The 57630-nt window shown below is 67.3% G+C and carries 44 protein-coding genes and 1 pseudogene; 15 read left to right on the top strand and 30 right to left on the bottom strand.

The window, feature by feature from the left end; genetic code table 11:
• Positions 1–1970, top strand: a 1970-nt coding sequence (locus VKA86_07800; GenBank protein HKK71106.1) for a FlgD immunoglobulin-like domain containing protein, incomplete at its 5' end; no start/stop codon positions are given.
• A gap of 92 nt (positions 1971–2062) precedes the next feature.
• Positions 2063–2608: a cohesin domain-containing protein gene (locus tag VKA86_07795; GenBank protein ID HKK71105.1), complete on the top strand. Its 546-nt coding sequence runs from the start codon at positions 2063–2065 to the stop codon at positions 2606–2608.
• A gap of 16 nt (positions 2609–2624) precedes the next feature.
• Here the strand turns inward: VKA86_07795 and VKA86_07790 are convergent, their stop codons facing one another.
• From VKA86_07790 to rfbF, 5 genes are read right to left on the bottom strand one after another with little or no spacing between them, the layout of a single operon-like run.
• Complete coding sequence (locus VKA86_07790; protein HKK71104.1) at positions 2625–3830, bottom strand: class I SAM-dependent methyltransferase; 1206 nt, start codon at positions 3828–3830, stop codon at positions 2625–2627.
• 2 nt (positions 3831–3832) lie between these two features.
• Positions 3833–5017 (bottom strand): class I SAM-dependent methyltransferase, encoded by a 1185-nt coding sequence (locus tag VKA86_07785; protein ID HKK71103.1) that lies wholly within the window; start codon positions 5015–5017, stop codon positions 3833–3835.
• A gap of 29 nt (positions 5018–5046) precedes the next feature.
• A complete protein-coding gene (locus tag VKA86_07780; GenBank protein HKK71102.1) occupies positions 5047–6276 on the bottom strand; it encodes a class I SAM-dependent methyltransferase in 1230 nt (409 codons plus the stop codon).
• Positions 6277–6300: 24 nt separating this feature from the next.
• The gene (locus tag VKA86_07775; protein ID HKK71101.1) at positions 6301–7341 is read right to left on the bottom strand and encodes an SDR family oxidoreductase; all 1041 of its coding nucleotides are present in this window, start codon (positions 7339–7341) and stop codon (positions 6301–6303) included.
• 3 nt (positions 7342–7344) lie between these two features.
• The gene (gene rfbF, locus VKA86_07770; GenBank protein ID HKK71100.1) at positions 7345–8115 is read right to left on the bottom strand and encodes a glucose-1-phosphate cytidylyltransferase; all 771 of its coding nucleotides are present in this window, start codon (positions 8113–8115) and stop codon (positions 7345–7347) included.
• 456 nt (positions 8116–8571) lie between these two features.
• Between rfbF and VKA86_07765 the strand changes: the two genes are divergently transcribed.
• On the top strand, positions 8572–14241 hold the full coding sequence (locus VKA86_07765) for an Ig-like domain-containing protein (protein ID HKK71099.1): 5670 nt from the start codon (positions 8572–8574) through the stop codon (positions 14239–14241).
• Between the two features lie 81 nt (positions 14242–14322).
• Here VKA86_07765 and VKA86_07760 read toward each other — a convergent pair whose 3' ends face one another.
• The 5 genes from VKA86_07760 to VKA86_07740 form a co-directional block, all read right to left on the bottom strand.
• Complete coding sequence (locus tag VKA86_07760) at positions 14323–15411, bottom strand: hemolysin family protein (protein HKK71098.1); 1089 nt, start codon at positions 15409–15411, stop codon at positions 14323–14325.
• A 76-nt stretch (positions 15412–15487) separates the two neighbouring features.
• A complete protein-coding gene (locus VKA86_07755; protein HKK71097.1) occupies positions 15488–16684 on the bottom strand; it encodes an ABC transporter permease in 1197 nt (398 codons plus the stop codon).
• On the bottom strand, positions 16681–17883 hold the full coding sequence (locus VKA86_07750; protein HKK71096.1) for an ABC transporter permease: 1203 nt from the start codon (positions 17881–17883) through the stop codon (positions 16681–16683). The genes VKA86_07755 and VKA86_07750 overlap by 4 nt, the downstream gene beginning before the upstream one ends.
• Positions 17880–18563 carry an ABC transporter ATP-binding protein gene (locus VKA86_07745; protein HKK71095.1) on the bottom strand — a complete coding sequence of 228 codons (684 nt, stop codon included), beginning with the start codon at positions 18561–18563 and terminating at the stop codon, positions 17880–17882. Before VKA86_07745 ends, VKA86_07750 begins: the two co-directional genes overlap by 4 nt.
• Positions 18560–19732 carry an efflux RND transporter periplasmic adaptor subunit gene (locus VKA86_07740; GenBank protein HKK71094.1) on the bottom strand — a complete coding sequence of 391 codons (1173 nt, stop codon included), beginning with the start codon at positions 19730–19732 and terminating at the stop codon, positions 18560–18562. Before VKA86_07740 ends, VKA86_07745 begins: the two co-directional genes overlap by 4 nt.
• Positions 19733–19965: 233 nt before the next feature.
• On the opposite strand from VKA86_07740, the gene recQ reads away from it, so the two are divergent.
• From recQ to VKA86_07725, 3 genes are all read left to right on the top strand, one after another.
• Entirely contained in the window at positions 19966–21819 is a 1854-nt protein-coding gene (gene recQ / locus VKA86_07735; protein HKK71093.1) for a DNA helicase RecQ, read from the top strand.
• Positions 21820–21971: 152 nt separating this feature from the next.
• The gene (locus VKA86_07730; protein HKK71092.1) at positions 21972–22241 is read left to right on the top strand and encodes a translation elongation factor-like protein; all 270 of its coding nucleotides are present in this window, start codon (positions 21972–21974) and stop codon (positions 22239–22241) included.
• A 181-nt stretch (positions 22242–22422) separates the two neighbouring features.
• The gene (locus VKA86_07725; protein HKK71091.1) at positions 22423–23538 is read left to right on the top strand and encodes a BamA/TamA family outer membrane protein; all 1116 of its coding nucleotides are present in this window, start codon (positions 22423–22425) and stop codon (positions 23536–23538) included.
• Here VKA86_07725 and cfa read toward each other — a convergent pair.
• From cfa to VKA86_07705, 4 genes are all read right to left on the bottom strand, one after another.
• On the bottom strand, positions 23461–24660 hold the full coding sequence (gene cfa, locus VKA86_07720) for a cyclopropane fatty acyl phospholipid synthase (protein HKK71090.1): 1200 nt from the start codon (positions 24658–24660) through the stop codon (positions 23461–23463). The two genes, VKA86_07725 and cfa, sit on opposite strands and share 78 nt — an antisense overlap.
• Positions 24661–24930: 270 nt before the next feature.
• A complete protein-coding gene (locus tag VKA86_07715; protein ID HKK71089.1) occupies positions 24931–25782 on the bottom strand; it encodes a hypothetical protein in 852 nt (283 codons plus the stop codon).
• A gap of 80 nt (positions 25783–25862) precedes the next feature.
• Positions 25863–26687 carry a helical backbone metal receptor gene (locus VKA86_07710; protein ID HKK71088.1) on the bottom strand — a complete coding sequence of 275 codons (825 nt, stop codon included), beginning with the start codon at positions 26685–26687 and terminating at the stop codon, positions 25863–25865.
• Positions 26684–26842, bottom strand: a complete 159-nt coding sequence (locus VKA86_07705) for a hypothetical protein (protein ID HKK71087.1) — start codon at positions 26840–26842, stop codon at positions 26684–26686. Before VKA86_07705 ends, VKA86_07710 begins: the two co-directional genes overlap by 4 nt.
• A gap of 181 nt (positions 26843–27023) precedes the next feature.
• On the opposite strand from VKA86_07705, the gene VKA86_07700 reads away from it, so the two are divergent.
• Both VKA86_07700 and VKA86_07695 read left to right on the top strand, forming a co-directional pair.
• A complete protein-coding gene (locus tag VKA86_07700) occupies positions 27024–27341 on the top strand; it encodes a cupin domain-containing protein (protein HKK71086.1) in 318 nt (105 codons plus the stop codon).
• 32 nt (positions 27342–27373) lie between these two features.
• Positions 27374–28315, top strand: coding sequence for a radical SAM protein (locus VKA86_07695; GenBank protein HKK71085.1), 942 nt, complete (start codon positions 27374–27376; stop codon positions 28313–28315).
• Between the two features lie 7 nt (positions 28316–28322).
• On the opposite strand, the gene VKA86_07690 is transcribed toward VKA86_07695, so the two are convergent.
• Positions 28323–29591 carry an MgtC/SapB family protein gene (locus tag VKA86_07690; GenBank protein HKK71084.1) on the bottom strand — a complete coding sequence of 423 codons (1269 nt, stop codon included), beginning with the start codon at positions 29589–29591 and terminating at the stop codon, positions 28323–28325.
• A gap of 202 nt (positions 29592–29793) precedes the next feature.
• On the opposite strand from VKA86_07690, the gene VKA86_07685 reads away from it, so the two are divergent.
• The 3 genes from VKA86_07685 to VKA86_07675 all read left to right on the top strand — a co-directional run bounded on the left by VKA86_07685 (position 29794) and on the right by VKA86_07675 (position 34543).
• Positions 29794–30840 (top strand): alpha/beta fold hydrolase, encoded by a 1047-nt coding sequence (locus VKA86_07685; GenBank protein ID HKK71083.1) that lies wholly within the window; start codon positions 29794–29796, stop codon positions 30838–30840.
• A 19-nt stretch (positions 30841–30859) separates the two neighbouring features.
• Positions 30860–32401 (top strand): sodium/solute symporter, encoded by a 1542-nt coding sequence (locus tag VKA86_07680; protein HKK71082.1) that lies wholly within the window; start codon positions 30860–30862, stop codon positions 32399–32401.
• Between the two features lie 129 nt (positions 32402–32530).
• Positions 32531–34543 (top strand): protein-L-isoaspartate(D-aspartate) O-methyltransferase, encoded by a 2013-nt coding sequence (locus tag VKA86_07675; GenBank protein ID HKK71081.1) that lies wholly within the window; start codon positions 32531–32533, stop codon positions 34541–34543.
• Positions 34544–34568: 25 nt separating this feature from the next.
• Here the strand turns inward: VKA86_07675 and VKA86_07670 are convergent, their stop codons facing one another.
• Genes VKA86_07670 through VKA86_07660 form a run of 3 tightly spaced genes read right to left on the bottom strand, consistent with a single transcriptional unit; the run spans position 34569 to position 37019 of the window.
• A complete protein-coding gene (locus tag VKA86_07670) occupies positions 34569–34733 on the bottom strand; it encodes a DUF5989 family protein (protein HKK71080.1) in 165 nt (54 codons plus the stop codon).
• 21 nt (positions 34734–34754) lie between these two features.
• Entirely contained in the window at positions 34755–36587 is a 1833-nt protein-coding gene (locus tag VKA86_07665; GenBank protein ID HKK71079.1) for a carbamoyltransferase, read from the bottom strand.
• A gap of 3 nt (positions 36588–36590) precedes the next feature.
• Positions 36591–37019, bottom strand: coding sequence for a hypothetical protein (locus VKA86_07660; protein ID HKK71078.1), 429 nt, complete (start codon positions 37017–37019; stop codon positions 36591–36593).
• A 267-nt stretch (positions 37020–37286) separates the two neighbouring features.
• On the opposite strand from VKA86_07660, the gene VKA86_07655 reads away from it, so the two are divergent.
• Entirely contained in the window at positions 37287–39398 is a 2112-nt protein-coding gene (locus VKA86_07655) for a tetratricopeptide repeat protein (protein HKK71077.1), read from the top strand.
• Between the two features lie 122 nt (positions 39399–39520).
• On the opposite strand, the pseudogene VKA86_07650 reads toward VKA86_07655, so the two are convergent.
• From VKA86_07650 to VKA86_07600, 11 genes and pseudogenes are all read right to left on the bottom strand, one after another.
• Positions 39521–39631 (bottom strand): annotated as a pseudogene (locus VKA86_07650) (maturase).
• A gap of 182 nt (positions 39632–39813) precedes the next feature.
• The gene (locus tag VKA86_07645; GenBank protein ID HKK71076.1) at positions 39814–40611 is read right to left on the bottom strand and encodes a family 1 encapsulin nanocompartment shell protein; all 798 of its coding nucleotides are present in this window, start codon (positions 40609–40611) and stop codon (positions 39814–39816) included.
• Between the two features lies 1 nt (position 40612).
• Complete coding sequence (locus tag VKA86_07640; GenBank protein ID HKK71075.1) at positions 40613–40984, bottom strand: ferritin-like domain-containing protein; 372 nt, start codon at positions 40982–40984, stop codon at positions 40613–40615.
• 46 nt (positions 40985–41030) lie between these two features.
• Positions 41031–42422, bottom strand: coding sequence for a tetrathionate reductase family octaheme c-type cytochrome (locus VKA86_07635; protein ID HKK71074.1), 1392 nt, complete (start codon positions 42420–42422; stop codon positions 41031–41033).
• A gap of 191 nt (positions 42423–42613) precedes the next feature.
• The gene (locus VKA86_07630) at positions 42614–44491 is read right to left on the bottom strand and encodes a GAF domain-containing protein (protein HKK71073.1); all 1878 of its coding nucleotides are present in this window, start codon (positions 44489–44491) and stop codon (positions 42614–42616) included.
• Positions 44492–44774: 283 nt separating this feature from the next.
• On the bottom strand, positions 44775–45662 hold the full coding sequence (locus VKA86_07625; protein HKK71072.1) for a glycine betaine ABC transporter substrate-binding protein: 888 nt from the start codon (positions 45660–45662) through the stop codon (positions 44775–44777).
• 26 nt (positions 45663–45688) lie between these two features.
• Positions 45689–46558 (bottom strand): ABC transporter permease subunit, encoded by an 870-nt coding sequence (locus tag VKA86_07620; GenBank protein ID HKK71071.1) that lies wholly within the window; start codon positions 46556–46558, stop codon positions 45689–45691.
• Positions 46555–47829 carry a glycine betaine/L-proline ABC transporter ATP-binding protein gene (locus VKA86_07615; GenBank protein ID HKK71070.1) on the bottom strand — a complete coding sequence of 425 codons (1275 nt, stop codon included), beginning with the start codon at positions 47827–47829 and terminating at the stop codon, positions 46555–46557. The genes VKA86_07620 and VKA86_07615 overlap by 4 nt, the downstream gene beginning before the upstream one ends.
• A gap of 35 nt (positions 47830–47864) precedes the next feature.
• Positions 47865–49067 carry a hypothetical protein gene (locus VKA86_07610; GenBank protein HKK71069.1) on the bottom strand — a complete coding sequence of 401 codons (1203 nt, stop codon included), beginning with the start codon at positions 49065–49067 and terminating at the stop codon, positions 47865–47867.
• A gap of 469 nt (positions 49068–49536) precedes the next feature.
• Positions 49537–51342: a BCCT family transporter gene (locus VKA86_07605; GenBank protein HKK71068.1), complete on the bottom strand. Its 1806-nt coding sequence runs from the start codon at positions 51340–51342 to the stop codon at positions 49537–49539.
• A gap of 266 nt (positions 51343–51608) precedes the next feature.
• Positions 51609–53054 carry a DegQ family serine endoprotease gene (locus tag VKA86_07600; GenBank protein HKK71067.1) on the bottom strand — a complete coding sequence of 482 codons (1446 nt, stop codon included), beginning with the start codon at positions 53052–53054 and terminating at the stop codon, positions 51609–51611.
• 207 nt (positions 53055–53261) lie between these two features.
• Here VKA86_07600 and VKA86_07595 point away from each other — a divergent pair, with 207 nt between their 5' ends.
• The gene (locus VKA86_07595; protein ID HKK71066.1) at positions 53262–53642 is read left to right on the top strand and encodes a hypothetical protein; all 381 of its coding nucleotides are present in this window, start codon (positions 53262–53264) and stop codon (positions 53640–53642) included.
• Between the two features lie 3 nt (positions 53643–53645).
• Here VKA86_07595 and VKA86_07590 read toward each other — a convergent pair whose 3' ends face one another.
• On the bottom strand, positions 53646–55613 hold the full coding sequence (locus tag VKA86_07590; GenBank protein HKK71065.1) for an alpha-amylase family glycosyl hydrolase: 1968 nt from the start codon (positions 55611–55613) through the stop codon (positions 53646–53648).
• Positions 55614–55761: 148 nt separating this feature from the next.
• Between VKA86_07590 and add the strand changes: the two genes are divergently transcribed.
• Together add and VKA86_07580 are read left to right on the top strand one after the other, a co-directional pair.
• Positions 55762–56832, top strand: coding sequence for an adenosine deaminase (add, locus tag VKA86_07585; protein HKK71064.1), 1071 nt, complete (start codon positions 55762–55764; stop codon positions 56830–56832).
• A gap of 124 nt (positions 56833–56956) precedes the next feature.
• Positions 56957–57630: hypothetical protein (locus VKA86_07580; protein HKK71063.1), on the top strand; the 674-nt coding region annotated here is incomplete at its 3' end.

Raw genomic sequence — 57630 nt, 5'->3', positions numbered from 1 at the left:
ACCAGAACGATCTATCCAGCAACGACATCGGTATCGAGACGAACGTGGACTACCTCACCGTCGACGCCAGTTGCAACTGGTACGGCGACATCAACGGTCCGTTCGAGGCCACGCTCAATCCGGCCGGAACCGGATCCGCCGTCGAGGGCGACGTCGACTTCGGTCCCTGGCTGGTGAGTGCGGGCGGTGCTTGCACCGGCCTCACCAACTTCGCCTCGGCCGGTCCGGCCCCGGGTGAGCTGAACGACTGCGACAACTGCCTGGACATCCCGGTCAGCCTCACGCGGCTCGACACCAGCGCCGCCCGCGGCGTCAGCGTGACCTTCGAGCTGAGCTCGAATCTCGAGCTGTGCGGCACGCCGGCCGTGTCCTCGGGCGCCGGCACCTTCTACGACGGCTTCGGCAACGTGCAGGCGCTCCCGCTGATCACCGTCAACGACAGCACCTACACCTTCGACACCGCCATCCTCGGTGAGCCCTGCGGGTCCACCGTCGGCGGCGAGGTCTTCACCATCCCGGTGACCTTCGTGTCGGGTCTGACCAGCGACCAGCAGGGCACGATCGACATCGTCGGCGTTACCCTGCGTGACTGCGACAACGCGCCGCTGCCGCTGCTGCCGGGTCCGGGCGCGACGATCGACATCGACGTCACCGCTCCGGGCGCGATCACCGATCTGGCGGCCGTGCAGCAGAAGACGGGGAACACCCCGCCGAACACCACGGCCATCGACCTCAGCTGGACCCTGCCGGGCGACCCCGACCTGACGGCCGTGCGCGTCTTCCGCAAGGGCTTCGGCAACTATCCCGAGTACGACGACCTGGGTGGTGCCGCGCCGACGGCTCCGACCAGCATCAGCGATGCGCTGACCAACGGCTGGACCGAGGTCAGTGGCTCGCCGCTGGCTCCGACGGCCACGTCGTACAGCGACGAGCCGGGTGCCCGGGACTTCTGGTACTACGTGGCCTTCGCCGAGGACGAGTGCTACGAGAGCGCCGTCAGCGGCCGGACCGACGGCACGCTGAGCTACCACCTCGGCGACGTCGCCCCGGGTACGGGCAACAACATCGTGTTCACCGGCGACATCTCCGATCTCGGTGATGCCTACGGGACCTTCGACGGGGATGCGAACTACGACGCCGAGGCCGACGTCGGTCCCACGACCGACTTCTCGGTGGACGCGCGTCCGACCACGGACAACCAGATCCAGTTCGAGGATCTGATCCTGTTCGCCATCAACTTCAACCAGGTGAGCAAGCTCGCTCCGGCCCAGCTGGCCGCCGCGAACACGCTGGAACTCGTGGAGCCGACGGAGCTGACCGCCGGTGACGAGATCCGCGTGCCGCTGCGTCTGTCGGGTGACGGCAGCGTGCAGGGTCTGACCGTGGAGCTCGGCTGGAACTCCGACGTGCTCGAGTACGTCGGCTGGGCACCGGGCGACATCGCCTCGGCCCAGAACCGCGCCATGCCGGTCTTCTCGCCCACGGCGGGCGTGATCGACGCGGCCATGATGGGCGTGGCCGACACGGGCATCGCCGGCGAGGGCACGCTGGCCCACCTGCGCTTCCGCGTGAAGGCCGAGGGCCCCACGGATCTGCGCTTCGATTCGGTGGACGCGCGCAGCGCCACCAACGAAGAGGTCAGCCTGAGCGGCACGCTGGTCCAGGAGGCCTCGGGCACTCCGGCCATGCTGTCGCGCAGCGTCCTGCGGTCGAACGTGCCGAACCCGTTCAACCCCAGCACGAAGGTCCGCTTCGCGCTGGCCGACCGGGGTCACGTGAGCGTGCAGATCTTCGACCTCAAGGGTCGCCTGGTGCGCACCCTGGTCGACGCTCCGTTGACCGCGGGTGAGCACGAGATCCAGTGGAACGGCACCGACGACGGTGGCCGGACCGTGGCCTCGGGCACCTACCTGCTGCGGATGAGCGCTCCCGACGTGACCGAGTCGCGTCGACTGATGCTCGTGAAGTAGACTTCGTCGACGACGGAGATCCACGGCCCGTGTCCCCGATCCGCTCGGGGGCACGGGCCCCATCCTCGCACCCCTTGCTCGCGGAGACCGCCTTGGCCTGGAAGACCACCCTGCACCGGACCGCGTTCGCCCTCGTGATCGTGCTCACTCTGCTGCCGGTTTCGGCCCGGGCCGCGACGGTCCTGTCCTTCGTCCCCGACAGCGGCGAAATCCAGTGCGACGAGCAGCTCGACGTGGAGATTTACGTCGACGCCGGCGCCGCCGACCTGCGGGGGCTCACACTGAAGTTCACCTACGATCCCACGCTGCTCGACCTGGTCGACGTGTTCCCCGGCCAGCTGTTCGTCGACGCCCCGTGCGACCCCTTCCTCTACACCGACCCGACGCCGCCGGGAGTCCTCCAGATCGACATCGCCGGTCTGGGATGTTCCGTGGACGGCCCCGGCGCGGTGGCCCGGATTCGCTTCGAGGGCAAGTCCACCGACGGGATCAGCCCACTGCTGGGCGTTGCCGCCACGCTGCGCGACAGCGAGAACCAGGGGATCGGTGCCTCGTGGGACGACGGGCAGATCCTGGTGAGCTGCCCGGTGTCGAACGAAACCCAGAGCTGGAGTGCACTGAAGGCGCAGATGCGCTGAGCGTCGTGACGGCCGGTTAGACGCCGACGACCTCGCAGTCGACGCCGAGCTCGCGCAACTGTCCACCGATCTCCTCGGTGTACAGCGGGTTCATGATCACGACCATCGCCGGATCCGAACCGCGCAGCGCGTCGGGGTGCTCGATCGTCGTGCCCACCCCGGCCACGTGCATGCCGCGCTTGCGGGGGTTGATGTCGACCACCCGCACGAGATCGCTCTCGGCCCCGATCAGGTTCAGGAAGGTCACGCCCTTCGAGCCGGCACCCCAGACCACGGCCGTGCGGCCGCTCGCCCGCAGCTGATCGAGACGCTCGCGCCAGGTGTGCGTGCGCTCGCGGACCTCGTCGCCGAGGGCCCGGGCCGATGCCACGATCTCGGCCACGGCATCACGATCGGGGGCGGAGGACTCGTCGCCGTCGCCCGGCCAGGTGGCGGCCACCGACAGGAACTGATCGCCGAAGCGCGGGCGGGTCTCGCCGACGTCGAACCCGGCGCGCCGGAAGCACGCCGCCAGCGACGGGGCACAGAAGTACGACACGTGCTCGTAGATGAAGTCCCAGATCCCGCCCTGCTGCAGGCTGTACAGCGAGTTCGGGACCTCGAAGAACACCGGCTGCCGGCGGTCGTCGGGCAGAACGCTGCCGAGCTGCTCGAGGAAGGCCGCGGGCCGTTCGAAGTGCTCCAGTGCCTGCCGGCACAGGATCAACGCGGGCTCGACGCCTTCGGCATGGAGCTGCGCCAGGCGGGTCTCGTCGAAGGGCTCGGCGACCACGCGGATCGCGCCGTTCTCGCCAGCATGCGGATCGGAGGCCGCATCGTAGCTCGGATCGAAGCCGGTCCCGCGGGCGCCGGCCCGTTCGCAGACCATGCGCAGGAAGTCGCCCTGGCCGCTGGCGATCTCGACCACGTGCTCGCCCTGCAGGGCGTAGTCCGCGGCCAGCTCGTCGGCCAGCCCGTCGGCGTACTCCTGGAATCGCGGCGAGAAGTGCAGGGAGTTCTCGTACTCGCCGCCGTAGACCACCTTCTCGGGATCGAAGGTGGCGTTGAACACGTGGCCGCAGTCGCGGCAGATGGCCAGGACCATGCCGCCGCGGGCGGCCTCGCGGGCCGAGGCGGCCGTCTCGTGCAGCACGTTGCAGAACACGGGCACGGCGTCGAGCTCGAGGAAGACCTCGCAGGCGCCGCTCCCGCAGGCCAAGCAGCGGAGATCGTCGTGGGTCATGCTCAGGCGTCTTCCAGGGTGAGGATCTCGGCGGACACGCCGTGCTTCTCCATGTCCGCGGCGATCTCGTCGCGGTAGATGGCGTTCATGACGATCACGCAGTCCGGATCGATCCCGGGCAGGTCCGCCGGCCCGTAGATCCGGTGCCCGGTCGTCGGCATGTAGTAGCCGTGGCGGTGCGGGTTGATGTCGATGGCGCCGTAGACGTCGTCGGTGCCCAGGCCGAGCGTGGTCAGGAACGACACGCCCTTCGAGCCCGAGCCCCAGATGACCGCGCGCTTGCCATCGGCCCGCAGGGCGGCCAGGCGGTCGCGCCAGAAGCCCACCTTGCGTTCGAAGGCGCTCTCGAAGCCCTCGACCAGTCCCGGCAGCGCCGAGGCGTCCGGCGCCGGAGCCGGCTCGGCGCCGTTGCTCCGGGTGGTCGCCGAGATCGTCAGGTACTGCCCGTCGTACTCGTTGCCGAGCTCGAGCACCGTGAAGCCCTGCTCACGGAACAGGTGGTGCAGCGAGGGCGGGGTGAAGTACGAGACGTGCTCGTAGTACACGTCCTCGAAGGCACAGTCCTCGAGAATGCGCAGCGTCTCGGGGATCATGAAGAAGATGTCGGCGTCACGCTCGCCGACCGCGCGACGAACCGTGCCCACGAACTGGGCCGTGGGCTGGATGTGCTCGAGCGTCATCTTGCAGCACACGAAGTCGGCCTTCACGTCGGAGTACTTCTCCGAGTAGAAGTCGCGCACGAACTCCACGTTCTGCCCGGGCTCGGGCGCGTGCCGGTCGGGCCGGTAGGCGGGATCGAAGCCGACGCCGCGGGTCTCGCCGTCCTCGCACAGCATGAGCAGGAACTCGCCCTTGCCGCAGCCGATCTCCAGGACGTCCTTGCCGCGCAGCTCGAAGCGGGTCTGCAGCTCGTCGCTCATCTCGCGGTGGAAGCGCTGGAAGGTTCCCGAGAAGCCCTGGGTCTCCTCGTAGCGCCCCGAGTACTCGGTCAGTTTCTCGTCGAAGGCCGCATTGCCGATGAAGTGGCAGGTCGGGCAGTAGCACAGGTCGATGTCGCCCCGCGGATACTCGAGGGCTTCTTCTCGCGTCTCGAGCAGGATGCAGCTGTTGGTCGGCACCCCGGAGGCCCGGTGGAAGGTCCGGAATCCCGGCGTGCCGCAGTTCGGGCAGGTCGTGGTCTCGGCCATGGAATTCGATTCCTCGCGATTCGGGTCGGTCAGACGATGCGCGGCGCCGGCACGGGAATGATGAAGCGGCCCCCGGCGTCGCGGAACTCCTTCTCCTGGGCCACGATCTCGGTCTCGAGGTTCCAGGGGAGCAACAACAGGTAGTCCGGCTTCTTCTCGCGGATGGCGTCGGGAGACACGATCGGGACGTCCTGGCCGGGCATGTACAGCCCCTGCTTGTGGACGTTGCGATCGCAGACCCAGTCGATGAGGTCGGGACCGATGCCCACGTAGTTGATCAGCGTGCTGCCCTTCGCCGCCGCTCCGTAGGCCGCGATGGTCTTCCCGCCGGCCTTCAGCGCCTTCAGCAGCCCGAGCAGCGACTCGCGCAGGTACTGCACACGCTCGGAGAAGTCGCGGTAGTACTCCAGACGGTCGACGCCGTGTTCCTTCTCCTCGGCGAGCATGCGCTTCACGTTGTCGCCCACGTCCTCGAAACGCTGCACGAACAGCCGCAGTGAGCCGCCGTGGATGGGCAGCCACTTGACGTCGTTCAGGTACAGGTCGTGGCGCCGCAGCAGCTTGTCGACCGCGGTGACCGAGAAGTAGCACAGGTGCTCGTGGTAGATCGTGTCGAACTCCACGTGGTCGATCAGGTCGCGCACGTAGGGGAACTCGATCACGCCGACGCCGTCGTCCTTCAGGATGTGGTGCAGGCCGGCCACGAAACCGTTGGTGTCGGCCACGTGGGCCAGCACGTTGTTGGCGTGCACGACGTCGGCCCGCTTGCCCTCTTCGGCCAGCTCACGGCCGACGGTCGCCCCGAAGAACGCCACGCGCGTGGGCACGCCGATCTTCTCGGCGGCCTTGGCCACACCCTCCACGGGATCGATCCCGAGCACGGGGATCCCGTGGTCGACGTAGTTCTTCAGCAGATAGCCGTCGTTGCTCGCCAGCTCGATCACGAAACTGCCGGCTCCGAGACCGCGCGCCTCGATCAGTTCCTCGACGTTCTTCTTCGAGTGCTCGAGCAGGTAACGGCTGAACGACGAGAAGTAGGGGTAGTCGGCCGCGAACAGCAGCTCGGGGTCGACCGTCTCGTCGATCTGCATCAACGAGCAGTCGTGGCAGAACACGACCTCGAGCGGAAAGGTCGGCTCGGGCTTCGAGAGCTGGTCGTCGCGTCGCATGCCGTCGGCCAGCGGCGTCACGCCCAGATCGAGGATCGAGTCCAACGAGGCACTGCCGCACGAACGACAGGTGTGCGTGGCTGAAGCCATTGCACGAGCTCCTGTGGGAAGGGGTCAACCGGTGACGGCCGGCGAACGCCAGCGCAACTTGCCGTCGAGCTTTCCGCTGTCGATCAGGCTCTTGACGTGGTCGATGCGCTTGAAGCGCTTGCCCTCGAACTCGTCGAGCTCCAGCCCGTACTGCTGGTACGCCAGGTACAGTTGCTCGGTCCCCCGCCAGGCCGTCCATTGCGGCTTGTAGGCGTGCAGCGTACGGGCGATCAGGTTGCAGTCGACCCGGTAGTTCCGTTTGTCGGGGCCGGCACCGTCGGCGAAGGCGACCTGGCAGTCGGGAACGACCTGGCCCACGATCTCGGCGAGCTCGCGGATCTGGTAGTTCTCGGTGGTCAGGCCCACGTTGAAGGCCTTGCCGTGCACGAGCTCGAGGTCGGTCTCGATCACCGCGATGTAGGCCCGCGCGATGTCGGACACGTGCACCACCGGACGCCACGGCGTGCCGTCGCTCTTGAGCATGACCTTGCCGGTGGTGAAAGCCCAAGCCGTGAGATTGTTCACCACGAGGTCGAAACGGATCCGCGGCGACAGACCGAAGGCGGTCGAGGCGCGGAGGAAGGTCGGGCTGAAGGTGTCGTCGGCCAGCGGCGTGACGTCACGCTCGACCATGACCTTCGACTCGCCGTAGGGGGTGACGGGATTGAAGTGCGCCGACTCGTCGAGGAAGTCGTCGCCCGCGCCCCCGTAATTGCTGCACGAGCTGGCGAAGACGAAGCGACGCACGCCGGCCTCCTTGGCCAATTTCGCCAGGCGCACCGAAGCACGGTGGTTGATCTCGTAGGTCAGATCGGGATCGTAGTCACCCAGCGGATCGTTCGACAGACCGGCCAGGTGCAGGATCGCGTCGAAGCCCTTCAATTGTTCGGCCTCGACGTCGCGGACGTCGCAGCCCAGATTCGGCACGTCGGCGATCTCGCCGCCGAACGTGCATTCGCGGAACAGGTCGCTGTCGAGGCCGACCACGTCGTAGCCCCGCTCCAGGAGCATCGGTGTGAGGACCGTTCCGATGTATCCGAGGTGTCCGGTGACGAGAACGCGCATGTCTTACTCCCAACTCTTCCAGGGTGCGTCTCCCGAGTCCCACAGCTGGGTCAGGATGTGCTTCTCTCGCAGCGTGTCCATGCACTGCCAGAAGGAGGTGTGCTTGTAGGCCATGAGGTGTCCCTCGTCGGCCAGGCGTTCCATGGGCTCCTTCTCCCACTGGGTGCTGTCGCCGTCGATGTAGTCGAAGACCTCGCGTTGGAGTACGAAGAAGGCGCCGTTGATCCAGCCCTCGGCGGTCTGGGGCTTCTCGGTGAAGCGTACGACCCGGTCGCCCTCGAACTGCAGGTGTCCGTACCGGGCGGGCGGCCGGACCGAGGTCATGGTGGCGTGCCGGCCGTGCCCTTCGTGGAAGGCCAGGAGACGGCCGAGGTCCACGTCGGACAGGCCGTCGCCCCAGGTAAGCATGAAGCGCTCGTCGGGCAACCAGGGTTTGAGTCGTTTGATGCGTCCTCCGGTCTGCGTCTCCATGCCGGTCTCCACCAGGTGGACCGTCCACTCCGGCCGGTCGTCCTGCACGGTGAGGACGTCCCCGGTGTTGGTCTTGACCGTCATGTGACCGGCCAACGAACAGTAGTCGCGCATCCAGCGCTTGATGTACTCGCCGTGGTACCCGAGCGCGATGACGAACTCGTTGTACCCGTAGTGTGAGTAGTGCTTCATGATGTGCCACAGGATCGGCCGCCCGCCGATCTCGACCATGGGTTTCGGACGCACGGTCGTCTCTTCCGCGAGACGAGTACCTTTGCCTCCGGCGAGGATCGCCACTCTCATTTCGTTCTGCTCCTGAGCTCGACGGGACCTGGGCGCGGCTCGACGGCTGGGATACGGGTTTCCGGAGATCGGGAATCGGTGAGCGCGGATTGATCGTAGCACAGGCTCCGCGAAGGGCGAAAGACGAGGTGGGGAACCGCGAGACCCGCCGGGGAACCACGGGGAGCCGGCCTCCGGACACCGCATTCCGGGCCGTCCACGGCTCCCTGGATCCTGTTCGCTGGGAAAGCGTCGCGTGTTTCCCCTGGGGATCGTCGTTGCACAGTGCGTCCGGCGTGTCCGGAGGCGATCCGCTCGCTCCCCGGTGTGGTCCATCGAGGGGCGGAATCGGCCGCGAAACCGGCCCGAAACGCCCGAAAAGACGGTCCGGGTGGGTTGGCTAGTCGGGCCGCGACCGGGTATAATCAAAGCGGTCCACGAACTGGTCACGCCCCGACCTCTTCAGGAACGAGCACCATGCGTACAGTCATCTTCGCCCTGCTCACGGCAGGGCTCGTGTTCCAGCACACTCCCGCATCGGCACAGCGGTCCGACGACTTCAGTGCCGCGGAGCTGGACGACGGATTGTGGACCGTGGTCGATCCCATCGGTGGTGGCAGCGTCGACCAGGTCGACGGCCAGCTCATCCTGTCGGTGCCCGCGGGGGCGCCGCGCGATCTCTGGAGCGACGGCAACGGGGCCCTGCGCCTGGTGCAGCGCATCGACGATTCCGATTTCGAACTCGAGACGAAGTTCGAATCGGTCCCCAGCGAGGCCGGCCAGACCCAGGGCATCTTCGTGCAGGCCGGCCCCGACGACTACCTCCGATTCGACTACTACCACGATGGATCGGATCTGCGGATCGTGGCGGCGAGCATCGACGCCTTCGCGTCGACTGCGCGCGGCAACGCGACGATCCGAACGACGAGTCCGGAACTGTGGCTGCGGATGCGTCGGGCCGGCGACCGGTGGGAGCTCTCCCATTCGCAGAACGGCTCGGACTGGACCCCGGCCTTCGAGTTCCGGTATCGGATTCCGGTGGAGCACGGCGGCGTGTACGTGGCCAACGCCGATCCCGGCCCCGCCTTCGTCGGCATCGTCGACTACTTCTTCGACACCACGGCGCCGATCGTCCCCGAGGACGGCAGCCTGCTCAACGACCCTCCGGTCGCAACGGTGACCGTTCCGGTCGACGGCTCGCAGATCACGACCGGCGACCCGGTCGTCCTCGCCGCCGACGCGTCGGACTCCGACGGCACGGTGAGCTCGGTGGACTTCCTCGTCGACGGATCCTTGGTCGGGACCGATACCGCGTCCCCCTGGGAGACCACGTGGACGCCCGCGGCTCCCGCCACCTACGAGATCACCGCGCGGGCCGTCGACGACGCCGGGGACTCCACCACGAGCGCCCCGGTCACGGTGACGGCCGTCGACCCTCCCGGCGGCCTGCTCGTGTCCGACGATTTCAGCGCGGCAGTCCTGGACTCCGCCGTGTGGACCGTGGTCGACCCCCTGGGTGACGGCTCTGCCGTCCAGACCGGCGGGCGTCTGCGTCTGACGGTTCCGGGGGGGAGCGCCCACGACCTCTGGTTGAGCGGCAACGAAGCCCTCCGCGCCGTGCAGCCGGTACCGGATCCCACGGCCGACTTCCAGGTCGAGGCGAAGTTCGAATCGGTGCCGACGATGGCCTACCAGGTCCAGGGAATCCTGGCCGAGGAGTCGCCGGGCAACTACCTCCGCTTCGACACCTACCACAACGGAGTCAACCTGCGGCTCTTCCTGGCGCACATGCGGAACGACCTGCCCACGGTCCTGCAGAACATCGTGCTGCCCGCGGGACTGGACACCGTGTGGCTGCGACTGACCCGAACAGGCCCGGACTACACCTTCGAGTACTCGGTCGACGGCCAGTCCTTCACGGCTGTCGGGACCTATCCGGTGGCGGTCGAACCCGCGCTGGCCGGCGTGTACGCGGGCAACGCGGGCAGCAATGCCCCCGAGTACACGGCAGCCGTCGACTACTTCTTCGACACCGCTACCCCCATCGACCCCGAGGACGGCGACCTGCAGGTCGACACCACGCCTCCGGTCATCAGCGGGGAGACGGCCACACCGACCAGTGACGCCGTGGCCTTCTCGTGGTCGACCGACGAGCCGACCACCGGCGAGGTCGCCTACGGCCGGACGAGCGGCCTCGAGCTGGGAACGCTGTCGAGTCCGCTGTTGAGACTCGACCACGCGGTCGACTTCGTCGGTCTGCAGCCCGACACGGAGTACTTCTGGCAGATCACCGCGACCGACGAGCCCGGCAACGTTGCGCAGTCGCCGGTCTCGTCGTTCACGACGCCACCGCTGGACAGCCTGCCCGCCGTCCTGGTGTCCGACGACTTCAGCAGCGCCGGGCTCGACACGACACTGTGGACCGTGGTCGATCCGCTCGGCGACGGTACCGTCACGCAGAGCGGCGGACTCCTCGAGCTGTCGGTGCCCGGAGGCGTCGAACACGATCTGTGGGTGAACGGCAACGAGTCGCTGCGGGTGGTGCAACCGGTCACGGGGAACTCGTTCGAGGTCGAGACGAAGTTCGAGTCGATTCCCACCGAGGCCTTCCAGATCCAGGGAATCCTCCTGGAACAGGCCACGGGAACCTACTTGCGCTTCGACGCCTACAGCGACGGCACCGAAGTCCGTTTGTACGCGGCGAGCTTCGCCGACGACGTCCCGAGCGTGTTGCTCGACACTCCGGTCAGCGGCGTGACCGACACGATCTGGCTCCGGATCCGCCGCGTGGACGCATCCCATACACTGAGCTACTCGGTCGACGGCACGACCTTCGTCTCGGTGGGCACCTTCGATCTGTCCGTGACGCCGACTCTCGCCGGAGTCTATGCGGCGAACTCCGGACCGGGCGCACCGGCCCACACGGCCGTGGTCGACTACTTCTTCGACACGGCCGCCCCGATCGACCCGGAAGACGACGGTATCTTCCAGGACACCACGCCGCCGGTGATCACCGATTTCGCCGTCGTCACCGACAGCACCGCGGCCGACGTCTCGTGGTCGACCGACGAAGCGACGACCGGGGAGGTGGCCTACGGCCTCACGTCCACGCTGGAACTGGGCAGCGTCGTCAGTCCGACCCTGCAGACCGGCCACGCCGTGCAATTGAGCGATCTCCTGCCCGACACCACCTACTTCTGGCAGATCACCGCGACCGACGAGGCCGGCAACGGGAAGCAGACGCCCGTCGGGCAGTTCTTCACGGCACCCGGAGACACGATCACCCCGTCTCCGCTCGTGTCCGACGACTTCAGCGATGGCGCGTTGGACACCGACCTCTGGACGACGATCGACCCCCTCGGTGACGGAACCGTGGTCCAGGCATCTGGACGCCTCGAGCTGTCGATCCCTGGCGGAGTCGCACACGACCTGTGGACGAACGGCAACGAGTCGCTACGCGTGGTGCAGTCCGCGTCGGACACGGACTTCGAGATCGAAGTGAAGTTCGAGTCCCTCCCCACCGACGCCTTCCAGATCCAGGGGATCCTGGTCGAGGAATCGCCCGGAAACTACATCCGCTTCGACAACTACAGTGACGGGTCGGAGCTCCGCGTGCTCGCCGCCACCTTCGACGCGGACACGCCGGACATTCGTGGCGACACCGCAGTGGTCGGAGGCACCGGAGTGATCTGGTTGCGCCTGCGTCGGCAGGGTACGGACTGGGAGTGCCTGCAGTCGGCCGACGGAGAGATCTGGAACTCGTTGTTCAGCTTCAGCAGCAGCCTGACTCCGAGCCTGGCGGGGGTCTACGTCGCGAACGCCGGCACGAGTCCGCCTGCCTACGAAACCGTCGTCGACTACTTCTTCGACACCGCCGCCCCGATCGTCCCCGAGGACGAGAACGTGGTCGACACCGTCGCCCCGCAGATCGGCGACGTCCAGATCGCGACCGATCCGACCGCCGGCACGGCCACGGTCACCTGCGTGACCGACGAGCCGTCGACGGCAGTCATCGATTACGGACCGGACCCGAGCTACGGCCAGCAGTTGGCGTCGCCCACCGTGAGCACCGAGCACACCTTCGAGATCACGGGACTCGGTGGCGCGGGTACCGTCTACAACTTCAGCATCACGGCCACCGACACCCTCGGCAACTCCGGCTCCACTCCGGACGACACCTTCCAGATGGCGCCGCCCGATGCTCCTTCGCTCGTCGTATGGCACGGCCTCGACCAGCGTGTGGGGCACCTCGGCCCTGCCCAGCCCGACTTCAACGTCATGGGCAACGTGAGTCCGATCGACGACCTCGTTTCGCTCACCTACAGCCTGAACAGTGCGCCACCCGATACGCTCAATTGGGGAGCCGGGGCCGACGGGTTCGGCGACAGCCGGCGCCTGGCCGCCACCGGCGACTTCAACGCCGACATCGCGATCAGCCGTCTCCAATCCGGTCCGAACACGGTCGAGTTGCGCGCCGAGAACGATCTGGGGAACGTGACCACGGTGACGGTGAACGTGGACCTCCAGACGGGCTCGTCACCGCTGCCCTACTCGGTGGACTGGGGCGGCGTGACCGATCCCCAGGACGTCGGGCAGTACGTCGACGGCCAGTGGTTCCAGGACGGAATCGGCCTGCGGACCCAGCGCGTCGGCTATGATCGGATCTTCCTCATCGGCGAGGAGTCGTGGCAGGACTACGAGATTCTCACCCCCATCACCCTGCACTCGGTCGAAGACGGTTCGTCCGTGTCGGGTCCCTCGGGGTTGGGATTCCTCATGCGATTCACGGGCCACGTCGTGGGCGGGCACCGCAACTGGCCGGACGCCCAGCCCAAGTGGGGATACCAGCCCTTCGGCGCCATCGGCTGGCTCCGCTGGGAGGACGGTCCCACCCAACGACCCACCCTGCAGTTCTATCGTGGGGACAGGGACCAGATGATCGATCACGGGCTCGCCAGGGAAACGGGCGAGGAAGAGATCCTCGAGTTCGGATCTCCGCTGGCCCCGACCCTCGACTTCGGACAGATGGCCGTCGAGCCCGGCCAGACCAGCTGGATGCGAATGCGCTGCGAAACGCTGCCCGACGCTCCGGACGGTGACGGCGTGACCGTCTACAGCTTCAAGATCTGGGCCGAGGGCGAGACCGAGCCGGTCGACTGGAGCTGGGAAGTGGTCCAGACCAGCGAGTTCGCGCTGCGGGCCGGGGGTGTCGGTCTGTTGGCCCACAACGTCGACGCCACCTTCGGTGACGTCGTCGTCACCCCGCTGGCTCCCGCAGCGACGCTGGCGGGCGACGTCGATCGCAACGGTGACCTCGAGATCGCCGACGCAGCCCTGGTGCTGGACCAGCTGGTCGGCGCGGCTTCGCTCGGGGGCGTGCCGAGCGCACTCGGCGACCTGAACGGGTCCGGAGAGCTCGATGCCCAGGATGCCGCGTTGATCAGCGAGCTGGCCGTCACGGGCCGGATCGACCGGTCCGATCCCCGCTTCGAACGCTCGGCCCCATCGTCCGCGAGCTGGAAGGCCAGCCCCGGACCGGACGGCCGTCTCGATCTGAGTCTGGACATCGAGGACATCGCGGGCGAGGGGCTCCGATCGCTCGTGCTGCAACTCGAAGCGCCAGGGCTGGCTCGGATCGTCCGCGACGTGACCGTGACCACGGGCACTGCAGGCGTGTCGCGCTGGCACGCCGAGGGCGATCAGGTCCGGGTGGCGCTGGCCGCACCCGCTGTTGCCGATGGAGCCAGGCCGGTGACACTCAGTCTCGACACCCGGGATCTGACCGAGGCCGTGATGCTGGAGGGCGAACTCGCGGTGGACGGTGGATCGAGTACCGTGCTCCCCGAGCAGGCCCTGACCGTGGTTCCCGTGCGCTTCGCACTCGACCAGAACTGGCCGAACCCCTTCAACCCGTCGACGACGATCGCCTTCGACCTGCCCCGAGACAGCCGGGTGCGGCTGGTGATCTACGACCTGCGCGGACGCGAGGTACGCCGGCTGGTCGATGGCGAACTACCCTTCGGGTCGCATACGGTGACCTGGCCGGGCACCGATGACACCGGCCGTCGGGTCGCCAGTGGAGTGTACCTGTTCCGTCTCGATGCGCCCGGCTTCACCGATGTACGCAAGATGACCCTCGTGAAGTAGTCTGCGGACTTTCGGTCCGAGTAGAGAGGCCCAGCCATCGGACGATGGTTGGGCCTTTCGGTTGCGTGGGGGGCGTGTCAGCTATCCGCCCGATCCGTCGCCCGGAGCGCCCGCATCACCGGTATCGTCCTCGATCAACCCCAACTCACGCGCCCGACGCTTCCATCGCAGCTGGGCCAGGGCCCGCATGTCCTCGACCGAGTCGAGTTCGTCGACGATCTCCAGCCCGAGAAAGGTCTCGACCACGTCCTCCATGGTGACCAGTCCGGCCAGGCCGCCGTGCTCGTCGATCACCTGGGCGACCACCTCGCTCCCGGCGAGGAGCTGCTCGAACAGATCGACCAGTGGAAGGGACTCGGGCACGACCAGGATCGAGCGTCGCATCGAGCGCAGGGTACGCTGATCCTCGCCGTGGAACTTGGCGATGAGCAGCTCGTCCTTGCGGACGTAGCCCGTGATGTCCTCACGGTGGTCCGCGTGCACGGGAATCCGCGAGAATCGCAACTGGGCCGCGTCGATCGCGACCTCGCCCACCGTCCTGGACTCGGGAAGAGTGCTCACCACCACCCGGGGCGTCATCACGTCCCGCGCTCGCAGGGGGGCTGCCCGCATCAGGCTCTGCAGGATGTGCGACTCGCTGGCCTCGAACACGCCTTCACGCCAGCCGCTCTCGGCCAACGCGGCCAGTTCCTCTCGACTCACGGCGGTCACGGACCGATCTCGAGAGAGCAGACGGGTGATTCCCTGGGACATCCAGACCAGCGGAGCCATCGACACCACGAGCGCCCGCAGCGTGTAGGCCACCGAGGGAGCGAGGGCGCGCCAGTAGGTGGCCCCCAGGGTCTTGGGCACGATCTCCGACAGCACCAGGATCAGCAACGTGAGCACGGCCGAGATCACGCCCACCCACGCCTCTCCGAACACACGCACCGCCTGCGCACCGGCTCCGGTCGCGCCGACGGTGTGGGCGATCGTGTTCAGCGACAGGATCGCCGACAAGGGGCGGTCGATGTCGTTCTTGTACGACTCGAGCATACGCCCCACGCGCGGCCTCTGCTTGCGCAGCAACGAGATGTACGACGGCGTCAGGCTGAGCAGCACGGCCTCGAGGATCGAACACAGGAAGGACACCGCGAGCGCGAGCGCGACATAGACGACGAGTAGGGTCATCGGATCCCCGGGGAAACGGTCGACGTTCCGACACCTCCCAACGTTAGCGCGCCCTCCCCCGCGCGTCGAGCAGGTGTCAGTCGACCCCCAGGGCTTCGACCGGGTCGAGGCGCGCGGCCCGCCGGGCGGGGAGGATCCCGCTGAGCAGTCCCACCGAGATCGACACCACCAGGGCGAGCACCACGAACACCACGGGCGTGTGCATGGGCAGTCCGGCCAGGTCCAGCAGTGCGGCGATCCCCAGTCCGGAGACCAGACCCAGGACACCGCCACTGGTCGACAGGATGGCGGCTTCGGCCAGGAAGAGACCCAGGATCTGACGCGGTGTGGCTCCGAGGGCCTTGGCCAGACCGATCTCGGCGGTGCGCTCGTTCACCGAGATCCACATCATGGTCAGGATGCCGATCGATCCCACGAGCAGACTGATTCCTGCGATCGCGCCCACGGCCAGGCCGACGATGTCCATGATGCGGTCCAGGCTCTCGAGCATGCTGGTCTGCGAGGTCACGGTGAAGTCCTTCTCGCCACCGTGCCGTTCGGTCAGGATACGCGTGACTTCGCCCTGCACACGATCCTCGAGATCGACGCTGTGGAGCAACAGGTCGATCTCCTGCAATTCATCGCCCCGGAACATCGATTGCGCGCGGGACACGGGCACGTAGACGGCGTCGTCGATGTCGATGCCCACGAACTCGCCCTTGCTCTCGAGGATTCCGATCACCCGGAAGCGCCGGCCGGCCACGCGGACGAACTCGCCGAGCGCGTTGTCGGCGCCGAAGAGCTCTCGCTTCGAGGTGGGACCGAGTACACAGACCGGTGGCGCTCGGCGCATTCCCGTGTCGGGAAGAAAGCGGCCCACGCGGACGTCCATCTTCCAGACCTCGGGCACGGCGTGGTTCACGCCGTACACGAACACGTTCCGCGACAGGCGGCCGCGCTCGATGGCGGCGGTTCCCATGGCCACGGGAACGACGGCGGCCACTCCGCGGATACGCTGCAGTGCTTCGGCGTCGTCCACCGTCAACGGATGCACCGTCACTCCGACCGCACCGGCCAGGCCCGAGGTCTCGACGCTGCCGGGATTGATCGCGACGAGATTCGTGCCGAACTGGGTGAATTCCTTCACGAGAAAGGTCCGCAGACCCTCGCCGACACTGGTGAGCAGGATCACCGACCCGATTCCGATCGTGATGCCCAGCATGGTGAGCAACGACCGTTGCCGGTGCATGCGGACCGCGCGGGCGGCGTGGAGGAATCCGTCTTCGAGGATCATCCGCGGTGCCTCGTCAGTGCGTCGACGGGATCCAGACGCATGGCCCGCCGCGCGGGAACCAGCCCGAAGACCACGCCCACCGTGGCCGAGACGATCAGGGCGGCGACCACGGCCCAGACCGGAGGTTGGACGGGGTAACCCTCCACGCCGAGGCGCAGGACGGTGGCCGCGGCGAGCCCCACACCCAGGCCGAGCAGTCCGCCGCTCCCGGAGATCACCGCCGCCTCGAGCAGGAACACGGTGAGCACCTGGCGCCGGGTCGCACCCAGGGCCTTGAGCAGACCGATCTCACGGGTGCGCTCGCTGACGGCCACGAGCATCACGTTCATGATCCCGATGCCGGCCACCGTGAGCGAGATCGCCGCGATGGCCCCCAGGGCGATCGTGAGCGCACCCAGGATGCGATCGAAGGTCGACAGGACCGCGTCCTGCGTGATCGCCGTGACGTCTTCGGTGCCGTGGCGCTCGGCGAGCAGGGCCAGGGCGTCTTCCTGCACCCGTTCCACGCCACCGGCACTTCGAGCCTCGACGACCACACGGAACAGGCTCGACTGGTCGAAGAGGTGCATGGCGGTCTCGACCGGAACGTGCACCACCTCGTCGAGGTCCATGCCCAGGGATTGGCCCCGCGGGGCCATCAGGCCCACCACACGCAGGCGCATACCTCCCACACGGATGCTCTCGCCGAGCGGATTGCGGTTCACGAAGAGTTCGCGCGCCACGGTCGCACCGAGCACACAGATCGGCCCCCGAGTGGTCTCGCTCGGCAGATAGCGGCCCACGCGGACCTCGAGCTGACGGACGTCGAGCATGGGACGGCTGGTCCCGAGAACCGTGATGTCACGCCCGCGTTCACGGAACTCGGCCCGCGCGGTTCCGACCACGACCGGCGCCACGCTCCGGACTCCGCGCACGCGTCGTTGCACGGCCGCGGCATCGTCGAGCGTGAGGTCGTGTTCCGCGGTGCTCACCAGGGGCCCCAGTCCTTCGGTCTCGGTCTTGCCCGGGACGAGGATCACGAGGTTCGAGCCCAGCGAGGCGAACTCGCCCACCACGTAGCGACGCGCACCCTCTCCCAGACTCGTCAGGATCACCACTGCGGCCACACCGATGGTCACGCCCAACAGCGTGAGCAGCGTACGAAGACGATGGCCGCGCAGCCCGCCCCCGGCGTACCCGGCGAGGTCGCGCAACCTCACGACCGCACCTCCCGGTCGTCGTCGCGGATCCTGCCGTCGACGATCCGCACCCGCCGCGATGCCCGGCCGGCGATCTCCGGATCGTGCGAGACCACGACGAGCGTCATCCCCTCGTCGTTCGACGACTCCAACAAACGGACGATCTCGGCCCCGGAATGCGTGTCGAGATTGCCGGTGGGCTCGTCCGCCAGGATCACCCGGGGACGGGTGACCAGCGCCCGGGCGATCGCCACCCGTTGCCGCTGTCCTCCGGACAACTGGGCGGGACGGTGATGCGCACGATCCTGCAGGTCGACCGACGCGAGTGCTTCGTCGGCGCGTCGGCGTCGCTCGCTCGGCTCGACGCCGGCGAAGAGCAGCGGCAGCTCCACGTTCCCCCGCCCGTCCAGGCGGGGGACCAGGTGGAAGGTCTGGAACACGAAGCCGATGGTCTCGCGCCGGAGTCGTGCCAGTTCGGTCTCGTCGAGATCGGCGACCCGGCGGCCGTCGAGGCGGTACTGGCCGGCGGTCGGACGATCCAGGCACCCGATCACGTTCAGGAGGGTGCTCTTGCCGGATCCCGACGGTCCCATGATCGACACGTACTCACCGGCCTCGATGTGCAGGTCGACCCCGTCGAGCGCGTGGACCCTCTGATCGCCCACCACGAAGACCCGCTCGATGCCGTCGAGCTCGATCACGGCGACGCGTCCGGCGTGTTCCGTACCGTCACCCGTGCTCCGGCCACCACCTCCGGACGGTCGAGTGAGGTGACCACCCGGTCGCCCTCCTGCAGGCCGTCGACCACCTCGACGTACTCCCAGTTCCGGAGACCGATCTCGAGATCGTGCGAGACCAGACGGCCGTCTTCGACCACGAGGGCGCGATCGCCCTCCACGAGGGCGTAGGTCGGGATCCGCAACACGTCGTCGTGGGCGGTCAGGATGATCTCGAGGTCCGCCGACAGACCGGGGAGAAGATTGGTGGGGAGGTCCTGTTCGAGGAACTCCGCCTCCACGCGCAGTGTCCGGCTCTCCTCGCGATCGGTGCGCACCGAGCTGGCCACGTAGGTGATCCGGCCGGAGAAGGACCGATCGCGATAGGCATCGAGCGTGATCCGACAGGGCTGGCCGAAGCGGACCTCGGCCACGTCGGCCTCGTCGATGGGCGCGCTGACGAACAGGGAGTCGGGCGCGATCACGTCGATCACCGCGGGGATCATGACGCCCGGTGGCGACGGGCTGATCCATTCGCCGACCTCGGTGGTGACGTCGAGGACCACGCCGTCGAACGGAGCGCGCATGACGGTCTTCGCCAGTGTCGCCTGCGAGGACTCGAGCGAGGCCTCTTCGCGTCGGGCGCGTGCGCGTGCGGCCTCGCACTCGATGGTCGCGATGCCGGCCCGCGTCTGGGCGTCCTCGAGTTCCTGATCCGACGCGAGGTCGCGGGCGAAGAGATCGCGCGTGCGTCGGAGGTCGCGCCCGGCCTGCTCGGCCGAGAGACAGGCCTCTTCGGCCGAGGCCCGAGCGGCTTCCAGGGCGCTCTCGGCCAACAGGACGTTCGCGCGGTGTTCGGCGTCGTCCAGACGCAGCAGGGGCTGGCGTGCCTCGACACGACCGCCCTTCTCGACCGGAATCGCCGCGACCAGACCCGAGATCCCGGGGCTCATCCCCGCCCGCAGCCGGCTCTCGACCGTTCCGGCCCGTGAATTGACGACCGTCGACTCGACCCGACCCCTCTCGGACTCGAACACCTCGACCTCGATCGGATCGTCCCGGAACACGGTGGAACGCAGGGCGATCACCGCGACCACGATCGCGGCCACCACTGCGAGCCGCTGCAGCCAACGCCTGGTACGAGCCGAAGTCATCGCGCCCCTTCCCGCAGTGGGACGAATTCGTCCCCGGAAGGATCCGCCCGCCCGCGCTCGGGGAGGAAGGGTGAAGGTGTGACCGTCGGGGTCGGGCGATCCCGGGATCGACCCCGGCCGGTACGCGCGCACCACCACTCCTGGCTTCCGGGCAACCCTCTTGACGTCGCGTACCGCCGCGCGCCATGCTGCGCCGGCTCCTCCCGCTCACCGACGCTTCCATCGACGAACGCATGACGATCGAACCCGACGTCTCCGCCAACGCCCGGACCGTCCTCGCCAACGTCTTCGGCTACTCGGACTTCCGGAATTCACAGGCCGAGACCATCGCCCACCTCGAACACGGCGGCAGCGCCCTGCTGGTCATGCCCACCGGCGGCGGCAAGTCCCTGTGCTACCAGATCCCCGCGATCACCAGACCCGGCACCGGACTGGTGATCTCGCCCCTCATCGCCTTGATGCAGGATCAGGTCGACGCTCTGGAGCAGGCGGGGGTTCCTGCGGCCTTCCTCAACTCGTCGCAGTCCTGGGCGGAGCAGAACGAGGTCCTCGCGCGGCTGCGGGCCGGAGCGCTCGATCTGCTGTACGTGGCGCCCGAACGTGCGGTCACCGCGCGCTTCCTGGGAGTGGCGGACCAGACCGAGTGGTCGCTGTTGGCGATCGACGAGGCGCACTGCATCAGCCAGTGGGGTCACGAGTTCCGCCCCGAGTACCGGGAACTGTCCGTACTGCGCGAACGGTGGCCCGACGTTCCGTGCCTGGCCGCCACCGCCACTGCCGACGCCCCGACACGCCGCGACGTCGCCGCACAACTCGGCCTCGATTCGTCCGACGTCTTCGTCACCGGCTTCGACCGGCCCAACCTGGAATACGGGGTCACGCCGAAGATCGATGCCCGCCGGCAGCTGACCACCTGGCTCACGACGCGTCACCGCGGCGACGCCGGAATCGTGTACTGCGGAACCCGCAAGAAGTGCGAACAGGTCGCGGACTGGTTGCGGCAGGAGGGAGTCGACGCGCATGCCTACCACGCCGGCATGGAATCCGCCGATCGCGCGGCGGTCCAGCGGCGCTTCCTGCGCGAGGACGGCGTGGTCGTGGTGGCGACCATCGCCTTCGGCATGGGGATCGACAAGCCCGACGTCCGCTTCGTCGTGCATCTCGACGTTCCACGTTCCCTCGAGGCCTATTACCAGGAGAGTGGTCGAGCCGGCCGCGACGGAGCTCCCTCCGACTGCTGGATGCTGTTCGGCTGGCAGGACGTGGTTCGTGCCTCACAGATGATCGGATCGGTCGCCGACGACGCGGGAACTCCCGTCCAGCATCGTCTCACCGAACGGCGTAAACTCGAGCAGCTCGTGGGCTGGGCCGAGAGCCCCGACTGTCGGCGCTCCGGCCTCCTGCGCTACTTCGACGACGCGACCACCGACGTGTCGCCCCGGGAACGTTGCTGCGACAACTGCCAGTCGCCGCCCGAGACCCGCGACGCGACCGAAGCCGCGCAGAAACTGTTGAGCTGTGTGCGCCGCGTCGGTGAATCCTTCGGCGTGGTCCACGTGATCGACGTCCTGCTCGGACGCAGCACCGAGAAGGTGGAGCGCTTCGGCCATGACCGTCTGAGCACGTTCGGGATCGGACCCGAGAACGACTCCCATGGATGGAGGTCCGTCGCCCGTCAGCTCGTGGCAGCCGGGTTGCTGCGGGTGGACGTCGACGGCAAGGGCGTCCTCGAACTCACCCACAGCAGCTGGGAGGTCCTGCGCGGTGAACGGAGGGTCGAGTTGAAGGTCGAGCACACGACTCCTGGTGCGGCCAGGAAGACCCGACGCACTTCGAAACCGGCCGCGGCCGTCGAACTCGAGGGCACCGACCACGAACTGTTCGAACACCTGCGGGCGCTACGACAACGCATCGCCCATGAACAGGACGTCCCCGCCTACGTGATCTTCCACGATCGCACGCTCGCCGAGATGGCCCGGCACCGCCCCGCCGACCTCGACGAACTGGGGACCCTGCACGGTGTGGGTGCGAAGAAGCTCGAACGCTACGGCGATCAGTTCCTCCGCGCCCTGGGCGGCGAGAGCTGAGCCTCACGTGTCGCCCGGCCAGGTCGGACGGCCGCGAGCACCGAAGCTACTGTCGGCATCGAAATGATCGAAGGGCATCAGGCGCCGACCGGCTCGACTGTGCTTCAATGGGAACGGATCCCGGCAGAGTCCCCCGAGCTGGGAGCGAAGCCATGGACGAGATCCGTGAACACAGGATCGGAACGGTCTCGCACTGGTACTCACACCTGGGCGTCGCCGCGATCGACCTGACCGACGGCGATCTGCACGTGGGCGATCAGGTCCACATCATCGGCCACACGACCGATCTGATGCAGCCGATCCACTCGATGCAGATCGACCATCATCCGGTGCACGAGGCCCACCCTGGCGAGAGCGTGGGTGTGAAGGTGGGCGATCACGTGCGTGAGCACGACGAGGTGTACATCGTCGACGAGGGCTGAGCCCTGCTCGGCGTATCGTGAAGCCCGACGCGCGCAGCGTGCCGTGCCGTGTCCACGAGGACCGCGAGGTCCGTGAGCCGGGCCCCGGGGAAGGGGGCCCCTGCGGCCGCCGCGGAAACAGGATACACTACGCGGCAACCGCAGAGAGCCGTGCCCCGAGGCCCCGACGACGATTCGAAGCATGCCCGTCCCCGCGATCCATTGCACCCTCGCCGTCGCGCTGCTCTGCCTCCTTCTGTGCCCGGAGGTCAGCCCGGCCGAGACATCCGCGGACGCCGATCCCGGCCGCTCGCTCACGATCGTCCCCTTCCCCTTCCTGTTCTACCAGGACGAGACGGAACTCGGTGGCGGAGCCTCCCTGAGCTTCATCACCCGGCGGCAGGTCGAGGGCGCACGCAGCGAGAATTCAGGGCTGCTCTTCCTCTACACCGCGCGCGACCAGTACTCGATCGCCGCGGAGTTCGAGCGTTACTTCGACCGGGAACGCTGGCACCTCGAGGCCATGGTCGGCTTCCAGGAATTCCCGGCCGACTTCTTCGGCTTCGGCAACGACACGCCCGCGGACGGCTCCGAGGTCTACACACCGCGCGGGTTCGAGGCCGCGGCCCTGCTGGAATACGAGTTCGGCGGGCGGTGGCGGACCGGGCCGCGGCTCTACGCCCGGACCCAGGAGATGGTCCGCAGAGACGACGACGGACGCCTGGAGAGCCTGCGGCCGACGGGGTGGGACGGCACCGACCTCGTGCAGATCGGCTGGTCGTTGATCCACGACGGCCGCGATCACGTGTTCTATCCCCGATCGGGTTGGTGGCTGCAGGCCGCCACCGATCTCAGCGCGTCCGCCCTGGGCAGCGGCACCGACCACACGGCCCACCAGCTCGATCTGCGAGCGTTCCGGACGATCGGCAAGGGCTGGCCGGGTGATCCGGTGCTGGCCACGCGGCTCACCTTCCGCCACACCGCGGGCGACGTGCCCTTCGACCGCCTGCCCTCGTTGGGCGGCGCGAACCTGCTGCGCGGGTACTTCGGCGGCCGCTTCCGCGACCGCACGCTGTACACCCTGCAGGCAGAGGTGCGCACCGGTCACTGGAAGCGGCTCGGGACGGCGGTGTTCACCGGGGTCGGACGGGTCGCGAACGGACTCGACGCGCTGTCGCTGGACGATCTGCACGCCGTCTACGGCATTGGCGCACGTCTGCAGTTGAGCAGCGAAGAGAACCTACACGTCCGCGCCGACCTGGGCTTCTCGGACCAGGGAGGCACCGGATTCTACCTGGCCTTCCTCGAGGCGTTCTGACCGCGGCGGATCGAAGCGGTAGCCACCCACCACGCCCTCGGGCGACAGCACCATCTGCCACAGCTGGATCGCCCGCGACCGGAACGCACCGGCGCACGACAGCAAGTAGAACCTCCACATGCGATGGAAACGCTCGTCGTAGCGATCCCGCAACGCGGGCCACGCGCGCTCGAAGTTCTCGTGCCAGGCCATCAGGGTGCGATCGTAGTGCGGCCCGAAGTTCTCCCAGTGCTCGAGCACCATGCGATCGCCGAAGGCGTCACCCACTCTCTTGGCCGAGGGCAGGATCGAGTTCGGAAAGATGTAGCGTTCGATCCAGGGGTCGGGCTCGGGCTCGGCCTCGGACGCCCCGATGGTCTGCAACACGAACAGGCCTTCGTCGCGCAGACAACGCTGCACCACGTCGAAGTAGGTGCGGTAGTTGCGCTGGCCGACGTGCTCGATCATGCCCAGCGACACGACCCGATCGAAGGTGTCGTGCACGTCGCGGTAGTCGCACAGGCGGATCTCGACGGGCAGGTCACGGCACAGCTCCTGGGCGTGGCGCTGCTGCTCGCCGGACACGGTCACGCCCACGACGTGCACTCCATGGTTCTCGGCCAGGTACTTCGCGGTTCCTCCCCAGCCGCAGCCGATGTCGAGGACGCGCTGCCCGGGCCGCAGCTTCAGCTTGCGGGCGACGCGCTCGAGCTTGCGCTCCTGGGCCGTGTCGAGATCGGTCGCGCCGTCCCACACCCCTCCGGTGTAGATCATCCGCCGATCGAGCATGGCCTCGTACAGGTCGTTGCCCAGGTCGTAGTGGCGTTCCCCGATCTCGAAGGCCCGGGCGCGCGACTGCAGGTTCAGGACCTTCGCCTTCAGCAGGTTCCACAGGGGAGGGCGCGCGCGGACGGCGCGGTCGAGACGCGCGCGCTTCAGGCGCTCGACGAACTGGTCGAGCCGTTCGCAGTCCCACCAGCCGTCCATGTAGGACTCTCCGAAGCCGAGCGAGCCCTGCGACAGGACGCGGGCGAAGAACCGCTGGTCATGGATGGCCGGATCCCACGGTCGGGTTCCGTCGAGTTCGACCCCGGCCCGGTCGAGAAGACTCTGCACCTGCTTGCGAAGACCCTGGCTTCCCATGACTGTCCTCCTGCTCCGGGGCTCGTCGAGAACTCTTCCGACAACGTTCGGTGAGCCAGCGGCCTGCTTGCATCGGGGATGCTTCTGGCGCTCTCTGGGGGCTTTCCCGACCGGTCGCGGGCATGTTCTCGAGTGCCTCGATCATCCGGTCCATGGGCCGCCGGACCCGGCGCCCAGGCGACCCATCTTTCCCGGGAGGAGCAGACGAGGACCGCGGCTGCCGGGCGTGGGCGAGCAACACGGTCACGGTGCACCCGGAGAGCCCTGCCCTCAGAAATGCACCGAGACCATGGTCATGGGCAGGAAGAGCAGTGTGTCGCCCGCGTCGAGCAGCGGGCGGAGTCCGGTGAGCGATGCACTGATCCGCTCGCCGTGCCAACGGATTCCCAGATTGACCAGGCCGGCGAAGGCATCGCCGTCGTCTTCGATCGCGTCGCTGCTGTTGCCCCACTCGATCAGGAACTTGGTGCTGTCGCCGAGCCGGACGTCGGCCCCCACCAGGAACACCAGGCCGTCGTCGTCACCGTCCTCGGTGAAGCTGCGGCCCACTGCGATGTTCAGGCTGCGTTCGTCGCCCCCTGCTCCGACCACGCCGCCGGCGAAGCCGAAGGCGTAGTCCTCGATCACGGTCGCGTTCGCGGTGAGCGCGAAGCCGACCGGCGCCTCGGTGCGGGACAGCAGACGCCACTTCGCCCCGCCGCTCAGGCTGAGCAACTCGGTCGAGATGGGGAACAGCGTCCCGACACTGATGTCGAGGTCGTCGGTCACGCCGAAACCGGCGTTCAGGAAGAACAACAGGAAGTTCCGGAAGTACCGATTGCCCTGGCCGATCGTCTCCGGCGTCGGGGTGAAGAAGACCGTGTTGACGTCGGGATCGCGCCCCGGTCGCTGCTCGTCGGTGGCGTCGATCTCGCGCAACGAGCGGATCTCGGTGCGCAGGATCTCGATACGTCCGGCCGACGACGACAACAGGACGATCGCCTCGTCGTCTTCGGCCACCACCCGACCGCGGAGCGTCGATCCATCGGCGAGTTCCACGATCACGATCGGACTCTCGGCGCGCGCCGGGGCATCGGCGACGGCGAAGGCGAGGAGCAACAGGGATGCCATCAGGACGCGCATCGGACTCTCTTCGGCGAGGGGTCATGTCTCCCGTCACCTCCGAGTATGCCACAGGCCCTCCGGCATCCGTACCGGATCGTTCAGCGGACCCCACCGAGCGACACCACGAAGTTCCGCAGGGACTCGCCGGCGAGCAGTAGTCGGCTGCCGTACCACGAAAACATCTCACCGTCGACGAGGCGGATGTCGGCATCGGGCAGCAGGTCGGCGAGTTCCTCGCGGTGCCGTTCGTCGAAGGGAAAGGGCTCGGACGAGAGGAGAACCAGATCGGCCGAGCACGCCCGGATCTCTTCGATCGTCACTTCGGGATATCGTGCACGATCCGGTGATGCGAAGACGTTGTCGAACCCGCAGCGGACGAGGAGATCATGGATGAAGGTGTGCGCACCCACCGCCATGTACGGCCGCCTCCAGATCAGATACGCCACGCGACGGCGTTGGCGCGTCGGAGCGAGAGCGCCGAACCGCACCTCGATCTCGGTGGCCAGGGTTTCGGCCCGCTCCTGGCGGTGCACCAGATCCCCCACCGCGCGGATCATGTCGAGGGCTTCGTCGAGGGTCTCGATGTCACTCATCCACACGGCATGCGACTCGGCGAGGCGCTCGATCCCCTCGACGTAATTCTCCTCCTTGTTCCCGATGATCAGATCCGGATGGAGCTCGTCGATCACGTCGAAGCGGAAGCGCTTGGTGCCTCCCACGACGCGGGCACCGTCCACCTTCTCGCGTGGATGGATGCAGAAGCTCGTGCGTCCGACGACCTCGGCGCTCAGTCCCAGGTCGTACAAGAGCTCCGTCTGCGACGGCACGAGGGACACGATACGCCGCACGCGTTCGGGAACGACGACCTTGCGCCCCATCTGGTCGAGGATCCGTCGGCCTCCGTCGGTGGGTCCCCCGCTCACTGCTGTCCCTCGAACTGCTCGACGGCTTCGAGCGAAGTCGATCCGTACACGACCGAGGGACCGCCTCCCGTCGTGATCGCCAGCCCGATCTCCTGGTAGGCGCCCCTGCCCTCCTGGTCCTCTTCGTAGCTCGCAGGATGGTTCACCTGGGCCATCGTCGTCCCCTTCGTTTTCGACGAACATGGAATCGAACGGGCCGGCCCGGGCCGGCCGTCGACCCAAGGCTGGAGGGCGCGGGGCGAAGTCGCAAGGGGGCCATGTCCGAGGACCTCGGCCGGACTCGCACACGGTCTCGGGGACGTCGAACTCGCCCGCGCCGGGAAAGGGTGAAGACCGATGACGACCACGGCCGTCGACACGACCCGGGTTGCCTGGGAGCGTGCCGACACCTACCCCCGCGGCACCGAACGCAAGGTGCTGCATCGCGGCTCCGACGGACAACCCCGCACCGTGATCCTGAGGCTGCCCGCCGGCTTCGAGATGGATCGTCACTCGCACGTGATCACCGAACATCACTACGTGCTCGACGGCGAGATCGACACCGGCGGCGAACGACTCGCACGCGGTTCCTACCAGTGGATCCCGGCCCATTCCGACCACGGCCCCTTCCGGTCGGAGCGCGGAGCGGAGATCCTGGTGATCTGGACCGACTGACCCGAGCGCACACTCCGAAGGGAGGCGTTTCCATGCAGATCTACGGACCGGTCCCCTCCCGTCGTCTGGGTCGGAGTCTGGGAATCGACCACGTTCCGCCGGGCACCTGCACCTACTCGTGCACGTACTGCCAGGTCGGGCGCACGCGGCACCTCGTGCCCGATCGCCGTGAGTTCCATCCTCCCGCGGCGATCGTCGCCACGGTGGAGGACCGACTCGTGGAGCTGAAGCAACAACACGTCCTCGTCGACACCCTGACCTTCCTCCCCGAAGGCGAGCCGGCCCTCGATGCCGGTCTGGGTGCCGCCATCGAGGGCGTCCACCGCACGGGGCTCCCGGTCGCGGTGATGACCAATGGCTCGTTGATGGATCGGCCGAGCGTGCGCGCCGATCTGGCCGGGGCGAACTGGATCTCGGTGAAAGTCGATGCCGTCGACGAGGCCACCTGGCATCGGATCAACCGTCCCCACGGTTTCCTCGATCTCGCGTCGGTCCTCGAGGGCATCCAGCGCTTCGCCGCGGAGTTCCGGGGCACCCTCGTGACCGAGACCATGCTCGTGGCCGGCGTGAACGACTCGGCCGACCACGCGCATCGGCTGGCCACGTACCTGGGACGCATCCGGACGCGGCGTGCGTACCTGTCGGTGCCCACGCGGCCGCCGGCCGAATCCGGGATCCACGGACCCGATGCGGAGACCCTGACGATCTTCGAGCGCATCGTGCGGGAACAGGTCCGCGACGTGGAGTTGCTCATCGGGTACGAGGGCGACGACTTCGCCACGACGGGGGACCCGGCCGAGGCGATCCTCGCCATCGCCAGCGTGCATCCCATGCGAGAGGGTGCGGTCCGCAGTACGCTGGAGCGACGGGGAGCACCATGGCAGGTGGTCGAGGAACTGGTGGACGAGGGACGGCTCGCCCGTGTGGACCACGAAGGTCACACCTACTACCTTCGCCGTCCGGCCGGCGTGTGAGCCGAGGTCAGGGCCACAACCAGAGCAGCAGCGCCCCACCCACCAGGGACGCCGCGAAGCCGACGTTCACCCGACGCCCGATCGGTAGACCACCGAGTGCCGCGACGACCACGCCCTTGAACACGTTGTTCGCCAGGGCGCCGATCACCATCATGCGCCAACCGGTGTCGATGCCGATGCGTTCCTCGGTGATCATCTTCGCCGTCGACAGCGTGATCGCGTCCATGTCGGTCAGGCCCGACAAGGCCGCCACCACGTAGAGTCCCCGGTCGCCGAAGCGACTCTCGGTGGCCGCGACGGCGATGAGGACCACGGCGTACAGCCCTCCGAAGACCATGGCCGACCGCAGCTCCGAAGGGTCCTTCGGCTCGGGGGTCTCGGGCTCGCTGAACCGGGCGTGGAGCCAGGCCACCCCGGCGATGGTCGCCATGATTCCCGTCATGACCGCGAACTGCGGGAGCACCCGCGGGAGGATCTCCGGGGCCACCACCGCGACCTCGATCGACACGCGCACGAACACCACCGTCGACGCGACGAGCACCACGAAGGCGCCGATCGGAGCCGACGACTCCGACTCCCGCGCCCGGCGCGCGTAGCTGACGCTCGTGGCCGTGCTCGAGATCAATCCCCCCAGCAGACCTCCCAGGACCGACCCCTTGCGCGGACCGATGAACTTCGACGCGAGGTAGCTCACCACGCTGATCCCGACGATGAGGACGACCATCATCCAGATCTCGAAGGGATTGATGGTGTCGAAGGGGCCGTAGGTGCGGTCGGGCAGCACGGGCAGGATCACCAGGGCGATCAGCACCCACCGGATGATGGCGGTCAGATCGGTGCGCCCCACGCGCTCGACGAAGTGGTGCAGAGGACGCTTCCAGTGCAGGAGCACCGCCACGGCACCGCCGGCGGCCAGTCCGAGTTCCGTGCGCCCGGCCGCGAGGACGGCTCCCACCGCGAAGATCAGCACGGCGGCGATCTCGGTGGTCAGGCCGGGTGGATCATCCACCGTACCGTCGTGCGAAGCACTACCAAAGCCGTGGTGCTCACGCACCAGGTGACTGATCGCGAGCAGAGCACCCAACACGAGCAGTCCGGCGGCGATCAGCAGGTCGCCCCAGTCCTCCGCGAGCAGACCGCACAGACAGCCGAAGACGGCGATCAGCGGGAAGGTGCGGATGCCGATGCTGTGGCCACCGACCCACTCCCGCTGCAGACCGACCAACAGGCCAAGGCCGAGCGAGAGCGCGAGAGGCTGTAGGGCGTCCGAAGTCATCGAGCCTCCTCCTGAGGCCCGACGGGTCGACACCGACTCCGCCGGTCCGCACTTCAGAGTGCAGGATCCTCGACGCAGTCGCAAATCCGCAGACGACACCAGCACCCACGCCTGCGTCGGTGGCACGACCGGTGGACGTGCCACCGCCCGGGATCTATGGTCGAGCAACATCGACCCTTTCGTCCGTTTCCGGAGGACCCCCATGTGGTACCGCATCCTCGCTCTCCTCGCTCTCCTGCCGATCGCCGGCCCGTCGGCCGCTCTCGCCCAGGGCGACGGTCCGAGCCGCGCCGACCTCCTCGAGAAGCTCGAAGCCCTCGAGAAACACCTCGAGGACCAGGACTTCGCGATCGATCGCCTGCAGAAGAAGATCGACGACGTCCTGTGGTTCGAGCGCGTGGGTGACGTCGCCGAGATCGACAAGGTCTACATTCCCACCGTGCCGAATCCTCGGGGCGAGGAGACCTACGGGATCGAGAACGAGCGGCATCCGATCAAGACCTGGTGCTACGTCTTCACGCCGCGTGACCGTACGGGCGACCTGCCGCTTCTCGTCTTCCCCCATGGCGGCGTCCACGGCGACTTCAACACCTACTACACGCACATCGTGCGCGAGCTGATGGCCGAGGGATACGTCGTGATCGCGCCGGAGTACCGCGGCTCGACCGGCTACGGGCGGTCGACCTACGAGGCGATCGACTACGGCGGACTCGAGATCGAGGACGTCGTCGCCGCGCGCGACTGGGCAGTGGAGGCCGTCGACGGAGTCGACCCGGAGCACGTGGGCATCCTGGGGTGGAGCCACGGCGGCCTGATCGCGCTCCTGAGCGTGTTCGACCACCCCGACAAGTTCGACGTGGCGTACGCGGGCGTTCCCGTGAGCGACCTGGTCGCGCGTATGGGCTACCAGACCCAGGGGTACCGGGATCTCTACTCCGTCGACTACCACATCGGCGAGACCGCCTACGAGAACGTCGAGGAGTATCGCGAGCGCTCCCCGGCCTGGAACGCACACAAGCTGCAGACACCGCTGCTGATCCACACCACGACCAACGATCGCGACGTGCACGTGCTCGAGGTCGAACATCTGATCAATGCCCTGAAGGCACACGACAAGGACTTCGAGTACGAGATCTACGAGGACTTCCCGGGCGGCCATTCCATGAACCGCGTCGACAGCATCCGCGCGCGTGAGTCCCGGCGCGAGGTCTACGACTTCCTCGGCCGCTACCTGAAGCCCACCGAGTAGCCCACGCCGGACCTCCGGGATCTCCCCATGGGCGCCGCCGCTCTCCCCACGACATGGTGCGGGCGGAGCGGCGGCCGGCTCCGAAGAGTACTTCCTCGCCGGACGCAGCCTGCGCTGGCCGATCATCGGCCTGTCGTTCTACGTCTCGAACATGAGCGGCAGCACCTTCGTCGGGCTGCCGGGCAGCGGGTACCACGACGGCATCGCCGTGTTCCACTACGAGTGGCTCCCGGCGCTGATCCTGATCTTCTTCATCTGGTTCCTGCTGCCTCTGTACCTGAAGGCGCGGGTTTACACCGCTCCCGAGTTCCTCGAACGGCGTTTCGACCGCCGGGCACGCCTGGCCTTCTCGGGATTCCTGCTGTTGGCCAACGTGTTCGTCGACGCCGCCGCAGCTCTGTACGCCGGAGCCGCCGTCGCTCAGGTGCTGATCCCGGGGTTTCCGCTGTGGGGAACCGTCACCATCACGGCCGTGCTGGCCACGGCCTACATCTTCTTCGGTGGTCTCGGCGCGGTCGTGATCAACGACACGGTGCAGGCGGCGCTGATCCTGATCGGCGGATCGGTGATCGCCGTGCTCACGTGGTTGCGAGTGCCGTCGTGGGACGCGGTGAGGGAGGCGGCGCCCGAACGAGCGCTGCACCTGATCCAACCGGCGTCCGATCCGGTTCTGCCGTGGCCCGGAGTGTTCACGGGGATCCTGCTGATCGGGATCTATTTCTGGTGCACGAATCAGTTCGTGATCCAACGGGCGCTCGGTGCACGAGACCTCGACCAGGGGCGCTGGGGTGCCCTCTTCGCCGGCGTACTGAAGCTACCGAACCTGTTCATCCTGATCCTGCCCGGCGTCATGGCCACCAGCCTGTACCCGGACCTCGAACGGCCCGACTTCGTCTTCCCGGCGCTCGCCTTCGACGTGCTCCCCATCGGAGTTCGGGGGCTGATCCTGGCCGCACTCGCCGCCGCGATCCTCTCGAGCCTCGAGGCCATCCTGAACTCGGCCTCGACCCTGTTCACGGTGGACTTCGTGAAGACTCTGCGTCCGCGGACACGCGACCGCACGCTCGTGTGGATCGGACGATGGGCGACCGTCGTGCTCATGACCGTCGCGGTGCTCTGGACTCCGGTGATCCTGAGCTTCCCCACCCTGTGGCAGTATCTGCAGTCCATCCTGGCCTACGTGACCCCGCCCATCGTCGCCGTCTTCCTGGCCGGGATCTTCTGGCCGCGCGCGAACGCTTTCGGGGCCGTGGCCACCATCGTCGTCGGCGTGCCCCTCGGCGCGATCGCCTGGTCGGCGGTCGAGATCCTCGGGCTCGTGTCGTTGCAGTTCCTCTATGCGTCGGGCCTCGTGTTCGTCCTCAGTCTGGGCGTTCTCGCCGCGAGCGCCCTCTGGGCAGAAGCTCCCGACCCCGAGAAGGTCGCCGCGCACACCTGGCGCCCCCGGTCGTGGCACGAGGAGACCGAGCGCCTCCGCGGGGAACCATGGTACCGCAACCACCGTGTGCTCTCGGGTGGCTTGGCGGCGCTGGCGCTGGCACTGGTCGCGTGGTGGTGGTGAGCCCCGGTTGGGGCGGTCCCCCACCGACGACCGGTGGGTCATCGCAGGCCGACGTCGTCCCGGGGACCGATGGGATCGACTGCGCGACCCCGCCATCCTGCGAAGGTGTCCACGCCAGGAAGGAACGCCATGAACGACACCGCTTTCGCCGAGAGCCGCCGCCGGATGGTCGCCCAGCAGATCGAGCCCCGGGGCGTGACCGACCGCGCCCTCTGCGAAGCCATGCGGACCGTTCCCCGTGAGCGCTTCGTGGGCGAGGAGATGGCCGAGTTCGCGTTCGAAGACGCCCCGTTGCCCATCGAGGAGGGACAGACGATCTCGCAGCCCTTCATCGTGGCGTTGATGATCGACGCACTCGAACTCGAAGGAGACGAACGCGTCCTGGAAGTCGGGGCGGGATCCGGGTACGCGGCAGCGGTGCTGAGCCGTGTGGCCCGCGAGGTCTACGCGGTGGAGATGCACCAGAGCCTCGCCGATTCCGCCGCCAAGCGCCTGCGTGAGATCGGCTACGACAACGTGCACGTCCTCTGCGCCGACGGCACGCAGGGATGGGCCGAACACGCGCCCTACGATGCCATCATGGTGTCGGCCGGAGGGCCGGAGATTCCGAACAGCCTCCTCCGACAGCTCGCCGTCGGGGGTCGTCTGGTGGTTCCCGTCGGCCGGGATCTCCGCTCCCAGGAGCTCCTGCTCGTACGACGCACCGGCCAGGAGGACTACGAACGTGAATCCCTGGGCGCCGTCCAGTTCGTGCCGCTGGTCGGAACCGAGGGGTGGGCCGCCGACGGCACCCCGGCAGTGTCGCCGCACCGCCCGGAACCCACCGTCGTGGCTCCTCCGGAGCGCACGGCTCTGGCGACACTGATCGCCGAGGAGGCCGAACCACTCGACAGCATCGACGATACCACCGTCGACGCGCTCGTCGAACGCGTGGGCGACGCCCGCGTGGTCCTGATCGGCGAGGCCAGTCACGGCACCAGCGAGTTCTACCGCATGCGCGCCCGCATCACCCAGGAACTGATTCGCGCCGGAAAGTGCGACATGGTCGCGCTCGAGGCCGACTGGCCCGACACCCGCGCGCTCGACGGTCACGTTCGTGGCCGCAGCCCCAACCGCCTGCGTGTCCCGCCCTTCTCGAGATTCCCTTCCTGGATGTGGCGTAACTCCGAGACCCGGGACTTCGTCGACTGGCTCGTGGATCTCAACCGCGAACGCCCCCACGACCGGAAGGTCTCACTGCACGGGCTGGATCTCTACAGTCTGAACAACTCGATCGGTGCCGTTCTAGCATACCTGGAACGCGTCGATCCGACGGCAGCGGAGGCGGCCCGTGTCCGCTACTCGTGCTTCTCGCCGTGGGAGATGGACCCGGCCACCTACGGGCGCGCCGCCGTCGTCGGACGGATGGAACCATGCGAGAGCGACGCGATCTCCACCCTGCGGGAGCTCCTGCAACAACGCGTCGAATACCTCGAGCTCGACGGCGACGAGTTCTTCGACGCCGAACGCAACGCCACTCTGGTCCGCGACGCAGAACGCTACTACCGGACCATGTACTACGGCAGCCGGGAGTCGTGGAATCTCCGTGATCAGCACATGTTCGACACCCTCCTGGCGGCCCTCGACCACATCGGGCCCGATTCCCGAGCCGTCGTCTGGGCACACAACTCCCACGTGGGCGACGCGCGGGCCACCGAGATGAGCGCACGCGGCGAGCTGAACATCGGCCAGCTCTGCCGTGAACACTTCGGGGAGCGGGCCTACGCGATCGGCTTCGGCACCCATCACGGCCAGGTGGCGGCTGCACAGAACTGGGACGCCCCGATGGAGATCATGGACGTGCGCCCCTCGCACGAGGACAGCTACGAGCGCCTGTGCCACGAGTCCTCGGTCGAAGCCTTCCTCCTGCACCTGCGGAACCCCCGACGTCCGGAGCTGCGCGAGCATCTGCGGCACCCCCGGCTCCAGCGTGCAATCGGTGTGATCTACCGGCCCGAGTCGGAGCTGCTCAGCCACTACTTCCAGGCTTCCCTGCCGTCGCAGTTCGACGAATACGTGTGGTTCGACGAGACCTCGGCGGTGCGGAGTCTGGAAACCGGCGACCTGGAAGGAGTCCCCGAGACCTATCCGTTCGGGCTGTGAGGGGGCGATCCGGTGGATCCGCTGCCTAGAACAGCGTGTAGATGAACGGAGCCGACACCTGGCCCACCGCCACCAGTCCCACCACGAGCCCGAGGACGAGGACCAGGGGCACGATCCACCACACCTTGTGGTGGCGTGCGAAGTGGACGAACTCCTTGACCAGGACCCACCCGTATCCGACTCGGCTCATGGTCGCGTCCTCTCGGTGTGCTCAGTCGAGCTGGAAGGTCTCCTGCCAGCGTTCGGTGTCCTCGAAGCCGGGTTGCGCGGACTTGTCCAGGACGAAGGATCCCAGGACGAGCCGATCCATCTGCGTGCGCATGAAGCAGCGGTAGGCGTCCTCGGGAGTGCACACGATCGGCTCGCCGCGCACGTTGAAACTGGTGTTGATCACGATGCCCTCGCCGGTCCGCTCTTCGAAGGCCTTCAGGATCCGGTGATAGCCGGGATTCGTGGAGGCACGAACCGTCTGGACCCTCGCGGAGTGATCGACGTGCGTGATCGCCGGCAGGTCGCTGCGCGGTCGGTTCACCCGGTCGATCATGTCCAGTTCGTGTTCGTCGCCGGTCAGGGGCAGGCGGCGGCTCGGCTGCACCGGTGCGACCAGCAGCATGTAGGGCGACGGCCGGTCCAGCTCGAAGTAGTCCTCGACCCGCTCCTCGAGACAGCTCGGCGCGAAAGGACGAAAGCTCTCACGGTGCTTGATCTTGAGGTTCATCACGCTCTGCATCTTCGCCGATCGCGCGTCACCGAGGATCGACCGGTTCCCCAGGGCCCGCGGCCCGAACTCCATCCGGCCCTGGAGCAGGCCCACGACCTGGCCGTCGGCGATGGAGTCGGCCACGGTGGCCGCCCACGCGTGGGGATCGTCGAAACGACGGGCCGGATACCCACGGTGCTCGAGAAAGGCAGCGATCTCGTCGTCGTCGAATTCGGGGCCGAGACAGGCGCCCTGCATCGCGTCGGGCCGCCGGACCCGCCGATCGACCCCGAGCGCGTGGTGCGAGTAGGCCAGGGCCGCACCCAGCGCCCCACCCGCGTCGCCGGCTGCTGGCTGGATCCACAGATCGTCGAACAGGCCGGAACGCAACAGCTCACCGTTGGCCACGCAATTCAGGGCGACCCCACCGGCAAGACAAAGGTGACGTTCGCCCGTCGTCTCGCGGGCATGCCGCGCGATCCGCAGCACGATGTCCTCGGTCACCGCCTGGACCGACGCCGCGAGGTCCATCTCGCGCTGGGTGATCGGCGACTCGGGCCGGCGCGGCGGACCGCCGAACAACGCATCGAAGCGTCGGCCCGTCATGGTCAGCCCCCCGAGGTAGTCGAAGTACCGCATGTCGAGCCGGAAGCTGCCGTCGTCCCTCAGGTCGATCAGGTGCTTCCGGATGACGTCGGCGAACACGGGTTTTCCGTAGGGCGCCAGTCCCATGAGTTTGTACTCGCCCGAGTTCACCTTGAATCCGCAGAAGTAGGTGAACGCCGAGTACAGGAGTCCCAGGGAGTGGGGGAACCGGATCTCCTCGATCAGCCGCAACCGATTGCCCTCACCGACTCCCAGCGTGGCCGTACTCCACTCTCCGACACCGTCGAGGGTGAGCACGGCGGCACGCTCGAAGGGAGAAGGGAAGAAGGCACTGGCCCCGTGGCTCTCGTGATGCTCGCCGAAGACCACCGGCGGCTTCTGCGTGAAGCCCAGCGCGGCGAAATGGTCGTGGATCCGGGGCGTCACCCAGAGCTTGCTGCGCAGCCACAGGGGAACCGCCTGCGTGAAGCTCCTCAGTCCCCGCGGGGCGACCCCGAGGTGGGTCTCGAGAATGCGGTGGAATTTCAGCACGGGCTTGTCGTAGAAGACCACCGCGTCGAGATCGCCGTCTTCGATGCCGCCCTCGGCCAGGCAGTAGAGCGCTGCGTTCGCGGGGAAGTCGGCGTCGTGCTTGCGGCGGGAGAAACGCTCCTCCTGCGCGGCGGCCACGATGTCGCCGTCGACCACCAGCGCGGCCGCGGCGTCGTGGTACCAGCAACTGATCCCCAGAACACGCATGACTCAGGACTGCCGCCGGTAGAAGTCGTCGTCGCGCACCGCGTCGTTGCGACGCGACCAGTAGGTCGTGGACCCGGCCGGAGTCCGACGCGCGAGTACGTCCCGGCCCTGGAGACGGAACAGGAGTGCGAGAGGCGTGATGACGAGGTAGAAGACCAGAGGCAGCATCACGAACCCGATCGCACGACCGAGCCACAGTCCCAGGCGCTCGCCGGAGCGATGAATGGCGCCGTACCCACGCCGGGGTGAGATCAGCGCGACGGCCAGGGTGACGGTCCCCACCAGCCCCACCAGGATCGCCAGCGCCAGGTGCGCGAAGAGGAGGAAGAGCGCAGCGACCGCCAATCCGACGAGTCCGCGCACGAGACCGGTCCGTCGCAGGGACGTGTCGTCCACCACGGCGGGATCGTCACGGCGCCAGGACCAGATCACACGGGCCGCCTCGGGGCGGCCACGCCGCGCGCTTCGTTCAGGTTCCATGTCACGAGGGGACGGAGGGGAAAGCTCGTCCGGGATCGTCGAGCCTAGCGGGCACGCGAGTCGTCGAGCAAGTGCGCTTCCATGACGTCGGCGGTCCGGGGACGTCGACCTCACGAATTCCGAGTCCTGATTCTGTGACGCCCGGACGCACACGTCTTGGTCGAGGGGCGCCGGAAATCTAGACTCGTGGCCGGTCCGTTCTCTTCTCGGAGCCACACCATGCAGGAATTCACCGCGCCCACCCTGTCGTGGCGCCGGAAACTCGGATTCTCGCTCGTACTGGTCGTCCTCGTCCTGGGCACGCTGGAACTCGGCCTGCGCCTGACCGGCGTCCAGCCCGTCGAGGAGAGCGACGATCCCTTCGTCGGGTTCGCCGGGAGCGCTCCGCTCTTCGAAGCGGCCACCGACGACGCGGGCAACCCCGTTCTCGTCACCGCACCGTCCAAGCGCGGCTACTTCAACGCCCAGAGCTTCCCGGCGACGAAGGCGCCGAACACCACGCGAGTCTTCTGCCTGGGTGGATCGACGACCTACGGTCGCCCCTACGACGACGCGACGTCCTTCGCGGGTTGGATGCGTCACCTGTTGACCGAGGCCGACCCCGACCGCGCGTTCGAGATCGTCAACGCCGGCGGGATCAGCTACGCGAGCTATCGCGTGGCCCGTCTGACCGACGAGCTCCTCCGCTACGAACCCGACCTGCTCGTCGTCTACACCGGCCACAACGAGTTCCTGGAGGAACGCACCTACGCCGACGTGCGCGATCGCTCGCCACTGTTCCGGGTGGCGCTCGACGCCGTGAACAGCACGCGGATCGGGGCCCTGGCCCGCCAGGTGCTCGGTTCAGACAGGGGGGCCGTCGATGGCCGTACGGTCCTGCCGGCCGAGGTCCAGGCACGTCTCGACCACTCCGCGGGCCTGGATCTCTACGAACGCGACGATGAACTCGATGCCGGCGTGACCCGACACTACGAACGGGCCCTGCGCAGCATCGTGGCGAAGGCGCGTGCGGCCTCCGTCGACGTCGTCCTGGTGACCCCCGCCAGCAACATGGCCGGCTTCTCTCCGTTCAAGAGCCAGCCCAGCCCCGGTCTCGACGCGCCCCGGCAGGAGGAGGTCGAGACTGCCCTGACGACTGCCCGGGAGGCTCTCGAGACGGGCAACACGGACTCCGCAGTCGACGCGGCGGCCCGGGCCGTCGCCCTCGATCCCCGCAGTGCCGACGCCCACTGGGTGCACGGGCAGGCCCTACGCGCCGCCGGCCGGGCAGAAGAGGCCGAGGCCGCCTACCGGACGGCCCGCGACGAGGACGTGTGCACCTTGCGTGCCCCGAGCCGCTTCGTCGAGATCGTGCGTGCGGTCGCCGACGACACCGGTACTCCCGCGGTCGACTACGTCCGCTTGCTGCGCGACGAAGCCGTCCGTCGCGACGAAACCCCCTTGGTCGGCGATCAGTTCTTCCTCGACCACGTCCATCCGACGATCGAGGGCCATCGGCTGCTGGCCACGCGCCTCGTCGAGACCTTCGCCGAGCAGGGATGGATCGAACCGTCCACGGGCTACGGCCCCGAGACGGTGGCCCGCATCGCCGAGCGCGTGGAATCGTCGGTGAGCGAGGAGACACACGCCAGGGCACTGGCGAACCTGGCCCTGACCCTCTCATGGGCCGGCAAGGCCGAGGACTCGCGCCGTCTGGCCGACCGCGCCCTGGAGTCCGGTGTGGAGGACGGCACCATCCTGCTCATGGCCGCACGCCATGCCACCCTCGAGGGCGATCATGACGCCGCCCGCGGCTACTACCAGCGAGCCGTCGCGGCCGCACCCAACGATCCGGTCACGCGATCGCAGATGGGCTTCTTCCTCGCGGGCATCGGCCAGCACGAGGCGGCCGTGGCCCAGTTCTACCTGGCCAGCCTGCTGTGGAACGACAACGAGACCTACCACCAGCAACTGGGATTCGCGCTCGAACGCATCGGCCGCCACGACCTGGCCCTGGCCGCCTTCGAGCGCGCGCGGGCGCTCGCTCCGCAGGACCCGAAGCTACAGCGCAAGGTGGCCACGCTGTCCGAACGGATCCCGCCGAACGCGCGCTTCACGGACCTGGAACCGCAGGTGACCCGTCACCCGTCGGGCTACCCCGAATCGCTGATGACCACACGTGTCGTGGCGAACGGGCCGCGCGTACCCGACGGCTTCCGCGTCGAGTGGTACGAGACGGGTGAACTCCGCAGCTTCACGCAGCTTCGCGCGGGACACGGCAAGGGTGCGAGCGTACGGTGGGATCGTCAGGGCCTGGAGATCGAACGGAGTCCCGCAGCAGGCGCGGACTAGACGCAATCTTGCCGGGATCGGGATAGGGGCGCCGGGTTCCCCCGGCACCCCCCACACCACCCGGCATGCGGTTCCACGCCGGGCGGTTCGGTCACTCGAGATCACGAGGCGAGGCTGGGCAGACCCAGACCTCGCAGCTTCTGGAAGATCGTTCGTCCTCGCTTCCACTGCTCGGGTTGGGAAGCCCGCAGCCGGTGACGGACCCATTCGTCCAGCAACCGAAGGACCCGCGGCGCTGACGCGGATGCCGATGCGCCGCCCGGGACCAAAGCCGTGGCTGTGCTCGGAGAAGGTGGGATCGAGTCGGGAGAGGACTTCCACCTCCAGGACAGTGCCCATGCCGGGCGTACAACACGAACGGGGCGAGCTTCCGGCCCGCCCCGTCGTGAGGGATCTCCGTCGACGAGCTCCGGCCCTACAGCTTCAACACCACCGCCGCGGCCGGCTCCATGATCCGGAACGTGAACGATTCCGTCAGGAACAACCGGACGTTGCCGTTCGTGTGGGCCTCGTAGCCCACCGCGATGTCCTGGCCCAGGGTCAGTTCGAAGTCGCCACCGCGCTGGCTGACCAGCAGGCCACCACGCACCACCGGGCTGTAGAGGATCTCACCCTCGAAGATCCCGGCGATCTGCCGCCGCAGTGGATACCCGCAGGACTGCGAATCCAGCCACCGCGAGGCCTCGGGACCGAGCACCAGCGTGTACGGACCGGCGATGGCCTGATCCTTCAGCGTGAGCACGGCGCTGCCGACCGCCCCCGCGAAGGCGTCGATCTGCAGATCGAGCTTGATCGGGTCGTGATCGTCGAGGTTCGTCAGACCCTCGATTCCGCCCGCCTCGAAACCGTTGAAAACGGCACCGTCCTCGAAGCTGGCGAGATCCCGGGCGGCCTGCTCGGCCGGACCCAGGTCCACGTCCTTGGCGCCGCGGGCGAGGTTGTCGAGTTCCCACAGACCGAGCTCGAAGACGGCGCGGGCCTCGACCAGCGGCTGGACGCGATGCACGCCGAAGCCCACCGGACCGTCATTGCTCTTCTTCGGAACTTCCAGCCGACCCAGGCCGACCGCGGCCTTGTCGAGGCCGTGCGGGCCGTCCAGGTCGACCACGCGACGACCGGTCAGGCAGGGGGTGAGCACGTCGCGAACGGCGTCCTCGATTTCTTCCCAGGCCGCGGACGCGAGCGGCGCCACGTGACGTCGGAGCAGACTCATGTCAACGACCTCCTTCGGGCTTGCCGATGCCGAGCCCGGTGCCGTCGTCGCCACCGGAGGATTCCCCGGTGCCGCCGTGGTGATCTTCGCCCTCGATCTCGGTGATCGGGGCCTCGGTGAAGAGATAGGTCCGCAGGTTCTCGTTCCAAGCCGGGACCTTGCGCCGCAGCCACTCCAGGGTCATGCAGGCGTGTTCCATCTCCTCGTCGCGGTTGTGGGCGAGGATGTCACGCAGTCCGGGATCGGTGCTCAGCACCACCCGCTGGTGGTACCAGTCGACCGCTTCGATCTCCTCCTTCAGACTGACGAGCGCGCGATGGATGTCGCGAGCGTCCTCGGGAAGAGCTTCCCACGGCTCGTGGTAGTCGCTCATCGGTTCCTCCGTTCCGTCGGGTGCAAGTCGTCGTGCATGATTCGGCTCAACGTCCCTCGTCCGGATCGACGATGTTCTCCGAACGCCGTGTACGAATGGGGTCGCCCTGGTAGCCCAGCGCCTGCCAGTCGAGGCTCTCGCCGCGGGCGTGACAGTCGCGACACTGCAGGGCGAGATCGCCGGGGACGATCATGTGGTTCAGGCGCCAGTACATCTTCGTGTCGGCGAAGCCGTGGTCCCCGCTGAAGGGCTGGTCGACGCTCGCCATGCCGAGCTCTGCCGCCTTCGCCCAGTCGAAGTCCTCCCAGTAGCCGCCGGCGCCGTAGAGCTTCGGTACCACGAGAACGTTCCGTTGGCGATCGTAGATCTGGCGGCCCGTGTGCACCTTGAACGGATGGATCTTCGAGTCGGAATCGTCCACCGACCCCTTCGGGTACGCGAGCACCAGTGGTTCGGACGGGTCGAAGGTCTCGCCCACGCTGTAGACACCGGCCGTGCCGTCGTACCAGGCGTAGGTGGGCTCGACGTTCTTGTCCCAGACGAATCGGCCTTTCTTCTTCGAGTAGGTGGGCAGCCCGTATTCGTCGGTCTCTTCGGGAAGATCCTGCCCCGCCTCGGACCAGTCCCAGTGGACCTTGGTCGGGCGACCCTTGGCGAAGGCCGGGATGTGGCAGGTCTGGCAGGCCACGCGCTGGTGCTGGTTCAACAGCCGCCCCTCGTGAGGCTCCGAGCCGTGGCAGTCCAGGCAACTGATCGCGTTGCCGTGGTCCGGCGACACCGCCATCGCATTCCCGCTGATCTGGTGGTCGTCGGTCATGTGGCAGTCCTGGCAGTTGAAGGCAAGACCGTCCTCCGACATGTGCACGTCGAACTCGTACGAGGCATCGAGCAGCGAGCTGTCGAGGTCGCCGTGCTTCACGTGATCGCCACCCCCACCATAAAAGTGGCAGTTGCCGCAGGATTCCTTCGTCGGTGGCCCACCGACGCTCTGTGCGGCGACGGTGAGATCGACGTCATCGGCCGGCGCACCGGCACCCGCCGGATCCTTGCGGTAGGTCCCGCTGCGATCGTGGCACACGAGGCAATCGACTGCGTTCGGGTCGTCGAAGTCGAACGAAGCGTCCTTCCAGCCGTAGCCCGCGTGACAGCTCGTGCAACGCGCCCAGTTGCTGCTCACTGCGATACAGAAGTTGTTGAACGCGTTGATCTTGCCATGGACTTCGCCCTCTTCGCCATCCCGGGGCCGCCCCCAGTTCCAGTGGGTGGTCTCCATGACCTCCTCGGCGTCGTCGTGGCAGAAGAGACAGGTCTCCGTGACCTCCGGGCCCGATTCGAAGGGCCCTTCGATGTATTCCGAGTGATCTTCGGCCAGGACCGGAGCGGCCAGGAACGCGAGGATCACGATCGCCGACACCATGCCGGCGCGGGGGATGAGCATGTCGAGCCTCCTGAGCGGAATCGGACGTCGACGGCAGGGAGTGCCCGTCGTTCGCGGCGCGAGGTCCACCCGAAAGGGTCGGGGATTGGCCCAGGGCCTCAAGTGTGGAATTGTGCCGAAAGGCACGGGGACCGCCCGCGGTTCCCGCATACCGGAAGACTCGAGAAGCGCCGGATTCGCGCCGCGGAGGATCAGCTACCGGTGCCACGGGGCACGAGGGGGAGCCAGACCCGCACCACGGTACCGGTTCGGCCGTCGGAGAACGAGCGGATCTCGGTCCGCCCTCCCACCAGCTCGGCGCGCTCGGTCATGCTCAGGAGGCCCAGGCTCGATCCCCGGGTGGCCTGTTCGAAGGCCTCGGACACGTCGAAGCCCTGGCCGTCGTCGCGGATCACCAGGTGCAACTCGCCCGTCTCGGTCGAGATCCCGAGGTCGACCCGTTCGGCTGCGGCGTGGCGGGTCACGTTCGCCAGACTCTCCTGGACGATGCGGTAGGCGGTGGTCGCGATCGATGGAGGAATGGCAACGGCGGGGTCGATGCGATCGTCGAGATGGATGGCCAGGCCCGATCGCTCGGTGAAGCCTTCCACCAGCCACTCGACCGCCGCCCCCAGGCCCAGGTCGTCCAGGATCGCCGGGCGCAGCTCGCGCGACAGCGCCCGGACCTGACCGAAGAGTTCCTCCAGCAGATCGACGCTGTCGTAGAGTTCGGCCAGGGCCGACGACGAGCGCTCGTCGTCTTCCTCCTGCTTCTCGATCGCGATGTGCAGGTTGAAGTTCAGCGCCCCCAGCAGCTGCCCGAATTCGTCGTGTAACTCTCGAGCGATGTGCCGGCGCTCGTTCTCCTGCGCTTCGATCATCTGCTGCGAAAGGGTGTACAGGCGCCGCTGAGACTTCACCGTGGCCTCGCGCAGGCGCGTGCGCTCGTAGGCCGCCGCGCACTGGTGCGCCATGGCCACCAGGAACCCACGCTCGCTCTCGTCGAACAAGCGCGGCTCGTAGTAGGCCAGTGCCAACACACCGAGCACTCGCCCTTCGGCGACCAGGGGCAGACCGGCGTAGCTCTTCGAACCGAAGGACTCCATGACCGCCGCACCTCCCGGCATCCACGCTTCGGCCTCGGCGGGCGAGCCGAACCAGACTGCTTCCCCCGTCCGGGCGATGCGGGTCGGGATCGTGTCCCGATCCAGAGGGATCCGCTGGTACTCGTCGAGCGACGCGGTGCCCTCGTGGATCGCCCCGACGATCTCGAGATTGCGGCCGGTGGGATCGATCATGCCCACGATACACGACTGCGCGCGCGCGGTTCGGTGAGAGCGCTGGATGATGAGATCGCGGACCTCGTCGGCGGTCCGGGCTTCGACCAGTTCCGTGATCACCTCGCGCAGACGGTTCGAATACTCCTCCGAGCGCTGCGCGGCCTGCCGCGCGCTCTCTTCGGACTCGAGCGCGCGTTCGAGTTGCCGGTTCACCGCCTGGAAGGCCGTGACGTCCCGCGCAATCCCTTCGATCGCGACGAGCCGTCCGGTGTCGTCACGGACCGGCACGGTCTTCATCTCCGTCCAGAGGGTCGAACCATCACGGTGTGTCCACCGCATGAGGACGGGCTCGTCGAACGCACGACGGACCCGATCCGGGATCCGCTCGCGGTCCTCCTCGTGGATGTGACGACGGCCCAGATCCGGGTCGTCGTAGAAGTCCTGCGGCGTGTGACCGGTGAGGTCGGTGATCGCCGGGCTGACGTAGTCGAATCCCTTCGGATCGACCATGCGGTAGCGAAAGACGACGTCGCGGACCAGCGTGGTCAGGAGCCGGATCAGCTCGCGGTCGCTGTGCCGCGCGTGTTCCAGGCGCTGGATCCGACGACGCTCCATCACCAGCGTCGTGTACAGGAGTACGCTGGTGGCCAGCACGAAGGCCAGCCCCTTGAGGTTCTGCAGCAGGACGAAGGACTCGGCGTCGGGAAACCACATCCCGACCAGACGATCGGAGACGAGGATCCAGATCGTTGCCCCGGCTGCGTACACGGCCGTGATGCGGGTCGGAGACAGGGCCGGGACGCGCTTCATGGTGACGCCCTTCATGAGCAGGACCCCAGCGTGGGCGGTGATCGCATCGACTTCCGAGCGAACCCGAGAATCCTAACGGATTTCCGCGGATCCTGACGAGTCGCTTCCCCGAGACCCCGCGGATCGCGCGGATGCCACGGATCTCGCGGATCCAGGGGAGACGCCCCCTGGTCTCGCGTTCTCCAACGGGTTCGCAGCCCGCCGCGAGCCGTCCCTCGACGCACGAGGCCGCCCCGGACGTCCGGAGCGGCCTCGATGTCGTGGGGACGGAGTCCCGACTCGACTAGGGGGTCCAGCTGTCGACCAGGTCCGGATGCGCGTTCATCCACTCACGCGCCACGGCCTCCAGATCGTCCTCGTCGCGCATGGCGATCATCAGGTCGCTGAGCTGCGCATCGGTGAAGAAGTAATTCCTCAGGAACTGCGCCAGCTCCGGCTTGTCCTGCTCGAGGTCGCTGCGGCCCATGATGTGGATGTTACCGCTCCCCCAGACCTGCTTGTCGGGGTCCTGCTCGAGGAACTTCAGGTCGAAGCGACCGAACATCCAGTGCGGACGCCAGCCGGTGACCGCGATCCATTCCTCGGCGTTGTAGGCCTTCTGAAGGGCAGCGGTCATGGCAGGTCCGCTCGACGCGATCAGCTCGAAGTCGAGGTTGTAGTCCTCGATCACCTGCTCGGTGGTCTTCATCACGCCGGCACCGGCGTCGATGCCCGTGATCTCGCCGTCGAACTCCTCGACGTGATCGTTCATCTCGCTGATCTTGTCGATGGTCACGTACTGCGGGACCACCAGGCCACTCCGGGTGCCCTCGTACACGTGGCCCAGATCGATCACTTCGCCCTCGAAGCGCTCGACGTAGTCCGCGTGGAGCACGGGCAACCAGGTCTCCATGAAGGCGTCCTTGTCGCCCTGGGCGACGGCCGCGTAGGCCGGAGCCACGTCAGCAGCGGTGATGGTGACTTCGTAGCCCATCTTGTCCTCGAGGATGACCTTTGCGAGGTGCGTGTAGGCCACGCCCTCGGCCCAGTTCACGTAGACGAGATCGGCGGTCTTGTTCTCGGTCTGGGCGGCCTGGTCGCCGCCACCGTTGCCTCCGCCGCCTCCACAGGCGGGCAGGAAGGTCAACAGGGTGAACACGGCCACGAGACCGGTCCAACGACGAAGGTTCATGACGAACTCTCCTTTCGGCTGGGTCATCAATTCCGCTGCGTGGCGGTACCCAGCGCCTGGGTGACACGATCGAGATAGATCGCGAGGATCACGATGGCGATCCCACTTTCGAATCCGAGCCCGATGTTGAGCTGCGTGATGCCCTTGACCACCTGGTTGCCCAGACCACCGGCCCCGATCAGGCCGGCGATGACGACCATCGACAGGGCCAGCATGATGGTCTGGTTGACGCCGGCCAGGATGGTCGGCAGCGCCACGGGCAGTTCGGCTTTCAACAGGGTCTGACGGGACGTCGCGCCGAACGACAGCGACGCCTCCTTGATCTCCTTCGGCACCTGACGGATCCCCAGATTCGTCAGGCGAACGGTCGGCGGCAACGAGAAGATCAGGGTCGCCACCACCCCGGGCACCTTACCGAGCTGGAAGAACAGCACGGCGGGAATGAGGTAGACGAATGCCGGGAGCGTCTGCATGAAGTCCAGGATCGGCCGGACCACGCTCTCGACGGTGTCGCTCTTCGACGACCAGATCCCGAGTGGGACGGCGACGACCAGAGCGATGATGACCGAGGTGCCGATCAGCGCCAGGGTCTCCATGGCTTCGTCCCACATGTTCATCTGCACCACGAGCAGCAGCCCGATCACCGAAAACGTGGCCACGCGCCACCCCACGGCCTTCCATGCCAGGAAGACCAGGATCGCGATGATCACGCCCCAGTGCGGCCACATCAGCGCGGTCTCGATCCCCCCGAGCACCCATTCGATGAAGGCCCCGAGGCCGTCGAAGAAGGGCGCGAGGTTCGTCTCGAGCCAGCTGATGATCTTCTCGAAGAAGTTTCCGACGTCGAAGGCGTCGAGGAAAGCCAGAGGTGCGATTCCGAGGGAAGCGAACATCATTCCTGCTCCTGCGTCGGGGTCTCGCCGGACTCGCTCTCGTCGTCCTGCGATTGCTGCAGTTCGACCAGCGTCTGGACCTGATCGCTCTCCACCCCGACCTCGGCCAGGATCGTGGCGCGGTCGAGCAATCCCAGCAACCGACCGTCGTGATCGACGACCGCCATGGGGTAGCGACTCGCCATGGCCTGTCCCATCAGATCGCTGAGCGGAGTGTCGGGCCAGACGGTGTAGATCTCGTCCTCGCGGAGGATTCCCTCGAGGGTCTTGTCCTTCCGGGCCTTCACCGCGTCGTCGATGTTCACGATGCCGCGGAGCACCCGGTTGTGGTCGGTCACGAAGACCGTCGACAGACCCAGCTTCTCCATGCGACGCACGGCCACCGACGGTCCGTCCTTCGGCGTAACCACCGGATCGGCCTTCTTCATGATCGAAGAGGCCGTGATCACCTTGGTCCGATCGACGTTCTCCACGAACGCAGCGACATAGTCGTCGGCCGGCTCGGTGAGGATCTCCTCCGGCGTGCCGATCTGACGGATGCCCCCACCGGGGCCCATGATCACGATGCGGTCGCCGATCTTCAGCGCCTCGTCGAGATCGTGGGTGATGAAGACCACCGTCTTGTGCATCTTCTCCTGCAGGGCGAGCAGCTCGTCCTGCATCTGGGTGCGGATCAGCGGATCCAGCGCGCTGAAGGCCTCGTCCATCAACAGGACCTCGGGATCGTTGGCCAGCGCCCGGGCCAGACCCACGCGCTGCTGCATGCCGCCGCTGAGCTCGCTGGGCAGGCTCGACTCGTAGCCGGCCAGCCCCACGAGTTCCAGGGCGTCCTGGGCCTTCTTGCGTCGTTCCGCGGGGTCGATGTTCGAGATCTCCAACCCGAACTCGACGTTCTTCAGCACCGTGCGCTGGGGCAACAGGCCGAAGTGCTGGAAGACCATGGACATCTTGTTGCGACGGACCGCACGGAGCTGATCACCGCTCAGTTGCATGATGTCGTCGCCGCCGACGAGCACCTGTCCGCGTGTCGGGTCGATGAGCCGGTTCAGACACCGGATCACCGTCGACTTCCCACTTCCCGACAGGCCCATCACGACGAACATCTCGCCGCGATGGACCTGGAAGTTGGCATCGTTGATGGCCACGACGCAGCCGGTCTTGTCCAGGATCTCTTCCTTGCTCAGACCCTTTTCGATCAAGGGAAAGGCCTGGTCGGGATCCGGGCCGAAGACCTTGTAGAGGTTCTTCGCCTCGATCACGATGTCATCGTTCATGCGTTCACCTCCTGGCTACGCGCAGCTGTCACGACCTAGAAGTAGTAGCCGAAGTTGATGTTGTAGCGGACTTCCCAGTCGGCGTCGGGGTCGCCCTGCGCGAGGCCGAAGGTCCAGGTCGACGGGAAGTCGCCGAGCCACGGATGATTCTTGCCCATGGCGATGTCGAAATAGGTGTACAGGGGGCCGGCCGCACCCGAGAAACCCAGCACGTTCTGGAAGGTCGTCTCCCAGTCGTCCTCGGCCTTGTCCAGCACACTGTAATCGTTGTAGAAGGTCAGGTTCTCGAAGGGCCCCAGGCCCCAGCCCGAGCTGTAGGCCACGTTGAACAGGTAGACGTAGCCCTCGGCCGCGATCCAGTACGGGAAGTCGTAGGCACCGAAGGCGACGAACTCCTCACCGACCGGATCTCCCTCCGGAAGATCGAGGTCGTAGTCGTAGTAGATCGCCGAGGTCATGATGTTGAACTTGCCGTAGTCGCCGACCGCGTGCAGGGCGTAGGCCTGGTGCTCGCCCGTCTCGGCCGTGGTGCCATTGTAGACGAAGCCGAACTGTCCTGAGACACCGACCTCCGTGCGCGCGTTCTCACCATGTTCGAAAGTGTAGGCATACCGCCCGTTGAACTGGTTGATCTCCTCGTTCGTGCGCGTGACCGTGTCGCCTCCGGGCGTGGGCAGGTCTGCGTTCACCACGTCGTACGAGTAACGAGCGCTGTCCCGGCTGTTCCCGGTACCGTTCCCCTCGTCCTCCTTGTAGAAGCCAAGCTTCAGGTTCCAGTTGTCACCGGTGGTGACGTGCTGGATCCCGGCGTCGTAGTCGTCCTCGAGGCCGACGTAGTAGCCGACGTCGAAGAACCAGTTGTGCGACGCGTAGGGCTGGATCCCGAAGGGCACCTGGTGCACACCGAGCTGGATGTCGGAGTGATCGGCGTAGTCCCAGCTCACGTAGCCGTGATGAAGCATGTGGTAACCGGAGTAGAACCGGTACTCGGCGGAGATCGTCAGGTCTTTGTAGGAGCCGTCGGCCTCGAACCGGATCGTGTCGAGCAGGAACTCCCCACCCTTGTCACGATTGCTCTCGGCCGAGTCCCAGGACTGGACGCGGTAGTTGTAGCGCAACGCCCCGCCGTACTGGATGGACGCTTCCTGCGCCCGCGCGAAGTCGGCCAGGGGTCCGGCCAGCGCCACGACGGCAGCGAGCAGGATCAGGCCCGGAATGCGATTCGGTCGTTCGTTCACGGAGTTCTTCATGGACATCCATTCGTTGAGGGTCGCCGGCGAGCGATCGGTGCCGGGCTGTTCCGCCACACTGGCGGATGCCGCTCTCACGGCGGGAGATTGCTCGCGGCCGCTTCGAAGACGATTTTCCGACGCGCGCTTCGGCACTGAACGCCGGCGCTCGTGACACGGCCAGCCCGCGCCTTCGCGTGCCCGGCACACGGAGGGGGCAACGAACCCCGAGCGGGATTCGGCGGTGGAGGCGCAGAAGTCTCCGATACGACGTCAGACGGCAGCCACTCTGACATCTTGCAGGAGAGTTTCAAGGGAAGTTTGCAGAAGTTCCGCGCGTTCGCCGGGACCTGGCCGTGTACCGATCTCGCGAACACGGGGAACCTCTTGTGATCACTTCGGCTACGCTCGAACCGATCGGGGTGGGGCCCGCGACGGCACGACCGCCGTCGCGAGAACCCCGGATGCCTCGATCGACTCAGGTCACCTGTTTTCCGTCCTTCGCGTCGGCCAGTTCCTCCTGGGCCGATGCGACGGCCTCGGTCACGCGGTGCTCCTCGACCACGTCCTGCAGCTTCTTCTGGACCGCTTTCTCCACGTAGAGCTCCTGTGAGAGCCCGACGTAGAGGGCGTAGATGATCAACAGCAGCACGACCACGAAGGGTAATCCCGTGGTGATCGCCGCCGTCTGCAACGTACTCAGGCCACCGCCGAGCAGCAGCACCGCGGCCACGACACCCTCCATGACGGCCCAGAACACGCGCTGCGGCACCGGCGAGTCGAGCTTCCCACCCGAGGTGAGATGGTCGACGACCAGCGAGCCCGAGTCCGACGAGGTGACGAAGAACACCGTCACCAGAATGATTCCGATGCCCGACAGCACCTGGGTCAACGGGAAATGCTCGAACATGGCGAAGAGCGCCGTCGAGACGTCCGCGTTCACCGCGGCCAGGATGTCCGCCGTCCCGCTCGCCTGCAACGACAGGGCCGAGCCGCCGAACACCGACATCCACACGAACGACAGCAGCGTGGGAACGATCATCACGCCCAGGATGAACTCTCGGACCGAACGCCCCTTCGAGATGCGCGCGATGAACATGCCCACGAAGGGCGACCACGAGATCCACCAGGCCCAGTAGAACACCGTCCAGCTTCCCTGCCAGTTCGACTCGCGGAAGGTCTCGGTCCACAGACTCAGCTCGGCCAGATGGGTCAGGTAGAAGCCCATGTTCTGGGTGAAGCCACTGAGGATGTAGATCGACGTGCCCGCGATCAACAGGAAGAGCATGAGGATGCCCGCCAGACCCATGTTCCACTCACTGAGACGCTTCACGCCGCCGTCGAGGCCGGCGACCACCGACATCACCGCGAACCCCGTGATCACTGCGATCAGGATGACCTGCATCTCGGGACTGATGTTGAGCCCGAACAGGTAGTTCAGGCCGGCGTTCACCTGCTGGACACCCAGGCCCAGAGACGTCGCCAGCCCGGTGAGCGTGGCCAGGACCGACAGCACGTCGATCAGATTCCCCCAACCCCCATGGATCCGATTCCCGAGGATCGGGTGGAAGATCGAACGAATCGTCAGCGGCAGGCCGCGGTTGTAGGCGAAGAAGGCCAGGCCCAGGGCCACGACCGAGTAGATCGCCCACGGGTGCAGACCCCAGTGGAAATACGTGACACCCATCGCCGCCTGTGCCGCCTCGGGCGACTGAGGCTCGATCCCGTTGAACATGGGCGAGGGTGTGGCGTAGTGGAACATCGGCTCGCCGACGCTCCAGAACATCAACCCGATTCCCATCCCCGCGCTGAGCAACATGGCGTACCAGGCGGGTGTCGAGAACTCGGGCTGGGCGTCGCTGCCGCCGATCCGGATCGACCCGAAACGGCTGAACGCGAAGAACAGCGCGGCACCGATGAAGATGTTCGCGGCCAGGATGAAGAACCAACCGAAACTGCTCGACATCCAGGCGAGCGCGCTGTCGGCCACCGTCGCCGCCTGCTCCTTGAACATGAGCGTGAGTACGATGAAGATCGCCAGGACCAGCCCCGACGCGACCGTCACCTGCGGATGGATGTCGAATCCGAACCCTTCCCAGTTGTCCTCGCCCGGCTCCTTGGCCTCGGCATCGTCGAAGAAGGACGCGGTGGGTCGGATCTGCAGGCCACGGAACTTCTCGCGTTCCTTGATGGCCTTCTGGCGGGCCGTCTTCTCGGCCCGTCTCAACTTCTCTGCGAGCTTGCGTTTCGACGCAGCTTCCTCGGGATGGACTTCGTGGGTCACGTGAGGTCCTTCCTGTTGCGCCCCGCACAAACGGCTGGATCACCCGGATGGCGGCTGCTCAGCAGGGCTTGGCGCCTCCCAACTGCGCTCTGGCACAGGGAATTCGGCGGTTTTCGGGGGGTCTCAGGGCGAGGCAGGCCAGGAAAACAGCCGAGAGGTGGCCCGCGCAGGCGAGTGCAGACCCTAACACAGTAGAGAGATGCGTCAAATGGACGGTCAGGACCGTGACTTCATTCGACCTTCGATTCGCACCGACCTCCGCCCGGTCAACCCAGATCCGACACCACCACGTACATGCGCATTCCACCGCGCACGACGGCCAGACGGATCGCTCCGCGGCCCTGGGCGTCGTCGAGGGCCTCGCGCAATTCCGGGATGGACGTGACGTCCTGGCCCTGGACGGCGGCGATCAGGTCGCCGCGGCGCAGACCGGCGGCCGCCGCCTTGCTACCGCGTCGAACCTGCGTGACGACCACGCCGTCGGTCTCGTCGTCGAGACCCATGCGCTCGGCCAGCGTCGGTGTGAGCTCCTGCACGCCGATGCCGAGCTCGATGCCGTCCTCGTCGGGCCGGCTCGCCACCCGGCCGCGGGTCTCGAGTTCGCCGACCTCCACGCGCAACTCACGCGTCTCCCCGTCGCGAACCACCTCGATCGGCACTTCTGTGCCCGGTGGCGTCGACGCGACATCGGTCCGGAAGCCTTCCATCGACTCGAGTGGTCGGCCGTCGTAGGCGACGACGATGTCGCCCGCGCGCAGCCCGCCGCGGTAGGCCGGCGTGCCCTCGTCGACCTCGGCCACGATCACGCCCTCGTCGCCTTCGAAGTCGAAGGAATTGGCGAGCTCCGGCGTGAGCCGTTGGATCCCCACGCCCAGCCAACCGCGGACCACGCGTCCGGTCTCGATCAGGCTGTTCATGATGTCACGCGCCATGTTCGACGGAATGGCGAAGCCCACGCCCATCGAGCCACCGGAGCGGGTCATGATCGCCGTGTTGATGCCCACGACCTCGCCGTCGAGGTTCAGCAGAGGACCGCCGCTGTTGCCGGGATTGATCGCCGCATCGGTCTGGATGAAGTCCTCGTAGTCGGTGATTCCCATGTTGGAACGCCCGAGCGCGCTGACGATCCCGGCGGTGACCGAGGCGGTCAGTCCGAAGGGATTGCCGGCAGCCACGACCCATTCGCCCACGCTCATGGCATCGGAGTCGCCGAGCCGGGCGGGCATCAGGTCCGGTGCGTCGATCTTCAACACGGCGAGATCGGTCTTGGGATCGGTGCCCACGATCTCGGCGGTGAAGCGCCGCTCGTCGCCGAGCACGATCTCGACCTCGCCGGCGTTGGCCACCACGTGGTTGTTCGTGAGCACGTAGCCGTCCTTCGAGACGATCACGCCACTGCCCTGCCCCAGGCGCATGCGCTGGCCGCCGTCGCTCGACGGATCGAAGCGTTCGAAGAAGTCACGGCCGAAGAACTCCTCCCACGGTGAGCCCTCGAAGGGACTCCGCGACTCCGGCGACGGCGCGGTCCCCGTCGACACCACGCTCACCACCGACAACCGGTTCAGCTCGGCCACCGACTCGAAGGCGTCGGACAGCTGACGCGCGATGGCGACGCCCTCATCGTCGATCTGGGCCGTCGCCGCGGCGGGGAACAGCAGGGCGCCGGTCAGGAGCACACACAGGACTCGATGGAATCGGCGTGGGGCGGGCATGGAGGGCCTCCTCGGGAGTCGGCTCGCGGTCTCGGAACACGGGCTGCCGGTACAGGTCGCACGTTCACGGGCCCGGCGGCCATGGTGGGACACCCCAACGCGCGATGGGGCAGGCTCGGTCGGCGCCCTCGGCACTTGAGTTCCGCGCCGGGACTGCCCATGATCGACGCTCCCGTACCCGTCGTGCGAGTCCGAGGAGAGAGCCGGATGAGGAAGCTGCGGGACCGCGCCCTGGGAGGACTTGTGAACGCGGCACGCGATCTGATCTCGGAGCGGTGGCTCGGCGACGAGTGGACCCTCGAGCGCCTCCACGTCGAGTCGGCGGACGGCGGCAAGGACGTGTCCGTCGAACTCACCGGCCCGCCGTCGATCGGCCCCGTGGTGCTCGTGATCCGCTCCTGCGGCGTGAGCACCGACGATGCCGGTCACCGATTGTCGTGGTCGGAGATCGAGGTCCGCGATCTCGCGATCGACCTGCCGCACGTGGATGCCGGTGTCGAGTGGATCCGTATCGGCCCGGGCAGCGTGCGGCCCGAGGACGGTATCCCGCGGCCGCTGCGCTGGCTGCTCGGCGGGAAACGGGACTGACCATCAACCCACGCGCGACAGCACCATGCACTCGTAGGGCTCGAGCACGAGCTTCTCGGTCGCGGTGATCGAACGCCCGGCGTACAGGTCGACCATGGTCTTGCGCATGCCCATCTGCCGCAGCCGGCGTGCCTCGACCGCCTGCTCGTGCTCGCTGAAGTTGCCCAGCACGAGCACGCCGTGGTCTTCGTAGTCACGCAGGAATCCGAAGACGTGGCGATTGCCGGTCTCGAGGAACTCGGTGTCGCCGTTGCGGGTGAAGGCCGGGTTCTGCTGCCGGAGCTGCACCAGACGCAGCAGACCCTGATAGATCGCACCCTCCGGGGTGTCGGCGTCGCGTCGCCGCTCGGCCCGGTCCCAGTCGAAGCGAGGACGGTGCAACCAGCGGGAATCCCCGATCTTCTGCGGATCACGGTGGTAGGAGTGGTCGTTGGGCATGCCGATCTCGTCGCCGAGATAGATCAACGGAAGACCGCCGAGGGTGATCACGATGCCGTGCAGCAGCAGGACCCGTCGCACCGCCAACTCCACCTCGTGGGCGTCGTCCTCGTCGAGCGCCTTCTCGAGTCCGCACAGCGACGCCAGCATGCCCGACACACGCGCGTCACCGGTGAGGGGATTCTCCATGAAGGGCTCGCCGCGGGCGAAGCTTCCCGGGAAGCGCCCGGTGTAGAAGTCCGTCAGGAAACGTCGGTGAGCGTCGGGGTCGAAACCCACGGCCTCGACGTCTTCGTTCGAGAAGGCCCACCCGATGTCGTCGTGGCATCGCAGGAAGTTGACCCACACGCAGTCCTCGGGCACGTCGTAACGACGCCGCACGGCGTGGTTCAGCACGCGCACGTCACGCGTGGCCAGCGCCTCCCACAGCAGCGCCATGAGCTCGGGGTTGTACGACAGCGGGCACTCGTCGCGATCGACGTACTTGCGTACCTCGTCGGGATGGACGATCGCCTCGGACTTGAACTCGACTGCCGGTGCCACGATCCGCACCAGCGCGTTGAAGGCCTGGATCACCCAGTGGGCCTCGGGCAGGTTCTGGCAGGTGGTCCCCAGCCGCTTCCACACGAAGGCCAGCGCGTCGAAGCGCAGGATCTCCACACCCTGGTTGGCCAGGAACAGCATCTCCTGCGCCATGCGGCTGAACACTTCGGGGTTCTCGTAGTTCAGGTCCCACTGGTAGTTGTTGAAGGTCGTCCACACCCACTTCTTGATGCGGTTGCGGTAGATGAACGATCCCGGATGATCGTCGGGGAAGATCTCGCTCATGCTGCCCTCGTAGGCGTCGGGCAGGGTGCGGTCGTCGAACATCCGGTAGTAGTCCTGGTACTCCTCCTCGCCGCGCAGAGCGCGTCTGGCCCACTCGTGCTCGTCGGAGGTGTGGTTCAGGACGAAGTCCAGGACCAGCGAGATCCCGTGGTGGCGCAGTTCCGTGGCCAGCTCGGTCAGATCGTCCATGGTACCGAGGTCGGGCCGGACCTCGCGGAAGCTGCGCACGGCGTAGCCGCCGTCGTTGTCGCCTTCGGGCACGTCGAACACCGGCATGAGGTGCAGGTAGGTGATCCCCAGCTCCTTCAGATAGGGAATCCGATCGCGGATGCCCTGCAGATCACCGGCGAAGAGATCGACGTAGCACATCGCACCGACCATGCGCCGCGATGCGTACCAGCCGGGATCGACCTCGCGCAGGGCGTCGAGCGCCTTGAGCTCGTCGGGGCGCTGGTGCCACATGGCCGTGGCTGCGTGCACCACTTCGCCGAGGTGGTAGAAGAAGTCGTACTGGTGCCCGTACAGCGCGTGGAACCGACTGAAGAAGCGCATGAAGTGCTCGCGCAGCCGCGCCTCGAAGTGGTCCCACTCCGCGGGATCGGCCTCGGCCTCGAAGGTCCGCTTCAGGCCGGGCAGCAAACGGCGCAGGGAGCTGTCGCTCGCTCTGGCCAGCCAGCGGGGATCCTGGTCCGGTGGTCCGATCATCGGTACGGTGGCGACGGCGTCGCGGGAGAAGGGAAGCCGGATCCGATCCGGAGGGCGCGGGACGCGCGATCCCGTGTTACGTTGGGCGGAATACCTTCCGGCCAACAGACGGCCGGAGCCGACTGTGTCCCAGACTACGAGGGCTCCCATGAAGGCCGCCACCGTCCTCACCCGCGACGACATCCTGGCCTGGCCCAAGGCCGAACTCCACTGCCACCTCGACGGCTCGCTCCGGCTCGAGACCATGCTCGAGTTCGCGCGCGGGCAGGGCAAAATCGACCTCCTGCCGTCGGACAGTGTCGACGGCCTGCACGACGTGCTGATGCAGATCGAGGACAGCGAGTCGCTCGAGGCCTTCCTGGCCTGGTTCAGCTACACGATCCCGCTGCTGCAGTCGCCCGAGGCACTGCGCCGCGCCGCCTACGAGCTCGCCGAGGACAACGCGCGGGAGAACGTGCGCTACCTCGAGGTGCGCTACGGACCCGTCCTGCACACCGAAGAGGGTCTCGACCTCGAAGAGGTGAACGAGGCGGTGCTCGATGGTCTGGCCGCGGCCCAGAAGGACTTCGGGATCCGCACCGGACTGATCATCTGTGGCCTGCGTGATCGATTCGAGAGCGCTTCGCTGCGACAGGCCGAGCTGGCGGTCGCCTACGCCGACCGTGGCGTGGTCGCCTTCGACCTCGCGGGAGGCGAGGCCGGCAATCCCGCCAAGGAGCACCTGTCGGCCTTCTACCACGCCCGCAACCATCTGCTGGGTCTGACCATCCACGCGGGCGAGGCCTGGGGACCCGACTCGATCCGCCAGGCCCTGCTGTACAACGGCGCGCACCGGATCGGACACGGGATCACGCTGGTCGAGGATCCGGCGCTGATGCGCTACGTGGTCGACCGCCAGATCGCCCTGGAGATCTGCCCCTCGAGCAACGTGCAGACCAAGGTCGTGCCGAGTCTCGAGGAGCATCCCGTTCGGCGGATCGTCGAAGCGGGCGTGCCGGTGACGGTGAACACCGACAACCGGCTGTTCACGCGCACCAGCGTCACCGAAGAACTGTGGCGCACCCACGCGAACTGCGGCGTGGGCGCCGCGCACGTGCGCGAGATCGCCCTCAACGGATTCCGGCACGCCTTCCTGCCGTGGGACGAGAAGCAGGAACTCCTGCGGAACGTGATCGACGACATGCCCCTGCCCCCGACGGATCTGTCGCCGGCCGGCTGAGCGACGCATCCCCGACGACGTGCCCTCGGGCGCGGACGACGTGTTCGGTGGGAATGCCCCCGATGCGGGCACCGGCTGTTACCGGCAGCGTGTGCACGGTGAGCACCTCCCAAAGGAGTCCGTCGTGCCCGATCCGCGTGTCTTGGAAGCCGTCGATCTCCTCGATCGTTTCGCCGACCGCACTGGCGTGACATCGTCGCGCCCGCCCCGCCGCTATCTCTGGACCGACGCCTTCGCCGTCATGACCGACCTCGGTCTGTACGAGCGCACGGGCGACGACCGCTTCCGTTCGCGGGCCTTGGCCCTGATCGACCAGGTCCACCGTCTGCTCGGTCGCCATCGCGACGACGACTCCCGCGAGGGCTGGTTGAGTGGTCTGGACGACGACGAGGGCGCGCTCCACCCGACGCGCGGGGGGCTGCGGATCGGAAAGGAACGCCCCGAGCGTGGGCGGCGCGAGCCCTTCGACGCCCGCGAGGAGTGGGATCGCGACGGCCAGTACTTCCACTATCTCACACGGTGGATGCTGACCCTGGATCGCGCCGCCCGCACGACCGGGGACGCGCGCTACGCCCTGTGGTCCCGTGAACTCTGCGAGACCGCGGTCGACGCCTTCGCGCGCCGCGACACGCCCTACGGCCGCCCGAGTCTGGTCTGGAAGATGAGCATCGACCTGTCCCGGCCCCTGGTGGCGTCGACCGGCCAACACGACGCCCTCGATGGCCACGTGACGGCCCGCCAGCTCGAGTCGACCCGTCGGGAGTTCGGAGACGACAGCAACGCGCCCGCTCTGACATC

Source organism: Candidatus Krumholzibacteriia bacterium (assembly GCA_035268685.1).
In the GTDB taxonomy this organism is placed as follows: domain Bacteria; phylum Krumholzibacteriota; class Krumholzibacteriia; order JAJRXK01; family JAJRXK01; genus JAJRXK01.
Note: the sequence above shows the minus strand (reverse complement) of the source record. Positions and strands in the feature narration are given on the sequence as shown.

Bases quoted from the DNA above. Each gene is read 5' to 3' on its own strand.
- VKA86_07730 (HKK71092.1), top strand. From the start codon at position 21,972: ATGGACGAGATCCGTGAACACAGGATCGGAACGGTCTCGCACTGGTAC.
- VKA86_07625 (HKK71072.1), bottom strand. From the start codon at position 45,662: ATGAACCTTCGTCGTTGGACCGGTCTCGTGGCCGTGTTCACCCTGTTG.
- rfbF (HKK71100.1), bottom strand. From the start codon at position 8,115: ATGAGAGTGGCGATCCTCGCCGGAGGCAAAGGTACTCGTCTCGCGGAA.
- cfa (HKK71090.1), bottom strand. From the start codon at position 24,660: ATGGGAAGCCAGGGTCTTCGCAAGCAGGTGCAGAGTCTTCTCGACCGG.
- VKA86_07685 (HKK71083.1), top strand. From the start codon at position 29,794: ATGTGGTACCGCATCCTCGCTCTCCTCGCTCTCCTGCCGATCGCCGGC.
- VKA86_07790 (HKK71104.1), bottom strand. From the start codon at position 3,830: ATGACCCACGACGATCTCCGCTGCTTGGCCTGCGGGAGCGGCGCCTGC.
- VKA86_07690 (HKK71084.1), bottom strand. From the start codon at position 29,591: ATGACTTCGGACGCCCTACAGCCTCTCGCGCTCTCGCTCGGCCTTGGC.
- VKA86_07705 (HKK71087.1), bottom strand. From the start codon at position 26,842: ATGGCCCAGGTGAACCATCCTGCGAGCTACGAAGAGGACCAGGAGGGC.
- VKA86_07645 (HKK71076.1), bottom strand. From the start codon at position 40,611: ATGAGTCTGCTCCGACGTCACGTGGCGCCGCTCGCGTCCGCGGCCTGG.
- VKA86_07620 (HKK71071.1), bottom strand. From the start codon at position 46,558: ATGATGTTCGCTTCCCTCGGAATCGCACCTCTGGCTTTCCTCGACGCC.
- VKA86_07775 (HKK71101.1), bottom strand. From the start codon at position 7,341: ATGCGCGTTCTCGTCACCGGACACCTCGGATACATCGGAACGGTCCTC.
- VKA86_07655 (HKK71077.1), top strand. From the start codon at position 37,287: ATGCAGGAATTCACCGCGCCCACCCTGTCGTGGCGCCGGAAACTCGGA.
- VKA86_07670 (HKK71080.1), bottom strand. From the start codon at position 34,733: ATGAGCCGAGTCGGATACGGGTGGGTCCTGGTCAAGGAGTTCGTCCAC.
- VKA86_07630 (HKK71073.1), bottom strand. From the start codon at position 44,491: ATGAAGCGCGTCCCGGCCCTGTCTCCGACCCGCATCACGGCCGTGTAC.
- VKA86_07665 (HKK71079.1), bottom strand. From the start codon at position 36,587: ATGCGTGTTCTGGGGATCAGTTGCTGGTACCACGACGCCGCGGCCGCG.
- VKA86_07615 (HKK71070.1), bottom strand. From the start codon at position 47,829: ATGAACGATGACATCGTGATCGAGGCGAAGAACCTCTACAAGGTCTTC.
- VKA86_07640 (HKK71075.1), bottom strand. From the start codon at position 40,984: ATGAGCGACTACCACGAGCCGTGGGAAGCTCTTCCCGAGGACGCTCGC.
- VKA86_07780 (HKK71102.1), bottom strand. From the start codon at position 6,276: ATGGCTTCAGCCACGCACACCTGTCGTTCGTGCGGCAGTGCCTCGTTG.
- VKA86_07590 (HKK71065.1), bottom strand. From the start codon at position 55,613: ATGATCGGACCACCGGACCAGGATCCCCGCTGGCTGGCCAGAGCGAGC.
- VKA86_07740 (HKK71094.1), bottom strand. From the start codon at position 19,732: ATGACTTCGGCTCGTACCAGGCGTTGGCTGCAGCGGCTCGCAGTGGTG.
- VKA86_07785 (HKK71103.1), bottom strand. From the start codon at position 5,017: ATGGCCGAGACCACGACCTGCCCGAACTGCGGCACGCCGGGATTCCGG.
- VKA86_07755 (HKK71097.1), bottom strand. From the start codon at position 16,684: ATGATCCTCGAAGACGGATTCCTCCACGCCGCCCGCGCGGTCCGCATG.
- add (HKK71064.1), top strand. From the start codon at position 55,762: ATGAAGGCCGCCACCGTCCTCACCCGCGACGACATCCTGGCCTGGCCC.
- VKA86_07715 (HKK71089.1), bottom strand. From the start codon at position 25,782: ATGCGCGTCCTGATGGCATCCCTGTTGCTCCTCGCCTTCGCCGTCGCC.
- VKA86_07725 (HKK71091.1), top strand. From the start codon at position 22,423: ATGCCCGTCCCCGCGATCCATTGCACCCTCGCCGTCGCGCTGCTCTGC.
- VKA86_07695 (HKK71085.1), top strand. From the start codon at position 27,374: ATGCAGATCTACGGACCGGTCCCCTCCCGTCGTCTGGGTCGGAGTCTG.
- VKA86_07595 (HKK71066.1), top strand. From the start codon at position 53,262: ATGAGGAAGCTGCGGGACCGCGCCCTGGGAGGACTTGTGAACGCGGCA.
- VKA86_07635 (HKK71074.1), bottom strand. From the start codon at position 42,422: ATGCTCATCCCCCGCGCCGGCATGGTGTCGGCGATCGTGATCCTCGCG.
- VKA86_07760 (HKK71098.1), bottom strand. From the start codon at position 15,411: ATGACCCTACTCGTCGTCTATGTCGCGCTCGCGCTCGCGGTGTCCTTC.
- VKA86_07675 (HKK71081.1), top strand. From the start codon at position 32,531: ATGAACGACACCGCTTTCGCCGAGAGCCGCCGCCGGATGGTCGCCCAG.
- recQ (HKK71093.1), top strand. From the start codon at position 19,966: ATGACGATCGAACCCGACGTCTCCGCCAACGCCCGGACCGTCCTCGCC.
- VKA86_07600 (HKK71067.1), bottom strand. From the start codon at position 53,054: ATGCCCGCCCCACGCCGATTCCATCGAGTCCTGTGTGTGCTCCTGACC.
- VKA86_07765 (HKK71099.1), top strand. From the start codon at position 8,572: ATGCGTACAGTCATCTTCGCCCTGCTCACGGCAGGGCTCGTGTTCCAG.
- VKA86_07700 (HKK71086.1), top strand. From the start codon at position 27,024: ATGACGACCACGGCCGTCGACACGACCCGGGTTGCCTGGGAGCGTGCC.